At 68.3% G+C, this 57,671-nt stretch carries 46 protein-coding genes and 2 pseudogenes (2 of these 48 only partly in view); 18 read left to right on the top strand and 30 right to left on the bottom strand.

Translation table 11 applies throughout. The features are described 5' to 3' along the window. The 5 genes from AB0O24_RS07735 to AB0O24_RS07715 form a co-directional block, all read right to left on the bottom strand. Nucleotides 1-33 carry the 5' portion of a hypothetical protein gene (locus tag AB0O24_RS07735; protein WP_363373800.1) on the bottom strand. Its footprint begins 3,189 nt before the window's first position, so the window shows 33 of its 3,222 coding nt (coding positions 1-33); its start codon is at nt 31-33; the stop codon falls past the left edge of the window. 425 nt (nt 34-458) lie between these two features. Continuing rightward, entirely contained in the window at nt 459-4,052 is a 3,594-nt protein-coding gene (gene pglX / locus AB0O24_RS07730; protein ID WP_275801357.1) for a BREX-2 system adenine-specific DNA-methyltransferase PglX, read from the bottom strand. Further along, nucleotides 4,049-8,083, bottom strand: a complete 4,035-nt coding sequence (locus tag AB0O24_RS07725) for an NERD domain-containing protein (protein WP_275801356.1) — start codon at nt 8,081-8,083, stop codon at nt 4,049-4,051. The genes pglX and AB0O24_RS07725 overlap by 4 nt, the downstream gene beginning before the upstream one ends. A 579-nt stretch (nt 8,084-8,662) precedes the next feature. After that, nucleotides 8,663-9,808, bottom strand: a complete 1,146-nt coding sequence (locus tag AB0O24_RS07720) for a 3'-5' exonuclease (RefSeq protein ID WP_275801364.1) — start codon at nt 9,806-9,808, stop codon at nt 8,663-8,665. Nucleotides 9,809-9,944: 136 nt separating this feature from the next. Continuing rightward, nucleotides 9,945-16,412, bottom strand: coding sequence for a DUF3320 domain-containing protein (locus AB0O24_RS07715; RefSeq protein WP_363373796.1), 6,468 nt, complete (start codon nt 16,410-16,412; stop codon nt 9,945-9,947). 248 nt (nt 16,413-16,660) lie between these two features. Here AB0O24_RS07715 and AB0O24_RS07710 point away from each other — a divergent pair, with 248 nt between their 5' ends. Then, nucleotides 16,661-17,239: a hypothetical protein gene (locus tag AB0O24_RS07710; RefSeq protein ID WP_363373793.1), complete on the top strand. Its 579-nt coding sequence runs from the start codon at nt 16,661-16,663 to the stop codon at nt 17,237-17,239. Nucleotides 17,240-17,331: 92 nt separating this feature from the next. Then, nucleotides 17,332-17,868: a hypothetical protein gene (locus AB0O24_RS07705; protein ID WP_363373790.1), complete on the top strand. Its 537-nt coding sequence runs from the start codon at nt 17,332-17,334 to the stop codon at nt 17,866-17,868. A 109-nt stretch (nt 17,869-17,977) separates the two neighbouring features. Here AB0O24_RS07705 and AB0O24_RS07700 read toward each other — a convergent pair. The 3 genes and pseudogenes from AB0O24_RS07700 to AB0O24_RS07690 all read right to left on the bottom strand — a co-directional run bounded on the left by AB0O24_RS07700 (nt 17,978) and on the right by AB0O24_RS07690 (nt 19,476). Further along, a pseudogene (locus tag AB0O24_RS07700) lies at nt 17,978-18,387 on the bottom strand (Imm70 family immunity protein). A gap of 31 nt (nt 18,388-18,418) precedes the next feature. Beyond that, nucleotides 18,419-18,787, bottom strand: a complete 369-nt coding sequence (locus tag AB0O24_RS07695) for a bleomycin resistance protein (protein WP_363373788.1) — start codon at nt 18,785-18,787, stop codon at nt 18,419-18,421. Further along, nucleotides 18,784-19,476: a DUF4386 domain-containing protein gene (locus AB0O24_RS07690; protein ID WP_363373785.1), complete on the bottom strand. Its 693-nt coding sequence runs from the start codon at nt 19,474-19,476 to the stop codon at nt 18,784-18,786. The genes AB0O24_RS07695 and AB0O24_RS07690 overlap by 4 nt, the downstream gene beginning before the upstream one ends. A gap of 29 nt (nt 19,477-19,505) precedes the next feature. Between AB0O24_RS07690 and AB0O24_RS07685 the strand changes: the two genes are divergently transcribed. Next, a complete protein-coding gene (locus AB0O24_RS07685; protein WP_363373782.1) occupies nt 19,506-20,189 on the top strand; it encodes a TetR/AcrR family transcriptional regulator C-terminal domain-containing protein in 684 nt (227 codons plus the stop codon). 72 nt (nt 20,190-20,261) lie between these two features. On the opposite strand, the pseudogene AB0O24_RS07680 reads toward AB0O24_RS07685, so the two are convergent. Both AB0O24_RS07680 and dnaB read right to left on the bottom strand, forming a co-directional pair. Beyond that, a pseudogene (locus AB0O24_RS07680) lies at nt 20,262-20,405 on the bottom strand (peptidase E); the annotation flags it as partial. 27 nt (nt 20,406-20,432) lie between these two features. Further along, nucleotides 20,433-21,800: a replicative DNA helicase gene (gene dnaB, locus AB0O24_RS07675; protein WP_307383928.1), complete on the bottom strand. Its 1,368-nt coding sequence runs from the start codon at nt 21,798-21,800 to the stop codon at nt 20,433-20,435. Between the two features lie 590 nt (nt 21,801-22,390). Here dnaB and AB0O24_RS07670 point away from each other — a divergent pair. Further along, entirely contained in the window at nt 22,391-23,506 is a 1,116-nt protein-coding gene (locus tag AB0O24_RS07670; RefSeq protein ID WP_363373780.1) for a hypothetical protein, read from the top strand. A 79-nt stretch (nt 23,507-23,585) separates the two neighbouring features. After that, on the top strand, nt 23,586-25,265 hold the full coding sequence (locus AB0O24_RS07665; protein ID WP_363373777.1) for a chaplin family protein: 1,680 nt from the start codon (nt 23,586-23,588) through the stop codon (nt 25,263-25,265). A 111-nt stretch (nt 25,266-25,376) separates the two neighbouring features. Here the strand turns inward: AB0O24_RS07665 and AB0O24_RS07660 are convergent, their stop codons facing one another. The 6 genes from AB0O24_RS07660 to rpsF all read right to left on the bottom strand — a co-directional run bounded on the left by AB0O24_RS07660 (nt 25,377) and on the right by rpsF (nt 29,168). Next, nucleotides 25,377-25,835, bottom strand: coding sequence for a cupin domain-containing protein (locus AB0O24_RS07660; RefSeq protein ID WP_275796256.1), 459 nt, complete (start codon nt 25,833-25,835; stop codon nt 25,377-25,379). Next, on the bottom strand, nt 25,832-27,142 hold the full coding sequence (locus tag AB0O24_RS07655) for an amidohydrolase family protein (protein ID WP_363373773.1): 1,311 nt from the start codon (nt 27,140-27,142) through the stop codon (nt 25,832-25,834). The genes AB0O24_RS07660 and AB0O24_RS07655 overlap by 4 nt, the downstream gene beginning before the upstream one ends. Nucleotides 27,143-27,438: 296 nt before the next feature. Next, nucleotides 27,439-27,891: a 50S ribosomal protein L9 gene (rplI, locus tag AB0O24_RS07650; protein ID WP_058597356.1), complete on the bottom strand. Its 453-nt coding sequence runs from the start codon at nt 27,889-27,891 to the stop codon at nt 27,439-27,441. 10 nt (nt 27,892-27,901) lie between these two features. Beyond that, on the bottom strand, nt 27,902-28,156 hold the full coding sequence (gene rpsR, locus AB0O24_RS07645) for a 30S ribosomal protein S18 (protein ID WP_013584646.1): 255 nt from the start codon (nt 28,154-28,156) through the stop codon (nt 27,902-27,904). Nucleotides 28,157-28,260: 104 nt separating this feature from the next. Next, nucleotides 28,261-28,770 carry a single-stranded DNA-binding protein gene (locus AB0O24_RS07640; protein ID WP_058597357.1) on the bottom strand — a complete coding sequence of 170 codons (510 nt, stop codon included), beginning with the start codon at nt 28,768-28,770 and terminating at the stop codon, nt 28,261-28,263. 5 nt (nt 28,771-28,775) lie between these two features. Continuing rightward, entirely contained in the window at nt 28,776-29,168 is a 393-nt protein-coding gene (gene rpsF / locus AB0O24_RS07635) for a 30S ribosomal protein S6 (protein ID WP_013584644.1), read from the bottom strand. 184 nt (nt 29,169-29,352) lie between these two features. On the opposite strand from rpsF, the gene AB0O24_RS07630 reads away from it, so the two are divergent. Next, nucleotides 29,353-30,636 carry a hypothetical protein gene (locus tag AB0O24_RS07630; protein ID WP_307383915.1) on the top strand — a complete coding sequence of 428 codons (1,284 nt, stop codon included), beginning with the start codon at nt 29,353-29,355 and terminating at the stop codon, nt 30,634-30,636. A gap of 78 nt (nt 30,637-30,714) precedes the next feature. Then, a complete protein-coding gene (locus AB0O24_RS07625) occupies nt 30,715-31,824 on the top strand; it encodes a hypothetical protein (RefSeq protein ID WP_345799684.1) in 1,110 nt (369 codons plus the stop codon). Nucleotides 31,825-31,962: 138 nt separating this feature from the next. On the opposite strand, the gene AB0O24_RS07620 is transcribed toward AB0O24_RS07625, so the two are convergent. Together AB0O24_RS07620 and AB0O24_RS07615 are read right to left on the bottom strand one after the other, a co-directional pair. Further along, entirely contained in the window at nt 31,963-32,712 is a 750-nt protein-coding gene (locus tag AB0O24_RS07620; protein ID WP_275796237.1) for a 3-hydroxybutyrate dehydrogenase, read from the bottom strand. Next, the gene (locus AB0O24_RS07615) at nt 32,709-34,082 is read right to left on the bottom strand and encodes an MFS transporter (protein WP_275796235.1); all 1,374 of its coding nucleotides are present in this window, start codon (nt 34,080-34,082) and stop codon (nt 32,709-32,711) included. The genes AB0O24_RS07620 and AB0O24_RS07615 overlap by 4 nt, the downstream gene beginning before the upstream one ends. 104 nt (nt 34,083-34,186) lie before the next feature. Here AB0O24_RS07615 and AB0O24_RS07610 point away from each other — a divergent pair, with 104 nt between their 5' ends. After that, entirely contained in the window at nt 34,187-35,092 is a 906-nt protein-coding gene (locus AB0O24_RS07610; protein ID WP_363373769.1) for a LysR family transcriptional regulator, read from the top strand. 144 nt (nt 35,093-35,236) lie between these two features. Here AB0O24_RS07610 and AB0O24_RS07605 read toward each other — a convergent pair whose 3' ends face one another. From AB0O24_RS07605 to sfnG, 3 genes are all read right to left on the bottom strand, one after another. Then, complete coding sequence (locus AB0O24_RS07605; protein WP_363373766.1) at nt 35,237-36,277, bottom strand: putative FMN-dependent luciferase-like monooxygenase; 1,041 nt, start codon at nt 36,275-36,277, stop codon at nt 35,237-35,239. Nucleotides 36,278-36,433: 156 nt separating this feature from the next. Beyond that, entirely contained in the window at nt 36,434-37,279 is an 846-nt protein-coding gene (locus AB0O24_RS07600) for an aminoglycoside phosphotransferase family protein (RefSeq protein WP_363373764.1), read from the bottom strand. Nucleotides 37,280-37,320: 41 nt separating this feature from the next. After that, nucleotides 37,321-38,454, bottom strand: a complete 1,134-nt coding sequence (gene sfnG, locus AB0O24_RS07595) for a dimethylsulfone monooxygenase SfnG (RefSeq protein ID WP_363373761.1) — start codon at nt 38,452-38,454, stop codon at nt 37,321-37,323. A 125-nt stretch (nt 38,455-38,579) separates the two neighbouring features. Here sfnG and AB0O24_RS07590 point away from each other — a divergent pair, with 125 nt between their 5' ends. Further along, nucleotides 38,580-39,641 (top strand): LLM class flavin-dependent oxidoreductase, encoded by a 1,062-nt coding sequence (locus AB0O24_RS07590; protein ID WP_363373758.1) that lies wholly within the window; start codon nt 38,580-38,582, stop codon nt 39,639-39,641. Nucleotides 39,642-39,932: 291 nt separating this feature from the next. Here AB0O24_RS07590 and AB0O24_RS07585 read toward each other — a convergent pair whose 3' ends face one another. Together AB0O24_RS07585 and AB0O24_RS07580 are read right to left on the bottom strand one after the other, a co-directional pair. Then, the gene (locus tag AB0O24_RS07585; protein WP_363373755.1) at nt 39,933-41,246 is read right to left on the bottom strand and encodes an aminotransferase class I/II-fold pyridoxal phosphate-dependent enzyme; all 1,314 of its coding nucleotides are present in this window, start codon (nt 41,244-41,246) and stop codon (nt 39,933-39,935) included. Further along, a complete protein-coding gene (locus AB0O24_RS07580) occupies nt 41,239-42,180 on the bottom strand; it encodes an alpha-L-glutamate ligase (RefSeq protein WP_363373753.1) in 942 nt (313 codons plus the stop codon). Before AB0O24_RS07580 ends, AB0O24_RS07585 begins: the two co-directional genes overlap by 8 nt. 197 nt (nt 42,181-42,377) lie before the next feature. Here AB0O24_RS07580 and AB0O24_RS07575 point away from each other — a divergent pair, with 197 nt between their 5' ends. The 5 genes from AB0O24_RS07575 (at nt 42,378) to AB0O24_RS07555 (ending at nt 46,860) form a co-directional block, all read left to right on the top strand. After that, the gene (locus AB0O24_RS07575) at nt 42,378-43,289 is read left to right on the top strand and encodes an AbaSI family restriction endonuclease (protein WP_363373750.1); all 912 of its coding nucleotides are present in this window, start codon (nt 42,378-42,380) and stop codon (nt 43,287-43,289) included. A gap of 118 nt (nt 43,290-43,407) precedes the next feature. Next, nucleotides 43,408-44,337 carry an ABC transporter ATP-binding protein gene (locus tag AB0O24_RS07570; protein WP_363373747.1) on the top strand — a complete coding sequence of 310 codons (930 nt, stop codon included), beginning with the start codon at nt 43,408-43,410 and terminating at the stop codon, nt 44,335-44,337. Further along, nucleotides 44,334-45,131: an ABC transporter permease gene (locus tag AB0O24_RS07565; RefSeq protein WP_275796500.1), complete on the top strand. Its 798-nt coding sequence runs from the start codon at nt 44,334-44,336 to the stop codon at nt 45,129-45,131. Before AB0O24_RS07570 ends, AB0O24_RS07565 begins: the two co-directional genes overlap by 4 nt. A gap of 17 nt (nt 45,132-45,148) precedes the next feature. Next, nucleotides 45,149-46,258 carry a sensor histidine kinase gene (locus AB0O24_RS07560; RefSeq protein WP_363373743.1) on the top strand — a complete coding sequence of 370 codons (1,110 nt, stop codon included), beginning with the start codon at nt 45,149-45,151 and terminating at the stop codon, nt 46,256-46,258. After that, complete coding sequence (locus tag AB0O24_RS07555; RefSeq protein ID WP_307383883.1) at nt 46,255-46,860, top strand: response regulator transcription factor; 606 nt, start codon at nt 46,255-46,257, stop codon at nt 46,858-46,860. Before AB0O24_RS07560 ends, AB0O24_RS07555 begins: the two co-directional genes overlap by 4 nt. A gap of 28 nt (nt 46,861-46,888) precedes the next feature. On the opposite strand, the gene AB0O24_RS07550 is transcribed toward AB0O24_RS07555, so the two are convergent. After that, the gene (locus tag AB0O24_RS07550) at nt 46,889-47,653 is read right to left on the bottom strand and encodes a type II restriction endonuclease (RefSeq protein ID WP_363373740.1); all 765 of its coding nucleotides are present in this window, start codon (nt 47,651-47,653) and stop codon (nt 46,889-46,891) included. Nucleotides 47,654-47,676: 23 nt separating this feature from the next. Between AB0O24_RS07550 and AB0O24_RS07545 the strand changes: the two genes are divergently transcribed. Further along, a complete protein-coding gene (locus AB0O24_RS07545; protein ID WP_363373737.1) occupies nt 47,677-48,933 on the top strand; it encodes a DNA cytosine methyltransferase in 1,257 nt (418 codons plus the stop codon). A gap of 93 nt (nt 48,934-49,026) precedes the next feature. Here AB0O24_RS07545 and AB0O24_RS07540 read toward each other — a convergent pair whose 3' ends face one another. The 5 genes from AB0O24_RS07540 to AB0O24_RS07520 all read right to left on the bottom strand — a co-directional run bounded on the left by AB0O24_RS07540 (nt 49,027) and on the right by AB0O24_RS07520 (nt 54,021). Next, nucleotides 49,027-49,281, bottom strand: coding sequence for a DUF3892 domain-containing protein (locus AB0O24_RS07540; RefSeq protein ID WP_363373734.1), 255 nt, complete (start codon nt 49,279-49,281; stop codon nt 49,027-49,029). Between the two features lie 193 nt (nt 49,282-49,474). Then, entirely contained in the window at nt 49,475-49,855 is a 381-nt protein-coding gene (locus tag AB0O24_RS07535) for a DUF779 domain-containing protein (RefSeq protein WP_363373731.1), read from the bottom strand. A gap of 262 nt (nt 49,856-50,117) precedes the next feature. Beyond that, entirely contained in the window at nt 50,118-51,668 is a 1,551-nt protein-coding gene (locus tag AB0O24_RS07530; RefSeq protein ID WP_363373729.1) for an aldehyde dehydrogenase family protein, read from the bottom strand. A gap of 346 nt (nt 51,669-52,014) precedes the next feature. Further along, nucleotides 52,015-52,539, bottom strand: a complete 525-nt coding sequence (locus AB0O24_RS07525) for a hypothetical protein (RefSeq protein ID WP_058628443.1) — start codon at nt 52,537-52,539, stop codon at nt 52,015-52,017. Between the two features lie 192 nt (nt 52,540-52,731). After that, complete coding sequence (locus AB0O24_RS07520; protein ID WP_363373725.1) at nt 52,732-54,021, bottom strand: GAF domain-containing protein; 1,290 nt, start codon at nt 54,019-54,021, stop codon at nt 52,732-52,734. A gap of 237 nt (nt 54,022-54,258) precedes the next feature. Between AB0O24_RS07520 and AB0O24_RS07515 the strand changes: the two genes are divergently transcribed. The 3 genes from AB0O24_RS07515 (at nt 54,259) to AB0O24_RS07505 (ending at nt 56,933) form a co-directional block, all read left to right on the top strand. Then, nucleotides 54,259-55,293 carry an NAD(P)-dependent alcohol dehydrogenase gene (locus AB0O24_RS07515; RefSeq protein ID WP_363373722.1) on the top strand — a complete coding sequence of 345 codons (1,035 nt, stop codon included), beginning with the start codon at nt 54,259-54,261 and terminating at the stop codon, nt 55,291-55,293. A 198-nt stretch (nt 55,294-55,491) separates the two neighbouring features. Next, nucleotides 55,492-55,848: a PadR family transcriptional regulator gene (locus tag AB0O24_RS07510; RefSeq protein WP_275799065.1), complete on the top strand. Its 357-nt coding sequence runs from the start codon at nt 55,492-55,494 to the stop codon at nt 55,846-55,848. Then, nucleotides 55,845-56,933: a hypothetical protein gene (locus AB0O24_RS07505; RefSeq protein ID WP_363373719.1), complete on the top strand. Its 1,089-nt coding sequence runs from the start codon at nt 55,845-55,847 to the stop codon at nt 56,931-56,933. The genes AB0O24_RS07510 and AB0O24_RS07505 overlap by 4 nt, the downstream gene beginning before the upstream one ends. 329 nt (nt 56,934-57,262) lie before the next feature. Here AB0O24_RS07505 and AB0O24_RS07500 read toward each other — a convergent pair whose 3' ends face one another. Beyond that, nucleotides 57,263-57,671 carry the 3' end of a CCA tRNA nucleotidyltransferase gene (locus tag AB0O24_RS07500; RefSeq protein WP_363373716.1) on the bottom strand. It continues 1,019 nt past the right edge of the window, so the window shows 409 of its 1,428 coding nt (coding positions 1,020-1,428); its start codon lies off the right edge, out of view — the gene reads right to left on this strand; the stop codon is at nt 57,263-57,265.

Below are 57,671 nucleotides of genomic sequence, written 5' to 3'. Positions count from 1 at the left end.
CGGGGCAGGAGCATCGGGATGCTTCGCCGCCACAGTCGCGAGGTACCCGCCGAACAGGGCGTCTTCGAACGACTTCGCGCCGAGCAGGTTGTAGTCCACGACCAGCAGGCGTCTCTCGAGAGTGTCCTGCCGCGCAGCGACGACGCCCTCGAGCCCCGGGATCTGGCGTGCCGCGATGTGCCCCGACAGCAGCAGATGCAGCACCGCCATGTAGTGCGACTTGCCGGAACCGAACGACCCGTCGAGGAACGCGCCGCGAGACGACTGTCTGCTCAATGAACCGGCGACGAGGTCGAGCCCTTCACCGAGAGCCTTGGCGATCGCGTCGGTCACGACGTAATCGCGGATCGTCTGCTCGTGGCGTGCGACACCCTCGTCGAGCTTGATGACGAAGTCAGCGGCCTCGACCCGCTGCGGCAAATCGATGAGATCCCGCAGCGGAGAGCTGAGCGTGAAGGTCATGCCTTCTTCCTTCCACGAGTCGCGGGGGCCGGGCGCCACGCGAGAACAGTGTCGGCACCGATACCGAGGCGACCGAGCAGCGCGGTGGTCGCGCCCGAGACCGCGGATGCCGGGCTCACACCCGAACGCGAGTCGATGTCGCTGTACCACTGATCGAGCCAGGGCTGCAGCTCGATCAACGCGCCAATCAGCGGAATGACCTGCTCATCGGGCGCGCCCGCCCTCGACAGTTCGTTGGCGAGGCGTGCGATCGCCTGTCCACGCTCGGAGTGGTCCCACCCGGCCCACCCATACAGCTCGGTGGTGTCGTCGGGGAGCCGGGCCCCAGGGAACGACAGGAATCGCTCTTTGGGCACATCAAGCTTTCCTCGCGCCGACCAGTAGCTCGTCTTCACGAAGTCTGCTTGCCCGTACTTGGGCGGCAGGGGGACCTCGACCCGCTCACCCCGGTCTTCAGCACGCTGCGACTCCCACGTACGCTCCCACGAGCGGAACTTCTCTATACCCGCGGGCTTGTACCGCAGCGGCGCGAACGTCGGGACGGCCTCTGCCGAAAGAAGCTTGCCGACCTCGATCGTCAAGTCGAAGTCAGCCCAGCCAGAGTGAATCGTCAGGAGTTCGCGCACTCGTTCGTCGCGTCGCAATTCATCCGCAACCTGCGCAGCGGAACGGACGAGGGGGCGTCCGGCTCTGTCTCGCCATAGTTCGGCAGCCTCCAGCCGGTCAAGCAGGGCATCCTTGACCGCGCTGGCGAGGAGGTCCTCCCAGGACGCACCCGCCCAACGTCGTTTGTATTCCGGGCGCTCTAGCAGCCTCAGAGCGGGGTTCTTCTGCTTGGCGATGAACCGCTCCTGCCAGAGGTCGCCGTACCAGTGCGGCCAGTTCTGGTTGGGCGCGAAAAGCGGTTCACGCCCGTGCCGTTCGAACCACGCAGTCTTCTCGGTGCCGGCGGCCACTGCACGCGCCAACCCCACATCCATGACACGCTCATTCGCATCAATGGGGACCATCTGCGTGATGGGAGGAGCCAGAGACTCGTCCGCGAGACCGTACGCAACGTAGGTCTGCCAATCGAGTTCTTCCTGGAGAAAGACGAGTGTACGGCGAGCCGCATCCCACCGCTCGTATGCCTCTGAAAGCGCTCGACGCACATCCGTTGGCGCGGAGGCAAGAACCGCTCGCGGGGAAGCCTCGACTTGAAGTCGCGCTTGCTCGTCCACCCGCGAAGCGACGCTGCGCAACAAAAGCGGTGGAAGCGGAAACTCCTGGAGCTTAGTGGCCGTGAACTCGTAGGTGTTCTTCCACGCCTCGTCACCACCGGCGGCGTATCCCGCATCGACTCTGGCCCCGCCCCCCTCGCCCTTGTTGTGACTGACTTGCTTGAGCCAGAAGCAGGCGGTAGAGGAATTGAGCACGCCGAGTAGGTCGAAGTGGTCGTCCTCGGTGGCACCCTCCGGCAACTTGATCACCGGCGCCGAACGGTTGAACACCTTGCCACCCCGGTCCAGCACGAAGTGGTTGTGCGTCGCCACGAACGCGAACGTGATTAGAAAATCAGCCGACAGCCTCCGTGGGTTCGGCAGGATGTAGGTTCCCCACCACGCACCGCGATCCTCGCGAGTCTGTTGGAACGCAAGCCCTGCGCGAAGTGTCGATCGGAAAGGCCAATATGTCTTCGCTGACTGCTGAGCTTCGGATACCGGATATGGATAGATAGCCTGCGAATCTGCGGAGACACTGAAATCACGCACTGTGTCACCTTCCACGAACAGGCGCATCGGCGTGCGTTCCCATCGCGTGGAGCCCACCCGCCGACGGCGAACGAAGAATTCATCGTCCCCAGTGATCGCGGCGAACCCCATCGACTCGACGACCTCGGCGAGATCTCTGCGGGACGCGGACTCGATAGCTTTTTTCAGATCTCCCGCTCCGCCACCAGATAGGGACCACGGGAAGCTGGCGAACCGCTCGCGGGGTATGTCAGCGACCGTCACGAACGGCCCGTCGTAGCCGGGCCGTTCGACATGGTCGACGATGTCGCGCCACACCAGGCCTTGTGCAGGCTCTGCGGGCTGTCCCGGCTCGCCGCGCACGCCAAGCACCGCCCGCACGTTGTCGGCCTGAGGCTTGCGGGGTCGGCCTGCGAGGATAACCGTCGGCGTTCCGTGGCCGGGGATGTAAGCACCCGACGTATCGATGATGTGACTGAGGTCGACGTACGACGGTCGCGTCCTACCGGTGTAGGCGCCGGAGAGGAACTGCTCGATGAGCTTTTTTCCGAACTCCCGCTTCATGAACGCGTTCGACGTGATCTGCCCGACGTGCCCCGCGCCGCCAGCGGCATCCGGTTGCTTCGCGAGCCGGAACAACAGCTCCATAAACGGCACGGAGAGTGCGTACTTGCCGTGACAGGTCTTGTACAGCTGCCGGTACGTGTCACGCAGTGCAGCATCGGGCGGCTGGATGTACGGCGGGTTCGCCACCACCACGTGGTACTGGCCGGGAGCGAGTATGTTCGCGTGCTCCTGTAGGTCTTCCGCCTGATAGGCGAACACCTCGCCGTCTCCCATGTCGAGCTTCGCCTCGGGGCTCTGCCCGCCGAGCAGGGAGTCTCCGATCGCGAGGTGATAGCGGAAGGCTGGCGCGGCAACCAGGGTGCGGATCCCGGCGGCCTTGATCGCGGCGACTGTTAGACGGAAGCGTGCGATCGCGATGGCGAACGGGTTGAGGTCGACGCCGTGGATCGTGTCCAGTGCACGCTGGGCGCGGTCACCTCTGTCGAGTCCCGGCGCTGCGGTCGACCACTCGGCCATGAGCCGATCGAAGGCACCGAGCAGGAAGTGGCCTGAACCGCACGCCGGGTCGATCAGCTTGAGCCCGGTGAGGCCGAACTCCTTGATCGCGGGCGTGAGGGTGAGATCGAGGATGAAATCCTCGACGAAGTCGGGAGTCTGCAGCAGAGCGAACGTCTTCCTCGCGTAGTCGGAGAGGTCTTGGTACAGGTCACCGAGGAAGCGCGTGCCGAGGGCGGGATCGCTGAAGTCGTGCACGAGCGCGCCGTCGGGAGTCGTGCGTCGAAAAAAGTCGCGCAGCCCGTCCGAAGCCGTCGCCGAGATCTCGGCGTTCCACACGGCCGAGTGATTCCGGTCGACCAGAGGTCCCCCGGCGGGGAGATCGACGAGCGTACCGAACGCCTGCTGCAGCCAGTCGCGCGAGGTCATCGTCGGCGCCGCGGCGTAGAACGCGGCCTCGTTCTCGACGGCTCGCTCCAGTCCATCGCCCGGAGCTGCGATCCAGGGCTGAGCGACCGGGTGGCCATCCTTGATCGCACCGACGAGAAGGTCGTTGTCTTCGCAGAACCGGATGAACACCGCGGCGATGATCCAAGCGACCCCGGCCTGTGCCACCTCGCCGTCGCGCCAGTCGATCCAGGCAAGTCCCGTGCGCTCACGTGCCTGTGCGCGCTGATACTCGTCCCGGAGGCGTGCGCCCCACGCCGAGTCGACGTCTTCTGCGCGCACGCGCAGATCGACCTCGAGCGTCTTGAGTTCGCGTTTGAGGTCGGCGAGAAGTGCGGCGGAGTCGATCACGAGTTGCCGGCCTTTCGGGTGAGAGCGGTACGGCCGTCGGCGATGGTCGGCGTGTGATTTGCTGCGGTACCGGACGGTGCGACGGCATCGACCGAGAGTTCCAGCCAGCCATCGGCCCCATACGGCATCGGCACGCCGTCGAGGTCGGGTGTGCTACCTGTCAGCGGACGGGGGAGAAGGAACCAGCGGGCAGCTGCACGCGAGGTGGACATGTCCATCACCGAGGTGATGAGGTCGACCAGTCCGAGGCGAGCAAGCACCGCCGCGTTAGTGAAAACGATCGGCTGCGACGAGTTCATGAACTCGTTCCACACCGGCACGATCGCGAGGCGCGCGAGCTGCTGCAGGTTGCGGTGGGCGCTAGTGCCGGCATCCGCTCTGTCGGCATCGAGCACCACCTGCCAGTCGATGCGCTTGTCGGCCGCCGTCGCTCGCAGTGCGTCGAGCGCGACATCCGCCAGGTCGACGACCCGCAGGTCGTACCCGTGGGCGAGCATCGTCGTCGCGAGCGACAACGGCCGTCGCCGAGAGACGACGAGCGCAAGTGCACTTCGGTCGCGAATGGACGCCTGTAGCCGGGCAGCCACGGCAGGATCGCCGGCCGCGCGTCCCCACGTCGTCGACGATCCAGTAGCAGTCGCGGACGCCGCATCAGTGGAACGCAGCGCGTACTTACCAAGCTCTGCACGCCACTCGAGGTGTGGCATCGCCGCCTTCACCGCGGCATCAAGTTCGGGGCGCGGCGGGATTCTGTCAATGGCAGGGAATCGAACGCGCACACGCTGCTCAATGGTCACCACCGCGACTTCACGCGTGGCGGCTGACCGCAAGGCATGCTCGACCGCCCGCGCAGGCGACAAGTCCGCCCGGTACGCCTCGCCCATCGACGACATCCGCCCGCGCGTCGATAGTCCGATCGCAAGTTGAGCGACGCGTGGGTCACTCAACCGCAACGGATTCTCGTCATCGGTTCGCAAGGCCTCCCGCAGGCGTGACGCGGTCACGACGTCGTCGGCCGCGAGCAGCATGTCCACGACCGCTGCACGGTTCAGAAGCGTCTCGAGATGCGTCTCTGCGTCGTCGAAGCTCATGCCTGAGCCGTCTTCGGGTGCATAGGCGACAACGATCCGGGCGCGATCCGCTGCCCGCTGGAAGACGAACTTCGGGTCTCGGTAGCGAGCATCAAGCTCAAGAATCGCCTGCACGACCGCGGTTGCGACCTTCGTGCGCTGCTGCTCGTCATCGATCGAAGATCCGTATTCGCGAAGCAGCTTCGCCGCAAGTTCGTCCACTGTTGCGATGGCTTCGAGATCGCGTAGCCAACGGGCCACATCGTCGGCCGCGGTCTTGAGCGTTCCGCCCTTGCGCAGGCGCTTGAAACGCTCATCGGGCGACTCGCCTGGCTTGGACGAAATGCCGCTGAGGAAGTTCTCGACCGCGCGCCGCCCGCTGCCTGTCGGAACCTCGGCTGTCGTGGTGGTGTGAGCGAGGCGGTCGCGCCACTGCCTGATGCGCGAGCTGATCTCACGACGCACCTGCTCGCCGCTCCCGCGGATCTGGTTGATCACCATGGGCGGCACGCCGAGCAGTTCACCGACGGTCGTCGCGTTGACGCGCGACACCACCGACAAGGCGCGCGCACTGAGACCGGCCTCGGCGAGCGGCGTGTCGAGGGACGCGGCATCCGCCCTTGCATCGTTCGCTTCTGCGACATCGTCGCCGAACGCGGCTCCGGCGAGCGCCGTCACCCAGGCGGCTCGCATCGCATCCAACGACGGATGCCGATCGGCCGCCTCGGGCGAGAGCGCCGTGCGGAAGAACGAGACGAGCCCGTCCGCCACGCCCGCGTTGAACATGCTGGATTGCACCACTGGGGCATCTGTGGCGCCCGCCGGCGCATCACCCGCCGGCCACCACACGGGATCGCCCGACGCCAGTTCGAACAACGTCGCGGCGATCGCGAACCGCTCAGCCGCCGAGTCGTATTGTCGACGCGCGCCCACGCCCAGGTAGGGGTCGAGGTAGGGCCGTGACCCCGACCTGATGTTCGCCAGTGGTTCTTCGGCGAGCGAGAAGTCGAACAGCGTGAGGCGCGGCTTGCGGGTGCCCGGGTCGGGCTTGACGGCGAGGTTGGACGGCTTGATATCGCGGTGGAACACACCGCGCTGCTCGAGATGCGCGACGGCCTCGAAAAGATCGGCGCCGTATCGCTCCAGCTGTTCAATCGTGGCGCGGCCCTCGAGCCGGATGCGGTCGGAGAGCGTCTCGGTGCCGGCATCCGTCATCAGCAAGCCCTGGCGGGTGCCGACGGCCACGGGGCCGTCAAGCCGCTTCACGATGCGCGGGTGATCAAGCCGGTCGAGCACCGTCGCCTCAAGCTGCAGGCGCGCGGCGGCCGCGTCGTCCTTCGCGAGCTTGAGGATGTCGCCTTCGCGGCCAGCCTCGTAGTCGAGCACCTCAAGCGCCACGCCCGTCGAACCGGCTCCGCGACGGCGGGCGATCTCGAAGCGGCCGCCGATGATCTCCCCCACCGACGCGTCCAGTGGGTCGGTCTGCACAGCGACCGGCTCGTCGTGGCTGGTGTCGCGTCTCGCATCCTCGAACGCGGACTGGAAGTCGGCGATATCCAATGTGCGGTGGATCTCGTCGAACGCCGTCGCCTGCGCGATGACGCCGGCCAGCCGGTCAGAGATCTCGGGCATCACCGAGCGCGGGTCGAGTCCCGAGGCATCCGACGCCACCAGCGCTTCGAGCGCCGGCAGATTCAGCGCCGGCGGCTTACCGGTCAACACCGTGAAGGCAACCGCGCCCGCACCGTAGACGTCAAGCGTCTGAGCTGAGGCGGGGGTAGCGTTTCGCAGGGTCTCGGGTGCAAGGTACAGCAGCGCGGCGGGATCGACGACTCCGACCAGATCGGTGATGCCCCGTGAGACCACCGTCGCGGTCGTGGTGCCGGAGTCGGGTCGACGCGCCAAGTCCCAATCACGGATGCGAACCGTGACAGAGCCATCACCGGTGTCTCGTATGCGCACACTCACGGGAGAAAGCGCCCGGTGCGTGAGCCGCTGGCCGTGCGCGAAGCGCACGAGCTCGGCGAGGTCCTGCACGATACGCTCGCGAGCCTCGAACGGGAGGTCGTTGGAGTGCTGCGCGAGGTAATCCTCGAGGCTCAGCTCGTCGGGGTCGTAAGCGAAGAGAAGCGCGGGGCCCTCCTCGGGGGTAAGCAAATCGAGGGGGCCGATAATCCCGGGGTGGACGACCCCGTCGGTAAGACGGAACTCGCGCCGGGCGCGCAGGTCCACGGCGGCGCGTGTATCGCGATCCGCGCCCTTCGGGTAGGGGAACAGCCGGATGCGGCGCTTCGTCACACCGTCGGGGTGCGTGACGAGGAAGTCCTGCCAGCCGGGGCCTTCGCCGAGCGGCTCGGCCGAATCGAGAGCGTACTGGCCGATCATGCGCTGGCGGGGACGCGGCAGCAGACCCGCGGCATCCATCAACGCATCGATCTGCCTCGCGCGCGGGAGGTCAATCGCTTCGCGCGTCGGCGGCTGCGCGAGGAGGACTGAAAACGCGCGATCGGGCGCCAACCCCTGAACGTCGAAACCGTTAAGCGCCCATACAGACTCAGCGCCGAACCGGTCGAGTCGAATCCGCGACCGGCGGCCATGCATGACGACCGACTCATTGACGAAGGGAACAACACTCGTGGGGAGGTTCGAGGTGCGCGCGAGATCCGTCAGCACGGAGCGCAGGCGTTTCGCCTTGTCGTTCGCCAGGAGGCGCGGATTCTTTTCGATTCGGTTCCCAAGGCTCCAAGTTCGCTGGTCACCGGTGATGTTGCCGTGCCAGCCTTTCAGCTCGACTAGGAACAGGCCGGTGCGGGTGAGCAGGAGGACATCGACCTCGTTGAGTCGCCCCTGGGTGTCAGTGAAGGTGACGTTCGCCCAGGCTCGAGCGATCCCGTCATCGGGGAGTAGTTGGCGAATCTTGTCCAGCGCCTCGGCTTCTTGCGCCTGGGCGGCATCGCCCATGACGCGCCACAGTGGTGAATCAACCCGCATCTACGCAGCACACCCCCAAGACAGCGACTCCTCCACAATATCCGGGACCACTCTGACACCCGCGGTTTAGGTTCGCGAGACGGGCGGGATCTCGAGGGCGACCAAATGTTGCGGGCGAGCAGGCCGGCCGAGCGCCCAAAGTACGGGTTGTCGAGCGGAACGCGGCCGTTGCTCGGATTGAGGGCGACCACACCCGTCTATGCGGCGGGCATACGCACCAAACCGTCGATGTCGGCGCCCAGGTGCACGACGCCGAAGCCGCCCGCGGCGGCCCTTCCGCGCCCGAGATCGAGCCGTCGACCGTCCACTCAAGTTCTATGAGCTGCGGGTGATGCCCGACAGGCGCGACACCCCGACGAGAACACGCGCTACTTGGGCATGGTGCTCGACCCGACGATGACGGCGCCCTGCTTGAGCACGCACATCCCCCTCACCGGAGAGTTTCGTTTAGGCACGACACTCGGTGGTCCCGCCCCCCATGTGGTCGAAGAGCGGCGCGTGCCGAGTCCTACCGCGCGCCGCCCCTCGCTCTCAGGCCCCTCGCCGCCGCTACTCGCCAGCGCCCAGCCCCAACAACCTCTCCAGCCCCTCCTCCGTAACGATCGGAATCCCCCAGGCCCGCGCCTGCCGCGCCTTCCCCGACATCGAATCGGGGTCGGCGGCCACGAGCACTTTGGCCTTCTTCACCATGCTGTCCTTTGGAATCAGACCGCGCTGGGTAAGGATGTCGAACCATGCCGCTCGATCTCGGCGCGTGTCGCCGGTGATCACGACGGTGTCACCCGGCGACAGGCGGAAGCCGGTGGTAAGGGTCGGCGCCGCGGCATCCGGTTTCGAGGCGGCGCTGGCGATCGTTTGCGCGTCGATCTCGAGCAAGCTACCGATCTTCTGGATATCAGCCCACTCGTCAGCGGTGAGCTGGTCGTCCGCCCAGGCCGCCGAGACCAACCCGTCGAAGTAGGCGCGGTGGATTCGGCGGACTGCCGTGCTCGAAAGGTTCAGGTCGGCGGCGAAACGGATCAGGTCATCGGTCTCCGTCGCGGACATGTACCGATCGAGGAGGACGCGATCGAGCAGAGCGAGGTAATCGAGATTCAGGGCGCCGTCGTCAACAGCGGCGTCAGTCGCGACGTCCACGTGCAACCGCTCGAGAACCGACCGCGGCGCCGTGTCCGAGTCCGTGCGCGCCAGCCAGGCCGTCGTATCGAACGGCTCATCCGGCCACTCACCCGGGGTCGCGAGCCACCCATCCCACCAGGCGGGATCGTGACCCGCACCGATGTAAGCGCGAAGGAGCGCCGCCGCGGCGAGGGCGTCGGCCGAGGCCCGGTGAGCGTTCTGCATCGCGTATCCGATCGCAGCGCTGCAGTCGGCGAGACTCCGATTGCCCGGCAGGAATGTTCCCGCGAGCTGCATCGTGCACATCCAGTAAGCGAAATCGGGACACGCCAGGCCGGCCTGCTCCATCGAGTGAGCCAAGAACCGTGCGTCGAAACTGGCGTTGTGCGCAACAGGCACCCGCCCGCGCAAGAGCGAAGCAATGGACGGGGCGAGAGCGCCGAACTCCGGAGCGCGCGCGGCCGCGGCGGCGCTGATGCCGTGGATACGCTGCGCGCCCATGTCGCGCATTGGATTGACGAGTGTTTCCCAGACTCCCTCGACGACACCGGTGGGCGACACGTGCACGATCGCCACCTCGACGATGCGATCGTGTTTCTGCGGAAACAGACCCGTCGTTTCGAGATCGACGACGGCGAACCCTCGCCCCATAATGCGCTCCTCACGGTGATCGACGTCACTCTAGCCGTCGGCTGAACGCGATCGTCGCCGCTCAGAAACGGGCGACATAGGCTCCCGACGGCGCAAGCTCGACCCGTCGGGTGGCCACCGCCACCGTCAGAGCCTCGGCAAGTCGCTCGGAGATCTGCGTCGTCATCCGCTTCCCACCGAACAGCCGCAGAGCTTCTCGCTTGATCTCGTCCTCGCGCACCCCACCGCCGAGCTCAGCGACAACGGCCATCGCGTTCGCGATCTCCTCCAGGGCCACGGACTCGAGCGGTCGGCTCTCCCCCGAAGCGCTCGTCCGGACATCTCGCCAGGTGGCGACATCCAGGTCCACCGGCCAGACGAACTGCTCGTCACCCTGGCGGGTGTGAGCATCCGGGATCAGCCGAAGAATCGACGCAGCCCGGGGCCCCGACACACGAGACAGTCCGAACGATTCCGCCACCAGCCTCACCAAGCGTGCTCGCGAGATTGGTCCCTCGGCGACGATCGCCTCCACGAGGACGGAGCGAACCCGCTGAGCAGCAGATGGACTCGGAAGCGCATCAAGCACGGCGACTCCCCCCGACGCGGTGGACGTCCAGGGCACGAAGGGGCGGACGTGCGGATGCGTCACAGTGACGGCATCCTCGTCGTCCTGTCCTGCCGGCATTGCCCCGCGCGGAGGCTCAAACGGCTCCTCCGCCGGAAGCGCGTCAAGATTCTCGACCCGCTCCACCGGCGCGTCTGACACAGACCGGACGCCGGCCTTGGCGGCCTCAACCGCCGCGACGAGCCGGTCGGCCGTGGCATCCGGATCATCCAGGCATTCCGGCAGCCACACCCTTTCGACCCCCGGCCACCGCATCAACCTGCCGAGGACATCAACGGGCAGGCCATCGCGGTCGGCCACCGTGCGGCGCGCGCGCCAGCCCTCACCGTCGAGCAGAACGGCGATGAGCGGCTGGGCGGGGTCGGACGCGGATGCCAGCGTGAGATCGATACGGAAGTCCGAGAGCCCGACGTCCGTCTTCACGACGAGTCCGCGCTCGGTCAGGACCGCGGCGATCTCGTCGCGGTGGCGATCGATCACGGGCGCACGAGACGTGGAGTCATCGGTCGGCGCGACTCCGCGCGCGGCGAGCTCGAGGTAGGACTTCAGGTCTTTGAGTCCCCGGGCGGAGGTCTGCTCAGCCCGGAGCTCAGCGGGATCGAAGCTCGCGTACAGCACGACCTGTCGCCGCGCACGAGTGACCGCGACGTTCAGCCGGCGTTCTCCCCCTGCGCGGGACAGTGGTCCGAAGTTCAGCGGAAGCATTCCGCGGTCGTTCTTGCTGAAGGCGACCGAGAACAGAATCGTGTCGCGCTCGTCACCCTGTACGCTCTCGAGGTTCTTCACGAACAATCCATCGCGCTCGTCGAGTGCGCGGCCGATGCGTTCATCCGGAGCGTCTCGCAGCATGTTGTCGATGAGGTCGCGCTGCTGGACGTTGAACGTGATGATGCCGATCGACGGCGCGGTGTCGCCGGCAGCGGCGAACCGCCGGATCACCTCATCGACGATCGTCTGCGCTTCGACGCGGTTTGTCCGAAGAACTCCGCGCGCGCCCGAACGCTCGAACCGACCGTCGACGCGCACGAGCGAAACTCCGTAGTCGGGCTTCGTCGCGGCGAGCGCGCCGGGTGTGGACGCGGTGAAGTCACGCAGTGGGGCCGGGAACGACGACAGACGGCTTTCGTAGTACTGGTGGTTGCTGAAGGCGATGAGCGCTTCATCTTGGCTGCGGTAGTGCCACGACAGCCACTTGCTCGGAACCCGTGCTTGGGTGCACTCCGTGAGGATGGATTCCTCATCTGCCACGAGACCAGCATCCGCCTCCGCCTCATCGACGTCGGCCGTCACCTCCGCGAAGGTCGATGGAGGCATCTGCTTGGAGTCTCCGACAACCACGACCGATCGCGCTCGCCCCATCGCTCCGACGGCATCCGCGACGCGGATCTGCGAAGCCTCGTCGAACACCACGATGTCGAACATCCCGGCTCGAGCCGGGAAGAATCGCGCGACGGATTCCGGGCTCATGAGCATGCACGGCGTGATCTGGGTGATCAGCTCGCCGTACTTGTCCATGAGCGTCCGCACGCTGTCCCCACCCCGCTGCCGCGAGAGCTGACGTTTGAGCGCGCCCATGTCGCCGCCGTCGAAGGTCGGGTCGAACCGCCGCTGGGAGAGGATGTCAGCTGGCAGAGCCCGCGGAAGCTCGCCGCGGATGGCTGCCGAGCTCGCAGCGAACCGTTCGATCGTCCGGTTATGCGCCGCGGGATCGAAGTCGCTGAGCGCGGTCGCGTCTTCGCGTTCACCGAGGGACGCCGCCGCGACGCCCTTGTCGAAGGCGAGCGCCGCGTCGTCGGCACGGATGCGCCCGGCCAGAATCGCCTCCCGCGCCACATTCATCCCCTGGCGCCGAAGGGGCTCCACGTGCCGGAGCAGGTCGATCCAGCGGCCGAGGGTGACAGGTTGGGTCGTCGCCAGGTTGCGCGCCGCACGTGTGCGTTCCCAGGTCGATGCGACTCCTTCATCTCCGGCCCAGGCGGCGAGCTGGTCAGGCGACGCGCGACCTCCCGCAGCAGCGACTGTCGCCCGCCACGCCGCAGCGAGCGCCGCGTACCGCTCAGCCGCCGCCACATCCGGGGTCGTCGTCTCATACACCCGGCGCAGGTCCAAGCGGAGATCTCCGGCAGTCGAGGCATCGGATGCGAGCGTTGTCGAAAGCCAACCCACCCACCTGAGGGCGGCCACGACCTGGTCGGCTGTGCCCGGCATGTAGGGATTGACGTCGGGGGCCGCGACGACGACGGGCAGTCGCTGCAGCTCACCACGTATCTCGTCGACCTGGGCGGCCGTCTCGGCCATGGCGCCGGTCAGTGCCGACAGGCTGCGCAGGTCGATCGCGGCCTGCTCGACGCGCAGGTCGGTCGCGAACTGGGCGAGTACCGCACGCCGACGCTTCTTGCGACCGAAGAACGACGACTCATCCGCGGCCAGGGCGGCTGCGTGAATCTCGCGAACGTCCCGCGAGAGCACCCGCGGATCGACCTGGCCGAGCCATGCAGGCGGCTGCGCTGCGGCCGCTGCCAGCCGCCGAAGGAGGTCATCAATCGACTGGAGCTGGACACGGTCGAGGGCACTGAGAGGATGGCGCGGCGCACGAGCGACACCCGCCCACGCTTCGAGCTGCTGCGGATCGCGCACGCGAGACAGCAGTTCGCTCAGACCGACGGCCGCGAGCGCGTCGTCGAAAGTGCGCGCCGCGCTATGCAGCGAGACCGCGTCGATATCGGGATCGTCGACGAACCCCCACGGATGCGTCGCTGCCGGGCGGGCGAGATCGCTGACCGCCGGCAGCTCTCGCAGAAGTGTGCGCAGCTGGTCGATGTGATCGCCCGACGCAACCAGGGAATGCGGCACATCCAAGGGCGGGATGTCCGCGGCGGATGCCAACATCTGCGATCGAGCCGAGTACAGGGACAGACCCGCCGCGTTCGGTTCGTGCACCCGCTGCGCGTAGCGCGACAGCGCGCCACGGCTGGACTCTGCCGCCTCCCGCTGCGCGGACAACGCCGCCCGGTCGGGCCGGGCAGTGGCGTCGAGCGCTGCCCTGAGCTGCTCGCGCACGGCATTCGGCCGCGCACCCTTGTCGTGCAGGTCGAGCGAGAAGGCGCCAAGCCCGACGGCATCCAATCGATCTTTCACGACCTCCAGCGCCGCGCGCTTCTCCGCGACGAAGAGCACGCGCTTGCCGGAAGCCAACGACCGAGCCAGCAGGTTCGTGATGGTCTGCGATTTGCCGGTGCCCGGAGGACCTTCGAGCACGAACGTGCGGCCCTCGACGGCTTCGACCACGGCCTCGAGCTGCGAAGAGTCCGCGGAGACGGGAACCTGCGCCGAGAGCGCATCGAGATCGACGTCGACCGGCGCCGGTACCGCATCGATGTAGGCCTCATTCGGCGACTGGATGAGGTGGGTGACGAGCGAGTTTGACGCGAGCTCTTCCCAGTTGTCGTCGAGATCCTTCCACAGGCGGAACTTCGCGAACTGCAGGATGCCGAGATGCACGGTGTCCTCGACGACGAAGGGGCGCTTGGCGTCGACCATCGCCTGGCGCACCGCATCGAACGCGGCGCCGAGGTCGATCCCCGCGGCATCCGTCGTCGGATTCGCGAGCCCGGGGACCTCGATGCCGAAGCTCACCTTCAGCTTCTCGAGGAGGCAGTAGTTCGGCGTGGACGCGCCCGCCTCGTCGAGGACGAGACGGAAGGACTGTCCACGCGACACACTTTCCAACGTCACCGGGACGAGAATGAGCGGCGATTGCAGCTGCCGGTCGTTGAACTCCCAGCGCAGGGTGCCGAACGCGAGGTACAGGTTGTTTGCGCCGGTCTCTTCGGTGACGGTCTTTGCCTTCGCGGCCAGTGCACGCAGCCTCGTTGTGTAGGCCGCTTGTGTGACATCGGTCAGGTGCGCCTGCCTCTTGTCGGCCAGAAGCGCCTCTCGTTCGGCCTCGTCGCGGTCGCGACCGAAGCGGATGCCACGCTCTCGCGCGATCTCGGGAACATCGTCGGACGCGAGAAGAGTGACGCTCGCGCCTCCGTTGATCATGTCCTCGAGCCGACCGAGTGCCGTGCCCGGCACCGCGAGTTGGTACCCGGCACGGCTCGTGAAGTTGATGAGCCGGTTGCGCAGACTCAGGTCGAGCAGAGCGTTCTTCCACTGCGCCACCCGCGGCGGAGCCAGTGGGCGACCCTGCGCATCGCGCTGGTCGGCGACGAACGGCACCAGGACGCGATCCGGCGGTCGATACTCGACGACGGTCACCTCACCATCGGGACCCACGGTACGACTGGGCAGTGGGAAGATGCCGTTCTCACGGGCGGCGCGCACGTCGGTGATGCCGAGGATCTCGTCCCGACGCGCTTCGAGGTACACCTGGGGCGCGGCGCGGGCGACGTCGAACGTGGCGGATGCTGGACCGCCGGTCACCTTCGTCGTCTCGAGCAACGAGATCCGGCCCAGCTTCGTGAGGTTGACCGCTTCTTCGCTGTCGGTGGTCGCGGGCAGTCCGAGGCTGCCGTTCTCCCGCCAGTACCCGAGGAAGATGTGTCCGTTCACCATCCACAGCGTCGAGTTGATCCCGATCTGCTCGAGCAGCGCGGCGAGCGTCAGCGTCGTGTCGAGACACGTTCCGAGTCGCCCTTCGAGCACCTCTTGCGGCGTGCGGATCTTCTGACCGCGCAGGCCCCAGCTCGCCGGAGGCTCCGCATAGCGGATGTCACGTTCGCGCACGGCATCCCAGATGGCCGCCACCATGGCATCCACCCTCGCCGGGTTGTCGCTCTGGTAACCGTCGAGCTCCGTGCGACCGCTCGACTGCCCCAGCAGGTCCGAGGCACGCTGCAGGACGGGCGTCAGCGCGGCCGCCTGCGGCTGAGCGAAGGATGCCAGGAGCTCGAGGCCGAGGTGCAGCTCCCGGGCGATCCACTGATTCGCGGCGAGCACAGTGACCGGATGCCGATGCTCGGCGATCAATCCGCCGTCCGGTCCGCGCAGAGTGAGAGTGATGGAGCCAGGCTGTTCCGTGTCAACCTGAAGCATCGGAGCGGGATCGAGGGAGAGCAGGTCGAGCCCCGCGAGTGTCTTGAGACCGGGCGCGAGGTCGAGGATCACGACTTTGGGAGCCCCCAGGGATCCACTGGCCGTCGCGGCCTCGATCTCGAGCGACGCTCCGCGAAGCTCGGGCCCGGCGTACGAGACCCGTACCTCCTGCACGGGCACGATGCGGGCGTGCGCCATGGCATAGCTGAGCTCGCTGACCGCGTCGAGCGAAAGACGCGCGCTCGGCGTCGGCGCAGGTGCGGGCACCGACGCGTCCGTCTCGGGCTGCTCGCGCAACTGACGGCGGGTGAGCGGCGGTGTCGCTGACTCTGTGGGCCGCGCGGTGGTGGCCACCGGCTCGGCCGACGACGGGAGGGGAACAGCCGGTGGCGCGGGAAGGGGCGCGCTCGGCGGCGCGGGAAGGGTGTGGCCGGTGGATCCACCGCCCAGCGCCGACAGCACCGTCGGCTTGCGCGCCGCGATCCGCTGCGCTTCGTCGGCCGCGCCCACTTCGCGAAGGAGCAACTCCGCCGAATCAAGAGCCCGATAGGTTTCGGCGGGGCTGAACTCGACCTGGTGCGCATGTTTGTTGCGCACCTCGCGCATCTCACTCGCCCAGTTCGTCGCTTGCCGCGAAAGATGCCCGTCGAAGGGGTAGCCGAGGTTGCCCAACTTCTCGGTCATCACTCGCAGCATCAGTCCGACATCGTTCGCGTGATGGTGTGAGGCGGGTCTGCCCGCGAGCTCGTCTTTGTGAGCGATGACCTGCACCCACGACGGCCCCTGAGGGAGACGCTCCGCGAACACCCGCTCGATGAACGGACGGAGGCCTTCTGCCAGGTCGTCGATGGAATCGCCGATGATCTGGCGTGTATCGATGGTCATGACATCTCCCTGACGCCCGTTACGACTCGGACGTGGTATCGGAGCCTAGATGATCGTGAGCGGCGGTTTGGGAACGCACGCTCAACTGTCTTGCGCGGCATCGCGGGGTGGTCGAAGAGAACACCAGAAGTGCCACCGCTTGCGTCCACTCACGCGTGTACTGGCGCGGATTGCGGACTATGGCACCGACCTGTGGCGCTCCAGGATTGCTCTGGCCCATGTCCGACCCCCGGAGTACCCTCCCCACCATGACCCCCGCCACCCTCTTCCTCCACGCCGATGCCGCGCTGCGCGAGGTCATCGATCAGCTCGATCCCGCCGACTTCTCCGCTTCCGTTCCGAAGGAGTGGAGCCAGCTCGAATCGCCCACGCTGCTCGTCATCCTCGGGCGCCATGCGTATGACGAAGCCTGGATTCCCGACGTGCTCGCGGGCCGAGCCGCGGCGGACGGCGACCCGTACGCCGACAGCGATCTACTGGGCGACAACCCGATCGCCTCCTACGACGCGCTCAACGACACGGCGACAGCAGCCGTGCGGTCAGGCGACGTCGCCGAGACCTTCCGCTTCACCTACGGCGACTACCCGGCGGCGGAAGGTTTCGCGCACCTCGCGACCTACCGCGCGTTCCAGGCGTACTCGATCGCGAAGCATTTCGGCATCCCGTTCCACCTCTCCCCCGAGCTGGTCGCCGGGTTCAACGAGCACGTGGTCCCGCACGCCGACGAGTGGCGGCAGTGGGGCGTCTTCCCGTCGGCGGTCGAGCCACCCGCAGATGCCGACGACGAGACGCGGCTGCTCTGCGCTCTGGGGTTCTGGGCTTCCTAGGTAGGAGCGGCAATCCGCTCTGTGCCCGGTGGCGCCAACGTCGCGATAAGTATGATCGCGGTCATGACGACTGTTCCTGCTCAAAGGCACTCGTGATCACCGAAGAGCCCTGGTACTCGCAGCTTCGAGTTCGCTGGAAGCCGGAGCACGTGAAGCTCCTGATGATTGCGGAGAGCGCTCCCGACGACCGCGGCGACCTCAGCAATCGCCGGTTCTTCTACGCGGATAGGCTCGGCGCCGACAACCTGTTCCGAGGCGTCGTTGAGGCGATGTACGGAGTCGCAAAGGACGATCTCAAGCGAACAGGAAAGGGCCCGTGGCTCGAGCGGCTCCGATCTGATGGTTTCTTTCTGATCGACCTGGCCCCGCATCCTGTCAACGCTCTCACCGGCCAAGAACGACGGCGTTCCCTGATTCAGTCAGTGCCAAACTGCGTGGCGCGCGCGGCTCAGCTGAATCCCGATGGTGTGGTGGTCGTCAAGGCGGACCTCTACCCAATGCTCGCAAGCCCCCTACGCGACGCGGGGCTCACGCTGCTCCAGGATGGTCCGATCGCCTTCCCCTTGGGCAACACCCGTGCAGAGTTCGTTGCCAGCTTCAATCGAGCTCGCGGCAACCTCGAGGCGTAGCTGAACATACAGCGCGAGCCGAAACCGCCAACAGCTGGGGTCAATCCATCGCCTCGAACATGTGGATCCGGGTCGAGCGCGGAGTGCTCGGTGAAGCGACTCGGAGGCCTCAGACGATTCGCAACGGCTTCCCCGTCTGAGCGCTCGCATCCAGAGCGGCATCCATCACCGCAAGAAGCTGCCGCCCATCGGCCGTCACGAAGTAATCACCGAGCGAGGTGATCGTGTCGGCGATGTCGCTCCCCCACGGCGGAACGAGGCCCGGCTTCTCGATGTCCCAGACCACGTCGGCGGGCGGGTGTTGTCGCAGCTCGCGCTGGTGTTCGCCAGTTCCGCGCGCGCGAGCTGGGCGGCATCCGGAGACAACTCACCATCCCGGTAGAGAGCCGCGAGCGTCGGGAACCGCGAGCCACGATCACCGTCCTCGAGCCGAACCGTGACGGTGTCGAAGAACGAGCCGAGAAAGTCAGCGCGACCGATCGGATACGCGATAGGGCCCACCCCCAGACTGACGCTCATGGCAAGAGCTTAGGGAGGCTCAGTCCACGTCTCACGGCGCGAGGTTCTCGATCAGGTTCAACTGCGTGCCGTCGATGTCGATCAGGTTGCCGATACGCAAACCCGACGGCTGCGTCACCACGGGATGAACGCGCGGGAACCCGACCGTCGACTCGACCACACCCGCCGCCGTGATGCGTCGATACAGCTCGTTGACGTCGTCGACGCGGATGCTGCACATGAACGAGCTGCTCGCGGGGTCGAGGTCGGCGAAGAGGAAGAACTCCAGCGTGAGGTCGCCGCGCCGCAGGATCAGCCAGCCGTCGTCCCGGTAGTCACGCTCGAAGCCGAACCCGCCGTAGAACGCGATGGTGGCGTCGAAGTCGCGGGACGGCAGGTTCGGCACGGCGCGATCGGTCATGCCGGAGACCCTATCGGGCCACTCGACTGGGCGGAGAGGTCCTTGGCGACAGGCTCCCGGAACCCGCGGACGATGAGCAGGATCGCGAGCCAGACCTCGAAGGCGAACACCGGCAGCGCCGCCACCCCCGCGACCGGCCCGTTGAGAGGGATGACCGCCCACAGCTGACAAAGGTTGCTCGCGAGCACGAGCGCGCCCCCGGCGAGGCTGAGCGCAGCGAGCGCACGGGGCACGACGCGCGTGTCCCACAGCAGCCACCCGAGCACGATCGTGTTGACGCTGATCACCAAGCCCTGACCCACGAGGAACGAGGCGGTGTGCATCGCGGATGCCACCTCCGCCACCGCGCCACCAGCCATCGGCGCCCACATCATCGCGAGCATCGGCAGCGTCCCGGCGATGATGACCGCCGCCTCGACCGCGCGAAGCAGAGCGAAGGTGGCGGCGCGGACCGGTCCAAAGGTGCGCAAGAGGTGCCAGAGCAGCACCCCCGTTCCCGCGCAACCAATCGCGAGGGCGAACTCGAGCGTGATTCCCGCGGAGAGAAGCCCGGCGCCATACGCGACCACGGCGACGACCGAGGTCACGTGAGTCACCAGGTAGAGGATGCCGGCGGCGCGGGCGTGCTGGCGCGGGGTGTGCCGCGAGAGGGACGGAGAAGCGTCGGTATATACGGTGTATGCCTGCATGATCGAGAGTATGGATATACGCTGTACATATGTCAACTCCCCCGCGCCTCGACAGGGAGCGCGTCGTCGAGGCTGCGGTCGCGATGGCTGACGAGCAGGGACTCGAGCGGACGAGCATGCGGGCCCTCGCTGATCAGCTGAAGGTCACCCCGATGGCGCTGTACAACCACGTCGCCAACCGTTCCGAGCTGATCGACAACATGCTCGACCACGTCATCGCAGGCATCCCCGACGTTGCCGCTGAGGGTGACTGGATGCACGCGACGCGGGCACGGATCTTCGCGGCCCGAGCGGCGTTCGCCGCGCATCCCTGGGCTCGAGAAGCGATCGAGACCCGTCCGCTGGCGACCCCGCTGACCCTGCGGCACATGGACGCCCTCATGGCGGGCATGTTCGCCGGCGGGCTCTCGGCCGACCTCGTGCATCACACGATGCACGCCCTGTCGACACGCATGTGGGGCTTCACACGGGACGTGCTCCCGACACCCCAGCCACCCAGCGATCCCGACGAACGGGCGCGCGCGATGGCGGCCTTTGCGACGTCGTATCCCGCGATCGTGCGCATGGCCACCACCTCTCCCCACGCGGGAGAGGCGTGCGACGACGACGCCGAGTTCGGTTTCGCCCTTGACCTGATCCTCGCCGGGACGCAGCGGCTGCACGAGCAGGGGTGGACCCGCGCGATGCCCGTCGACGACGCCCTCCGGGGCTGATCGACCCCCCGGTTAAGCCCCGCCTGCGAAGTGCTCCCAGCGCCCCTCCGACACCACGCGCACCTCATCGCCCTCGGGCGTGCACATCGGGTGGCCCCACTGCGCCGTCGGGATCACCAACGCGCGCGACTCCTCGATCGGCTCGCCGAGCGGCTCGACGAGAGCGGCACGGATGCTGTCGTTCGTGACGCCGCCCGACGTCAGAAGAAGTCTCACGCCGTCACCGCGATCGACACGGCTGGGTCACATCCCCGGCGCCATGTCCGCGAACCGCGAATAGTGCCCCTGGAACGCCACCGTGATCGTGTCGGTCGGCCCGTTACGGTGCTTCGCCACGATCAGGTCGGCCTCGCCGGCGCGCGGGGAGTCCTTCTCGTATGCGGCCTCACGGTGCAGGAGCACGACCATGTCGGCATCCTGCTCGATCGAGCCCGACTCACGCAGGTCGGAGAGAGCCGGCTTCTTGTCGGCGCGCTGCTCGGCGCCACGGTTCAGCTGCGACAGGGCGATGACGGGAACCTGCAGCTCCTTCGCCATCAGCTTCAGCGCACGCGAGAACTCACTGACCTCTTGCTGGCGCGACTCGACGCGCTTACCGCTCGTGAGCAGCTGCAGGTAGTCGATGACGACCATCTTCAGACCCTCGCGCTGCTTGAGGCGACGGCACTTCGCCCGAATCTCGACGAGCGTCATGTTCGGGCTGTCGTCGATGTAGAGGGGCGCGTCGTTGATGCGGCCGCGGGTGGCGGCGACGGTGGTCCAGTCGCGGGAGTCGAGGGTTCCCTTGCGCATGCTCTGCAGCGGGATGGCTCCCTCGGCGCTGAGCAGGCGCATCGCAATCTCGGACCGACCCATTTCGAGCGAGAAGAAGATGCACGGAGCGTTCGACTTGATCGCGGCGGCGCGGGCGAAGTCGAGCGCGAGCGTCGACTTACCCATGGCCGGACGCGCGGCGAGAACGATCATCTGACCGGGGTGCAGGCCGTTGGTCAGCTGATCGAGACCGGCGAAGCCGGTGGGGATGCCGGTCATCGACCCGTCGCGGCCGCGAGCGGCCTCGATCTCGTCGACAGCGGCATCCACGGCCACCGTCAGGGGAATGTAGTCTTCGGCGCTGTCGTCGCCCGAGACGTTGTAGATCTCGGCCTGAGCGCTGTTGACGAGCTCGGTCGGGTCGCCCTCACCGGCGTAACCCATCTGCACGATGCGGGTGCCGGCCTCGACGAGGCGGCGGAGCAGAGCGCGCTCGGCGACGATCGACGCGTAGTAGCCGGCGTTCGCGGCGGTCGGCACGATCGAGGTCAGGGTGTGGAGGTAATCCGCACCCCCGGCGCGCTGGAGTTCGCCGGTCTTGATGAGCTCGTCGGTGACGGCGACGACGTCGGTCGGCTCACCGTGCGAGTAGAGGGTGAGGATCGCCTCGAAGATCAGCTCGTGCTTCGGCACGTAGAAGTCGGGGCCGCGGAGGGTCTCGATGACATCCGCCACGGCATCCTTCGACAGGAGCATGCCGCCCAGAGCGCTCTGCTCGGCCAGCATGTCGTGCGGCGGGGTGCGCTCGGGGCGCGGCGCTTTTCCGAGACGCTCTTCGGCGATGTCAGCGATCGACACGTGCTCTCCTTCAGTGCTCCGACGCCCCCTCACCTCCTCGCGCGCGCGCGTGGGAAGGTCGGGAACGCTGCGGGTGGGACGATCTCGCCAGCATGAAATCACCAACATCCGACATCGACGCGCGCCGGCGGTGAGGGGGATGCCCGAGGGGCTGCCCCCACGCTAGATACCACTGTCTCCACATGCAAACAGACCTGTGGATAACTCTGTGGAGAGTTTGCGGGAAACGCCGCCACGTCTGTGCACAACTACTGTGGACAACTAGGTGGATGGATACGAATTTTGGGCAAAAATAGCCCTCCGACCAGGGATAAATCTCTCCACAGCTTTTCTGTTTGAAACCTGCGTGAACTTCGGCTTGAAGGTTGTGCGCTACGGGGTTCGCATGTGCACAACTCGGGGGATAACTCGCCGGACGCCTAGCCATCCAAGGTCCCTGCTGTCAAATCATTTTTCCCATCCGGCGTGTCGCCCGTCATCCCGCGGTTACTTACCGACTACCGAGATTTCACCCCCGCCCTATCGAACCCGCCGACGCAGGCGTACCGTTGCCGCCGCAGAGTCGCTCACGATTCTTTGGGGGTGCATCGATGGATGCCACGGCGAAGCGGGGAGTGTCGCACACGCTGCGATTGCTCATCGCCGGCGCCTGCGCGGCATTCGCCCTCGCGCTCCTCTCGCTCATCCTCTCGGTGACGTCCGCGTCGGCCGATGACGGCGGGGGATCCGGTCTGCTCGGCGGAATCGCCTCGACCGTCGACGACGCGACCGATGCGGTCGCCGACGTCGCCCGCCCCGTCACCGATACCGTCGAACCTGTCACCGATCACGTCGCCGACACCGCGGCATCCGTGTCCGACACCGTCTCCGAAGCGCTGCCCGCGCCCGTCGCAGCCCCGGTCACCGAGATCTCCGACACGGTGACCGACGCCGCCTCCGACACGGCGGCTGCCGTCTCCGACACGGCGGGTGACGTGTCCGATGGGGCGATCGGCACGGTCGACACCGTTGTCGACGACGCGACGCAGGGGGTGTCCGATGTCGTCGGCTCAGGCGTGGGCGGCACGATCGTCGAGCCCATCGTCGACACCGTCGAGGCGCTGCCCGTGGTCGGACCCATCGTCGACGACACGGGCCTCGGGGACGTCGTCACCGACGTGGGCGACACGGTCGACGGTACGGTTCCGGTGATCGTCGGCGAGCTGCCCTCGGTCGACCCCGTCGCCCCGGTGACGCCCGTCATTCCGACGCTTCCCGTCGTGCCGACGGTGCCGATGCCGGTCGAGCCGGGCGGAGTCGTCACGCCGCCGGCCGCGCCGGTGGCGACTGACCCCGCGTCCCCGCTGCTGGTGGACGCATCGTCGACGGCTCCCCCGGCCAACCCCACCGACGCGCTCATCGTGCACGCTCGCGCGACCGCCGCGTTCTTCACCGCCGCTGCGCACTCCGCGCCGCCGACGCAGATCGCCGCCCCCGCGTCCCCCGCGGTTCCCGCCGACGCTCCGACGCCCCTCGCCACACAGAGCGTGTCGGGCGTCCCGGCCTCGTCGTCGGCATCCGGGAGCTCCGCCGCCGCGCCCTCCCCCGTCGCAACGCCCGCCGACGCCGCCTTCGGCGCCGGGATGCTGCTTCTCGCTCTGCGCCACGACGTCGACGACGACCTGCCGGGGAGCCCCGTCTTCGCCACCGACGTCTCTCCTGACTGAGGACGGTCGCGCCGTGCCCCGCACGGCAATCGACCCCGGCGCATTCGCGCACCCTCATTCACACACAGGAGAAACACTCATGCGCAAGTTCTACTCGCGTGCCCTGCTGGGCGCGCTCGTCGGGGGCGGCCTGGCCGTCCTCGGATGCGGCATCGCCAACGCCGCGGAGACCTCGGGAGCGGACGGTCTGCTCTCGGGCGACCAGGCCGCCGTGTCGGTCGACCTGCCTGTCACCATCGGCGGAAACGCCGTCTCGGTGATCGGCGACAGCCACAGCGAGGATGCCGACACCTCGGTGCCCGCTCCGGATGCCGCCCCGGTGACCAGCACCGACGGCAGCGACGGGGTGGCCTCGGGCAACCAGGGGATCATCTCGGTCGAGGTGCCCGTCACCGTCGGCGGAAACGCCGTCTCGGTGGTCGGTGACAGTCACAGCGAGGACGCCGACACCTCGGTGCCTGCCGAGCCCGCTTCCGCGCCGGAGACGGCCCCCGAGCAGCCCCCGCTGCACGTCGCACCGGTCCCCACCGACGAGGTGCCGGGAAAGACCGACGCCGTGACCACGGACGGCACCGACAGCGTCGCGGGTGGCAACCAGGCCGTCGCACCGGTCGAGGTGCCGGTCACCGTGGGCGGCAACGCGGTCTCGGTGATCGGCGACAGCCACAGCGAGGACGCCGACACCACCGGCGGCACCACCGGCAACACCGGCTCTACCGGCGACGTCGAAACCGACGGCACGGACAGCATCGGCGGCGGCAACCAGGCCATCATCCCGATCGCGGTGCCCGTCACCATCGGCGGCAACGCCGTTTCGGGCATCGGCGACAGCCACAGCGAGGACGCCGACACCACCGGCGGCACCACCGGCAACACCGGCTCCACCGGCTCCACCGGCGACTTCGAAACCGACGGCACGGACAGCATCGGCGGCGGCAACCAGGCCATCATCCCGATCGCCGTACCCGTCACCATCGGCGGCAACGCCGTTTCGGGCATCGGTGACAGCCACAGCGAGGACGCCACCACCACCGGCGGCAACACCGGCTCCACCGGCGACGTCGAAACCGACGGCACGGACAGCCTCCTCGGCGGCAACCAGGCCATCATCCCGATCGCCGTACCCGTCACCATCGGCGGCAACGCCGTTTCGGGCATCGGTGACAGCACCTCCACGGGCGCGACCACCACAGGTGGGGCCGGCGACGGCGGTCTGATCGGTGGGATCGTCACCGACGGCACCGGCAGCATCGGCGGCGGCAACCAGGCCGTCATCCCGATCCAGCTGCCCGTCACGATCGGTGGCAACGCGGTATCGGTCATCGGCGACAGCACCACCGAGGGCTCGCACACCGGCGGCACGCCTGGCACCCCGGGAACACCCGGCACCCCCGGAACACCCGGCACCCCCGGCACCCCCGGCACCCCCGGCACCCCCGGCACCCCCGGAACACCCGGCACCCCCGGAACACCCGGCACCCCCGGCACCCCCGGCACCCCCGGCACCCCCGGCACCCCCGGCACCCCGGGAACCCCCGGAACCCCGGAAACCCCCGGCGGTCACACCACCACTGGCGGCACCCCCGTCGTCGGCTCGGTCGCTTCGACGAGCTCGGTGACGCCGCTCACGACGAACGCTGCGAGGACGCTCGCGGTCACCGGGACCGACGGCTCCACGGCCCTCGGACTCGGAATCGCCGGCCTGCTCGCGCTGCTGATGGGAGGCGTGCTGCTGCGCCGCCGCCGCTCGCTCTCGTGAGTCGCGGAGGGCACTGACCCTCGGCGCGAGACACCGGATGCCGACGCGCTGTCGCGGCATCCGGTGTCGTGGCGCGCTCGGAACCCGGTGTTCGGCAGCGCGCCGACGTTGTCAGTCGGCCAGGCGCCAGTCGTCGAAGCTGAACCCCGGCGACACGAGGCAGCTCACCACGACCTCGGCGTCACCCGAGGGCCGGGCCGCCTGCCACACCCCCGCCGGAACGGTGTGCTGCAGCACGTGACCGGCGGCGAGGTCGGGACCCAGCGTGATCGTCTGCGCCTCGCCCGGCTCGGTGCCCGACCCGCCGAGCGACAGCTCGAGCGCACCGGGGCCGTGCCACAGCCACACCTCGTCGCTCGTGACGACGTGCCACGCACTGCGCTCATCGGGCTGCAACAGGTAATGAATGCAGGTCGCCGCGGGTCGCTCCCCCGCGGGGGTGTCGACGGCGTACGACCCCGTCCACATGCGACGGAACCACCCGCCCTCCGGGTGCGGCTCGAGGTCGAGCAGCCGCGCCGTCTGCGGGCGGTCGTCCCCCACGCCAGCGGTCTCACCACGGTCGGTCATGCGCGCACTCCTGTCTCACGGGTGAAGGCGGGCGAGGCGAAACGCGCCTCGCCGTCGATGAACGTCGCGGCCGCGGTCGCAGACCCGGCCACAACGAGGTGTTCGATCGTGGCATCCACGTCCGACACCGGGATGTCGAAGAACGCCAGGTCCGCCACCGCCCCCACCGCCAGATACCCCGTGCGCGCGGGACCCGTGTCGAGGCCCATCGCGTGCGCCCCGCCCAGGGTCGCCGCGCGCAATAGCAGCTCCGACAGGTCGCGACCGGTGTAGCCCTGCGCCCGCGCGAGCCGGTGCAGCGCCGCGACGTCGGCGAGAAGATCCAGCGACGGCGACGACGACAGCGAGTCGGTGCCCACGGCCAGCGCATTGCCCTCGATGAGATACGCGGCGACCGGCGGCTCGTCGAGGCCGATGACGGCGTTGGACCGCGGGCACAGGGCCACGGTGGTCCCGCGGGCGCGGAGCGTCGCGCGGTCGCGGGCGGTCATGTAGACACCGTGCGCGATGTGGCAATCGGGTCCGAGCACACCGAGCTCGTCGACGAACTCCGTCGCCCCGGTGCCGAATCCCTGCTCGCGCAGCGCCTGGAAGCTCGCGGGACGCCGCTCGCGCCACGGTGCCGCCTCCCCGTGTTCCCGCTCGAACGCGGCCTCGCCGAGGTGGATATGGAGGCGACTCCCCCGCTCGCGCACGATGTCGGGGATCTCCAGCAGCGGCTCGACGTCGAGCGAGTACGGCGCGTGCGGCGAGAGACCGGTTCCGGGCGGCGAGGGCAGCGCGTCGAGGCGCGCCTCGACCTCCGCGCGGCCTCGTTCTGCCCACGCGTCGTTGGTCCAGCTCATCACCTCCCAGTAGGTGATGCCGTGCAGACGAGCGTCGTGCAGTGCAGAGGCGGCCTCGACGTCGGTGACGACATCGGCGACGGCGGTGGTGCCGGCGGCGATCATCGCGTTCGCTCCGGCTCTGGCATCCGCTCCCCAGTCGTGGGGAGTCTCGTACACGACCTGGAACGCCCGCGCCCAGTCGTCGAAGCCGTCGTACGTGCCGCGGCCCACCTCGGCCATGCCGGTGTACTGCAGATGCGCGTGCGCGTTGACGAGCCCGGGAGTGAGGACACCCGACCAGTGCACCTCGTCGAAGGCGACCCCGCGGGCGCGCAGCTCGTGCACGACCCACTCGCGCTCCCCCACGTGCCGGATCCGCCCGGCCGCCACGGCGATCGCCCCACCTCGGATGGGCGGGGCGGTGATCGGCAGAACGAGGGATGCCGAGTAGACGACGACTCGATCGGCACGCTCTTGCACAGCGTTCAGCCTAGGGTCGGGGTGTGACGGGCATGTGTCGCGCTGCTCGCCCGGACCCTTCGACAGGCTCAGGGACCTCCCCCACCGCACGGTTTGGGGCGCGCTCTTCCATTTGGGGCGCGGAATACCCCGCCCCGAACGGAAGAACGCGCCCCAAACCCACCGACCTCGACGCACGGTGGCTGAGCTCGTCGAAGCCACCCCGGACCCTTCGACGAGCTCAGGGTCCTCCGCCGGGGACACGAAAAGGCCCCGCCCTGCCGAAGCAGGAGCGGGGCCGAATCGTGCGTCGCAAATTACTTCGCGGCGACCACCTGGAGGGTGATCACGGCGGTGACGTCGTCACGCAGGCGAACGGTCGCCTCGTGCTCGCCCACCGACTTGATCGCCGAGGTGATCTGGATCTTGCGCTTGTCGAGCTCGCCCAGACCGGCGGCCTTGACGGCGTCGGCGACGTCGCCCGGCTTGACCGAACCGAACAGGCGACCCTCGTTGCCGGCCTTGACCGACAGCTTGACCGTGTTCGACTCGAGCGTGTTCTTCAGGGCCACGGCGTCTTCGTGCGCGTGGATCGCGCGGGCCTCGCGAGCGGCGCGGATCGACGCGACCTGCTTCTCGCCACCGCGGCTCCAAGCCACGGCGAAGCCCTGCGGGATGAGGTAGTTGCGGGCGTACCCGTTCTTGACCTCGACAACGTCACCGGCGCTACCGAGCCCGGTGACCTCATTCGTGAGAATCAGCTTTGCCATCGGGTGCTCCTTAGCGGCCGGCGCCGGCGTAGGGCAGGAGAGCCATCTCGCGCGCGTTCTTGATGGCGCGGGCGATCAGGCGCTGCTCCTGCACGGAGACACCGGTGATACGACGGGCGCGGATCTTCCCGCGCTCCGAGATGAACTTGCGGAGGGTTGCGACGTCCTTGTAGTCGATGACGCCGACGCGGATCGCCTTCGCGGGGGCTGCGTTCTTCGCACCCTTCCGCGGCTTGCGGCGGTCGCCAGTGGCCTTTCCAGCCATGCTTCCTTCTTTCGTGTGGTTCGGATGCCGAGCCGGTCACGCGGACCGGGGTGTGGCATCCGGAATTTCAGGGGGTCGTCGTGCTCGCGAGAGCGCGGCGAAGATCAGAACGGGGTGTCGTCTCCGTAGGAACCAGGAGTGCTCCACGCGTCGGCGCCGCTGTTGCCGCTGTTCGAGCCGGGGGTCGACCACGGCTCGTCGTTGGACTGCTGCACCTGCGGGCGCTGACCGCCGCCACCGCCGCCGCCGGAAGCGGCACGGGTGACCTGCGCGGTCGCGTAGCGGAGCGAGGGGCCGATCTCATCGACTTCGAGTTCGATGGAGGTGCGGTTGTTGCCCTCGCGGTCCTGGTACGAACGCTGCTTGAGGCGACCGGTCGCGATGACACGGCTGCCCTTCGTCAGCGAACCGGCGACGTGCTCGGCGAATTCGCGCCACACCGAGGCACGCAGGAACAGCGCCTCGCCGTCTTTCCACTCGTTCGCCTGACGGTCGAACGTGCGGGGAGTCGACGCGATGGTGAAGTTCGCGACCGGAAGACCGTTCTGCGTGTAGCGCAGCTCGGGGTCGGCCGTGAGGTTGCCCACAACGGTGATGACGGTTTCGCCGGCCATCGTCGTTACTTCGCAGCCTTCTCGGCGGACTCGACCTTGCGGGGAGCGGCAGCCTTGCGGGCGGCCTTCTCCTCGGAGCGCTTGGCTTCGGCGGCGACCTGAGCGATCGCTTCTTCGGCGCGGAGGACCTTGGTGCGCATGATCTGCTCGTTCAGCTTGAGCTGACGGTCGAGCTCGTTCGTGGCCTCGCTGGTCGCGACGAAGTTGACGACGGCGTAGATGCCCTCGTTCTTCTTGCGGATCTCGTAGGCGAGACGACGGCGGCCCCAGATGTCGACCTTGTCGATGGTTCCTCCATCGGCCGTGATGACCTTGAGGAATCCGTCGAGCTTCGGAGCGACCTGGCGCTCGTCGACCTCGGGATCGAAGATGACCATGAGTTCGTACTGGTGCGTCACTAACCCACCTCCTTCGGACTAGAACGGCTGACGGGCATTTCCCGGCAGCAGGAGGGTGTGTTGCACGTCGTCGTGGGCTTATACGCGCATGGGCGTCGCCAGACAACCTTCATAGTCTAACGGATGCCACCTCGCTCGGCGGAATCGTCCTGGGTGGATGTGAGTCACGACCGTGGGGGGACGGATGCCGGGAATTCGACCGTTCGACGCACGCGCGCTGGTGGACCCCGTCGACACCGCCGCAGCGAAAGCGTTCACGACCCGGCTGCGCCGAGAGGGTCGCATCAACGAGGGCGGCAGAGTTGCCGCGATCGTCGTCTACATCGTGATGCTCGTCTTCATCGGCGGATTCGCCCTCGTCGGGCTGTTCTTCCTCATCGTCTTCGCGTCGGTGCTCAAAGAGGGTGCGATCTTCATCGGCATCCTGTTCGGCCTTCCGGTACTGCTGTGCGTCGGCGTGATCGTCGGGGCGTTCTTCTTCGGGCTGCGCGGCGACCGCATCGCGCAGGAGCGGCGCTGGCGGCTCGCGCGCTTCGCGCACGCCGTGAGCATGGAGTACGTGCCGTCGATCAGCGAGCCCCCGCTGCCGGGCTCGATCTTCCAGCGCGGGAGCGGGCGGACCGCCGTCGACGTCCTGCGCGGGCGGGAACCGCGGTTCGTCGAGGTCGGCAACTACCGCTACACGGTGAGCAACGGGAAGAACCAGACCACGGTGCGGTGGGGCTACATCGCGATCAAGCTGAACGTTCCGCTCCCCCACATCGTCCTGGACGCCTCGGGCAACAACATCTCGCTCGGCACGTTCGGCCGCGACCAGCACCTCAGCCTCGAGGGCGACTTCGACCGGTACTTCCGGCTGTACTGCCCGCAGGGGTACGAGCGCGACGCGCTCTACCTCTTCACCCCCGACGTGATGGCGCGCTTCATCGACAATGCCGCCGTGTTCGACGTCGAGATCGTCGACGACTGGCTGTTCCTGTACTCCTCGGACGACATGTCGACCCTCGACCCCGGGCGCTGGGCCTGGACGTTCTCGCTGCTCTCGGCCCTGCTCGACAAGCTCGCGCAGTGGGAGCGCTGGCGCGACGACCGACTGCTGCCGGCCACCGATCCGGGCGTGCCGTGGGGTCCGGGGGCGGCGGCGAGCCCTGCGCCGGGGGTCGCTGCGGCAGGGCTGGCGGCGGCGGGCGCGGGCGCGCCGGGCGCGGGGGCACCGGTCAGCGGAGCGCCGGGCACGGCGGGACCGGGCTTCGTGGCCCCCGGAGGAGGGATGCCGGAAGGCGTGGCATCCGCTCCCGCCCCTGTCGCGCCGCTGCCGCTGTCGGCACCGCCCGGGGTCGCTCCCCCGGGTCGACGCCTGCGCCGGGGCGTCCCCTGGCTGGCGCTCGGGATCATCGGCGGCGTGCTGGCGCTGGGTTTCGTCCTGATCGGGGGGACGCTTCTGCTCCCGGTGCTGTTCCTGCGCTGACGGGCGGTACGGCGCCGGGTGAGCGCGGCTGGGTAACCTGGGCCGCGCACGACGAGACCCTCTGAGGAAGGTGTGCCCGTGGCATCCGGAACTCCCCCGTTCGACCCGACGGCCCTGACCGCGGCCGTCGACCGCGCCGAGGTGCGCGCCTTCACGGCCGAGCTGCGGCGGAGCGGAGCGTTGCGCACGAGGTGGCTTTCGGGTGCCGTCCTGGCGATCATCGGCGGGGCCATCGTGCTCTTCACGGTCCCGGCGCTGCTCGCCCTGGTCTCGACCATCGCGTCCGGCACGAACACGATCAGCCCGGTGTCGATCTTCTTCGTGCTGTTCCTCGCCGCGGTCATCGCGGTAATCGTGGTGGTGATCGTGCGCGCGTTCCGCGGACGGGCCGAGCGGCGATACCGACTCGACCGCTTCGCCCGCGCCAACGGGCTCGAGTGGCGGGGAGACGTCGACGACCCGCCCCTGCCCGGCATGATCTTCGACCAGGGCCACTCGCGCGAGGCGAGCGACGTCGTGAGCGGATACCGTCCGCGGTTCATCGAGGTGGCAAACTACGCGTACAAGACCGGCTCCGGCAAGAGCGAGACGACGCACAAGTGGGCGTACGTCGCCCTCCGACTCGACACCCCTCTCCCCCATATCGTTCTGGATGCCGTCGGCAACAACGGTCTGTTCGGGGCGTCGAACCTGCCCATCACGTTCACTCGCGAGCAGCGCCTCGGACTCGAGGGCGACTTCGACACCTACTTCGCGCTGTACTGCCCCGAAGGATATGAGCGCGACGCGCTCTACCTCTTCACTCCCGACGTCATGGCGCGCTTCATCGACAACGCCGCCGCCCTCGATGTCGAGATCGTCGACGACTGGCTGTTCCTCTACGCGCGGCGCGACCTGTCGACCCTCGACCCGCGGACGTGGGAATGGCTCTTCACGACGGTGGCGGCGATCGAGGAGAAGGTCGCGCAGTGGGCACGGTGGCGCGACGAGCGGCTGCAGGCATCCGCGGCGGCGGCGGGCCCCACCGCGGTCGGGACCGCCGCGCCCCTGCTCACTCCCCCGCCCGCGGGCGTCGCCCCGCAAGGTCGCCGCCTCAAGCGCAGCGTCTCGTGGCTGACGGTCGCCATCGGCGTGATCGTCGTCGGGTACTGGATCGTGAGCATCGTCTCGGACGTGTTCCTCCGCTGACCGGCGTCGCCCCCACGCACCCACCGCGCTGCGCCTCCCGTTGAGTGTCCAAGACACGCCGTAAGGCGCCCGGGAGTTACGGCGTGTTTTGGACACTCAACAAGGGGCCGCGGGCGGCGCAGGGGGCGGCGAGCGCGGTCAGTGCGCGGACCAGCCGCCGTCCATCGTGTAGCTCGCGCCCGTGACCATTCCGGCGTCGGGACCCGCGAGCCAGAGAGCGAGGGATGCCACCTCGTCGGGCTCCACGAGTCGCTTGATCGCGGCATCCTGAAGGAGCACTTTCTCCAGCACCTCGCTCTCCGGGATACCGTGCGCTTTGGCCTGATCAGCGATTTGTTTCTCGACGAGAGGTGATCGGACGTACCCGGGATCGATGCACACGCTCGTGACACCGCGCGGCCCACCCTCGAGCGCCGTGGTCTTGGACAGACCCTCCAGGCCGTGCTTCGCCGTGACGTACGCCGACTTGTATGCCGATGCGCGTATACCGTGCACGCTCGACATGTTTAGCACCCGCCCGAAGCCGCGCTCGTACATGGCCGGCAGCGCCGCACGGATGAGGAGGAACGGGGCCTCGAGCATCAGCCGCAGCATGAACGCGAACCGTTCGGGGTCGAACTGCTCGATCGGGCTCACGTGCTGGATGCCGGCGTTGTTGACGAGGATGTCGACGTCGAGGCTGAGCTCGCGGAGCGCGGCCGTGTCGGAGAGGTCGACCGCCCAGGCACGACCGCCGATCTCCCCCGCCACACGTTCGGCGGCCTCGCGGTTGACGTCGGCCACGGTGACCTGGGCTCCGGCATCCGCGAATCTCCTCGCGACGGCCTCGCCGATGCCGCTCGCTCCCCCGGTGACCAGCGCCCTGCGCCCGGTGAGGTCGATGCTCATGCCGTCTCCTTCGTCGCTGCGCGGCCCGACCGCGCCGCGTCCGCCGCGTCGATGGCGTGCAGCGAGATGCCGCGGGTCTCCTTCAACGACAGCACGGTGAGGGCGGTGATGACGCACGCCACGACGATGTACATCGCGATCGGCAGCCATGAGCCGAAGTCGCGCAGCCACTGCGTCGCGAGGATCGGCGCGAGGGAGCCGGCGAGGATCGCGGTGACCTGGGCGCCGAGCGAGACGCCGGAATAGCGCATGCGCGTCGGGAAGAGCTCCGCCATGACCGCGGGCTGCGGTGCGTACATCCCGGCGTGGAACACGAGACCGATCGTCACGGCGGCGACGATGAGCACGGGGTTGAGCGTGTCGAACATCGGGAAGGCGAAGAACGCCCAGGTCGCGCTGAGGATCGCGCCGGCGAGGTAAACAGGGCGCCGTCCGACGCGGTCGGCGAGGCGACCGAGGGGCGGGATCACGGCGAAGTGGATGACGTGCGCGATGAGCAGCGCGAGCAGGAGCTGGCTCGTGTCGTAGGAGTGCACGACCTTCAGGTACACGATCGAGAAGCTCACGACGATGTAGTAGACGATGTTCTCCGCGAAGCGGACACCCATCGCCTGCGCGACACCCTTCGGGTAGCGGCGGAGCACCTCGACGACCCCGAACGACATCGCCTTCTCTTTCTCGACCTGCGCCTTCGCCTCGAGGAAGATCGGTGCCTCTTCGACGTGCGTGCGGATGTAGAAGCCGACCAGCACGATCACTGCCGAGAGCCAGAACGCGATACGCCAGCCCCAGTCGAGGAAGGCCGCGGGGCTCAGCACGAACGACGTGACGAGCAGCACCATGGTCGCAAGCAGGTTGCCGATGGGAACCGCCGCCTGCGGCCAGCTCGACCAGAAGGCGCGCTGCCTGTCGGGGCTCTGCTCCGCGACGAGGAGCACGGCGCCGCCCCACTCTCCGCCGACGGCGAAGCCCTGGATGAAGCGGAGGGCCACGAGCATCGCGGGCGCCCAGTATCCGACGCTCGCGAAGCCGGGAAGGCATCCCATCAGGAAGGTCGCGGCACCGACGATGATGATCGTCGCCTGCAGCGTCGGCTTGCGACCGAAACGGTCGCCGATCTGGCCGAACACGATGCCGCCGAGCGGGCGGGCGACGAAGCCGACCGCGTAGGTGACGAAGGCCGCGATGATCCCGTCGAGCGGAGAGCCCGACGACGGGAAGAAGAACGTGCCGAAGACGAGGCTCGCGGCAGTGGCGTAGAGGAAGAACTCGTACCACTCGACGACCGTGCCGGCCATCGAGGCGGCGACGACCCGGCGGATCGGAGTGGTGGGGGCTGCACTGCGGCGGCTGGTGGCGGGGGATTCCATGCTGCTCCTTCGGTGTCGACGGTGACATCCGCGGTTCAGTCTGCGGCGCGGGATCGTGAGCGGCAATGCCCAGTCACGCGTCCCAGCTGTGCAGAATTGCACACATGGATGCCGATTCCGTGCGCGCCGACGACCTCTTGATGCTGCTCGCGGTCGCCCGCACCGGCCGCTACACGGCCGCGGCACAGCTTCGCGGCGTCGACCACACGACCGTCGCCCGGCGGATCTCCGCCCTCGAGGACGCCCTCGGCGGCCGGGTCGTGTCGGCGTCCGGCCGCGGGTGGGAGCTGACGGCCCTCGGTCAGCACGCCGTCGAGACCGCGGGCCGCATCGAGGCGGCGATGTCGCACCTGGCCGGCGGAGGAGTCGAACCCGACCCCGTGTCCGGCGTCGTGCGCATGTCGGCGACCGATGGCTTCAGCGCCTACATCGCGGCTCCCGCGGTTGCGGCGCTGCGTCAGCGGCATCCGGATCTCTCCGTCGAGATCGTCACGGCCCAACGACGGGCTGCCCTCCACCCGGGTCTCGATCTCGAGGTCGTCGTGGGGGAGCCGCAGTCGTCACGCGGGCACGCGGTCGAGCTGGGGCGGTACACGCTCGGGCTCTACGGGTCGTCTACCTACCTCGCGCGGGCCGGACGACCCGCTCGCGTGGAGGACCTCGAGCAGCACCGGCTCGTGTACTTCGTCGACTCGATGCTGCAGGTCGAAGCCCTCGATCTGCCGCGCCGGGTCGTGCCGCACATGCGCGACGGCGTGAGCTCAACGAACGTGCTCGTGCAGGTCGAGGCGACCCGCGCGGGTGCCGGGATCGGCATGCTGCCGTGCTTCACCGCCGACCGGCACGACGACCTCGAACGCCTGCTCGCCGACGAGGTGAGCGAGAGCCTGCCGTACTGGATGATCGTGCGCGCCGACTCGCTGCGGATCCCCGCGGTGGTGGCCCTCGCCGACGCGCTCCGCGACGAGACGGCGCGGGCCGCGGCGATGCTCGCCGGGGTGGCGCGCTGACCCGGGCGCGCACCCGCGCCCCTGTCCCCGCCCGCCCGCGCCCGTTGAGTGTCCAAAACACGCCGTTATGCGCGCGCCGGTTACGGCGTGTCTTGGACACTCAACAGAGGGGAGGCCCCGGGGGAGTGCCGGGCGCGAAGGCGGTCACGCGGGCGTGGTCTGGGCGGTGAGGTTCCGCAGTTCCACGGCCGCTTCGGCCCCGGTGCGGAGACCGAGGCGCGGCGCGACCTCGGTCGCGAGGAGCTCGATCGAGCGCAGCGTGATCTCGTGCGCGGGATCGACGGAGTGCACCTGAAACGCAACGTCGGTCGCCCGCCCGAGGGTGAGGTCGGCTCCGAGAGAGGCCACGACCTCGTCGACCGTGCCGAGATGCGTGTCGGTGATCCGCGCGACGTCGCGCAGGTCGCCCGCGCCGTCTCGCTTGAGGAAGGTCCGCGCGAGACGCCGGAGACCCGGGTCGGCCGCCTCCCACGCGGCGTCGAGATCGGCGGCATCCACCACGACGGCCGTGCGCGACGCCAGGATGCGCGGCGCGACACCCGACGGCAGCGCCTCGAGGTAGGCCTCGACGATCGGGAGCTGCACGTCGTGCAGCGTCTGACCGGGCTCCTTCGGCTGGGTGCGCGAGAGCAGCAGCCCGTCACCGTCGAGCCCCGCGCGCCGGCCGCCCTCGACGGAGAACGTCGCCTGCCACAGCCGGACGGCGAGGTCGGGAGCCGGGGGATTGAGCACCGAGGACGTGCCCCGGATGCCGCGCCCGCCGAACGCGTCGCGCAGCACCTCGACGTGCTCGGCCTGGATCGCGCGGCGGTCGTCGGATGAACGTCGGAACGCGGCGAACGACGACGGCGTTCCCCCGGTGCCGATGCCGAGTTGCACGCGTCCACCGCTCAGCGCATTCACGACCGCGGCGTCCTCGGCCACGCGGATCGGGTCGTCGATGGGAAGTGTCACGATCCCGGTGCCCAGCGCGATGCGCTCGGTCTGCACCGCGGCCGCTGCGAGGAACGGGAAGGGCGAGGGCAGACCGCCCTCGTCGCGGTCGAAGTGGTGCTGCGCCACCCAGAGAGAGGCGAACCCGTGCTGCTCGGCGGCGCGGACCTGCGCGAGCGCTCGGTGGTATCGCTCGCCGTCGGTTCCGGCATCCAGAAGTCGGGTGAAGAATCCGAGTCGTGCGCCGCTCATCGCGTCGCCTCCGTTCCCGCCGTTATGTATGTATGCCGTTCCGGGAATGTCCGCGCGCGGGTGGCGCGCGTCGACCTGCCGTCCGCAGTGCGGCACCGATACGGTATCCGCGATCTGACGCATCACGGCCGCTCGCGGCAGATGAACATGTACGTGTCACATGCGGACACTCGCCCACGCCGCAGCGCGGAGGAGTTCGTCCTCCGGGCGCTCGTTCACGATCGAGAAGCCGATCACCTGCAGCGGATGCGTCGCCGCGACGACCCGCGCCCGCCGCACGACCTCGGGAGGACACACGCGCTCGATGACGTCCCACCCGTGCCAGACGGCGAGGGCCGCGACATCGACCGCCGGATCCCCCGCACTGGCGAGGTCCCAGTCGATGACGCCCGTCACCGCGCCCCCACCCCAGAGCACGTTCGAGCCGGCGAGATCGCCGTGGACGAGAGCGGGAGGCACCGGATCGAGCTCGGCAAGCGCGTCGGCCGCCCGGAGCGCGGCATCCCGGACCCCGGGAGCGAGCAACGGGATCGCCTGTTCGACGATCACCGGATGCCAGTGCGCGCCGCCCATGAACGCGTGCGGCGTCGCGAGGTGCCGTTCGCACGTGTCGATGGGCACCTCGGCCAAGGCGTCGAGCAGGACCCGCAGCTCATCGGCGTCCCCGTGTCCGCTCGGATGGGGGATGCCGTCCAGCCGACGCTGCGTGACGGCGACGATCTCCTCGTCCCACATCGGGTCGGCGAGCCCGCGCGGGACCGCGAACGGCAGGTGGGGGAGTGTGTCGACGAGGGCTTGCGCGCGGAGCGACTCCGCGGCGGCCGTGACGGTACGACCGACCCGGACGGCGACGGCACCGGCGAGGACGACGAGATTGGCTGATCCGTGCTCGACCCACTGCCACTCAGCGGGAGCCACGGGCTGCCCGGCAGCCCGGAGAGCGGCGGCGACGAGAGCCTCGGTGCGGGAGCGGTCGGGGGTGACGTACCGCGTCTCGACCATGCGCCGAGCCTACGGGCCGGGTCACGGCATCCGTCCGCCCCTCAGCGCGCGGCGACCTCGATCGGGTCGCCGGTGCGCGCGAGATCCGCCTCGAGCTCGCGCACGATCGGGATGACCGTCTCACCGAAACGCTCGAGCTCCTCCTGGAAGTGGAGGAAGCCGAGCAGGAACAGGTCGACGCCACGCTTCTTGTACTCGATGATCCGTTCGGCGATCTGCTGCGCGTCACCGAACAGCTGCGTGCGGAAGCCGTCGTTGTACTGCACGAGGTCGTCGAGGGAGGAGTCGGCCCACATGCCCTTGCCGTCCTTCGTCGATGCTCCGGCCTCTTGCACGCTCTTGCGGAAGCCCTCGACCGCGCCGTCGTCCGCGTGAGCGATGATCTCGCGAAGCTGCCGCTCCGCTTCCGCCCGACTGTCGCGTTGGATGACGAAACCGTTGAGACCGAAGCGCGTGCGACGGCCGTGTTCGGCCGCGATCCGCGTGACGTCGTCGTACTGCTCGGTGAAGCCGTCGAAGTCCTTGCCGTTGGAGAAGTACCAGTCCGAGAATGCGCCGCCGTTGAAGCGCGCCGCCGTCGAGTTGCCGCCCTGGAAGATGTCGGGGTGCGCACGCCCCGGCACCTCGTACGGGAACGGACGCAGCGTGAAGTCGGTGATGTCGTAGTACTTGCCGTGGAACGAGAACTTCTCCTGCGTCCACAGGCCGCGCAGCACCTGGATGAACTCGGCGGCGCGCTCGTAGCGCTCGTCGTGCTCGAGCCACTCGAGACCCAGGTCGGTGTATTCGTCCTTGAACCAGCCGCTCACGACGTTCACGGCGGCGCGCCCGTGCGAGAACTGATCAGCGGTGTTGATGAACTTCGCCAGGACGGCCGGATGCCAGATCCCGGGGTGGATGGCCGAGATGACCTTGAGTTCCTCGGTGTTCAGCAGCAGCGCCAGGCTGATCGAGGTGGACTCGTGCTGCTGTGCGGCACCGTAGCTCGAGGCGTATCGAACCTGGCTCAGCGCGTACTCGAAGCCGACGCGCTCCGCCGTCTGCGCGAGCTTCACGTTGTAGTCGTAGCCCCAGTCGGTGCGCTGCTCGATCGAGCTGATCACCAGGCCGCCGCTGACGTTGGGAACCCAGTAGGCGAACTTGAGGGGCTCGTGCGTGGGGGCGATGTCGGTCATGGGGTTCTCCTCGAGGATCGGAACCCGGCTACCGTCGCACCGACCTCGACGACGGTCAACGGTGTGTGACGGCCCGTGTCTTCGCATGACGACACACTCCGTTGGACCGGGCAAGGATGGATGCCATGACCTCCCCCCAGCGCGTGCGTTTCGGCTACTGGACCCCGATTTTCGGCGGGTGGCTCCGCAACGTCGACGACGAGCAGACCCCCGTCTCGTTCGCACACATCGCCGAGATCGCTCGCGCCGCGGAAGAGGACGGCTTCGACCTGACGCTCATCCCCGAGCTCAACCTCAACGACATCAAGGGCGTCGAAGCTCCCTCGCTCGATGCCTGGGCCGTCACCGCCGGGCTTGCCGCGGTGACGTCGAGGCTCGAGCTGATGACCGCCGTACGCCCCGGCTTCCACAATCCGTTCCACACCGCCAAGCAGGCCGCCACGATCGACGAGATCAGCGGCGGACGGTTCACCCTCAACGTCGTCTCCGCCTGGTGGGCCGAGGAGGCCAAGCAGTACGAGGGACTGTTCAGCGCCCACGACGACCGGTACGCCCGGACGATCGAGTGGGTCGAGGTGCTGCGCGGACTCTGGAACGAGACGCCGTTCGCCTACGAGGGCGAGTACTACCGCACCGAGGGCACGTACACCGAGCCGAAGCCCCGGGTGCAGCCGCGCCTGTACGCCGGTGGTGAGAGCGAGGCCGGTCGCACCGCGATCACCCGCTTCGCCGACGCGTACCTCACCCACGGCGGGACGCTCGAAGAGCTGTCGGCGAAGGTCGCGGACATGCGCCGGCGCCGGTCCGAGGCCGGTGCGACCCCCTTCGAGGCGTTCGGGATGGCCGCGTACGCGATCGTGCGCGACACCGAGGAAGAAGCGCAGGCGGAGATCGAGCGGATCACCGACGTCCGCGGGGGAGCGGCGTACGGCTCGTACCAGGACTTCGTGAGCAAGTCGAAGCTCGACACCCAGGTCGACCTCAAGGAGTACTCGGTGTCGAACCGCGGCCTGCGTCCGGACCTCGTCGGAACGCCCGACCAGGTCGCCGAACGCATCGTAAAGTTCGCGAACGTCGGGGTCTCGACGCTGCTTCTGCAGTTCTCGCCGCACCTGCCCGAGATGCAGCGCTTCGCGGCCGAGGTGATTCCGCGCGTGCGCCGCCTGGAGGCGCAGCGCGACGCCTGACGCCCCCACGCACGCCCGGACCCTTCGACAAGCTCAGGGTCCTCCCGAACGTCCGCGCGGGGTGGCCGAGCCCCACGAGGTGGCCGAGCCCCACGAAGTGGCCGAGCCGCGCGGGGTGGCCGAGCCTGTCGAAGCCGCCGCACCCACGCACGCCCGGACCCTTCGACAAGCTCAGGGTCCTCCCGAACGTCCGCGCGGGGGCCGAGCCCCGCGAGGTGGCTGAGCCCCACGAGGTGGCTGAGCCTGTCGAAGCCACCGCCCCCGGACGCTTCGATAACCTCAGGGTCCCGGCTATCCCGCCGCGCGCAGCGCCTGATCGAGGTCGGCGATCAGGTCTTCGGCATCCTCGAGTCCGATCGACAGGCGGATGAGCCCGTCGCCGATGCCGAGGCGATCGCGCGTCTCTTGCGTGAAGCCGAGGTGCGTCGTGGTCGCCGGATGCAGCGCCATCGAGCGGGTGTCGCCGATGTTCGTCATGCGGCTGAACAACCTGAGCGCGTCGAAGAACCGTTCGGCCGCCGGTCGTCCCCCGCGCACGGTGAAGGAGAACACCGAGCCCGAGAGCCCGCCATAATCGCGCACGGCGAGAGCGTGCTGCGGGTGCGACGGGAGTCCCGCGTAGTCGACGCTCTCGACGGCGGGCTGGTGCTCGAGCCACTCGGCGATCGTGCGGGCGGAGGCGAGGTGCTGCCGCATGCGCACTGAGAGCGTCTCCATGCCCTGCTGCAAGAGGAAGCCGTTGAGCGGAGACAGCGCGGGCCCCGTGTCGTTCGCGATCCCGAACCGCAGCGAGAACTCGAAGGCGCGCGGGCCGAAAGCCTCGACATACGACGTGTGCTCGGCGATCGGCGTCGCGGTGATGGCGGGATACGAGCGATCGGATGCCACCCAGTCGAACGTTCCGCCGTCGACCACCGCCCCGGCGAGGTTGGCCCCGTGTCCCGAGAGGAACTTCGTGGCCGAGTGCACCACGATGTCGGCGCCGTGCTCGATCGGGCGGATGAGGAAAGGTGTCGCGATGGTGTTGTCGACGATCAGAGGGATGCCGTGGCGCTTCGCGATGCGGGCGACGGCGGCGATGTCGACGACGTCGTTCTTGGGGTTGGGCAGCGTCTCGGTGAAGATCGCCTTCGTCTCGGGGCGGATGAGGCTGTCCCACTCCGCCTCGTCGTCGGGGTTCCAGACGTACTCGACGGTGACGCCCATGCGCGCGAACGTGCGATCGAAGAGCACGCGCGTGCCGCTATAGATGCTCGCGGTCGAGACGATGTGTTCGCCGGTGCCCGCCAGCGCCAGCAGGGCGGTCGTGATCGCCGCCTGCCCCGACCCGACGACGATCGCTCCGCTGCCGCCCTCGAGAGAGGCCAGGCGTCGCTCGGCCACCTGGTTCGTGGGGTTGAGGTTGCGGGAATAGAGGTGGCCGAGATCGGCACCGGCGAACCGATCCGTCGCCTCCTGGAAGGATGCGAAGCGATACGCCGCCGACAGGTGAACCGGGGTGATGCGGGAACCGTGCGTGAGGTCTTCGACCTCGCCGGCATGCACCTGGCGCGTCTGGAAGCCGAAGCCGTCCCACTCGACGTGGGGCGGCGATGCCTCAGCCACGAGCTCCGACCACTTCCTGCGGCAGGAGCGAGCCGAGCCACCGCGCGATCTCACGCGGTCCCGAGCGAGGAGCCGTCGCCTCGACGTCGGGGTTGTAGTTGGTGTTCGTGTTGACGTCGTAGGTGACCGTGCGTCCGTCGCGCGTCTCGATGAACTCGATTCCGGCGATGCCGATGCCCTCGGCGGCGAGGAACGCGAGGTATCGGTCGATGAGCTCAGGATCCACGTCGTCGCGGCGACGGAACATCGGCTCGGGTTCCACACCGTCGGCACCCGGAATCGCGCAGGCCTCGGCCGGGCACAGCTCGAAGCTGCCCGCGCTGGTGTCGACCCGCACCGCGTAGACGAGCGAGCCGGCGACGAACTCTGCGCGGGTGATGAACGGCGCTTCGGCGACGAGCAGCTCTTGCAGCAGCGTGATTCCGTCGGGTGACGGCTCGAACTCGGGGCTCTCGACCCACGCCGCGAACTCTTCGACGGAGTCCCACCGCCGCACGCCGAGGCCCTTGCCGCCCTGGTTGTGCTTGCTGATGAAGGGGGCCCCGAACTCCGCAGCCCGCTCGACGATCCCGTCGGTGCCGAGGACGGCGACGGTGCGGGCGACCTCGATGCCCGCGTGCTGAAGGGCCACGTGCTGCGCCACCTTGCTCACCTCGAGTTCGAGGACGTCGGCACCGTTGATGACGGTACGACCCCATGCCGAGAGCCACCGCAGCACCGCCCGACCGTAGTCCTTGCTGTTCGCGCGATCGCGGGTGTGCGCCGAGGCGCTCAGTCGCGACCAGAACACGCCCTCCGGCGGCTCGGACGAGAGGTCGATGACCCCCTCCGTGAGCAGCCACTCCTCGAGCGGCACCCCCTGGGCGTCGAAGGCCGCGCGGAACGGCGGCAACCACGAGTGGTTGTCATGGATCACGTACACCTTGCCCGACATGCCGCCAGGCTAGCCCGGGCCCCCGACATCGCGGCCGTCGCGCGTCACCGTGCGTCATCGCCGTCCCCCGGATGCACGGGGCGCCCGTCGAATCCGAACAACCCCGAACACCGCGCGACCACGCCGGCTCCGTGGCATCCCTTTGGATGAAAAGACCCACCCGCGGTCGACTCGCGACCACGCAGGAAAGAGAACCGATGGATGCCAAGCCCCCGCGAACGCCGATCGACGCCGAACTCGAATGGCAGGCCCTGCGCCTTCGGAAGATCGTGCACAAACAGTACGAGCTGTGGGCGATCACCCGCATCGTGCACGGTCTGGACGATCCCGAGATCGAGTGGGTCACCCAGCAGGCCGTCCCCGCTCGTGAGGAGGGGAAGCGCGCGCTGCTCGACCTCTACTTCCCGCAGTTCCGGCTGGCCGTGGAGATCGACGAGCTGCAGCACGTCGATCAGGTCGAGCAGGACCGCCTTCGGGAGCGTCACGTCATCGACACCGCGAACGTCGAGTTCTGGCGGTGGAAGATGCAGGACATCCACACCCTCGACGACGCGCGGGACCGCATCGACAAATTGATCGGTACGTTGCGCAAGCGCAAGCGCAAGCAGATCAAGAAGGGCACCTTCGTGCCGTTCCGATTCGGCCGCACCTACGACCCCGCCGAGTGGATCGAGCGCGGGGGAGTCGGCATCCAGGACGACGCCCGCTTTCGTCGCCACGTCGATGTCGCTCGCCTGTTCGGCAAGGATCTCGCCGCGCACCGCTCGGGCATGCTGCGGCTGACGGAGAGCGTGCAGGTCTGGTTCCCGAAGCTCTACCCGAACAAGGAGTGGGACAACGCTCTGCTCGACGACGGCCAGCGCATCGTGCAGCGTCTCGCGGTCGACGCGACCGCGGGAAGCGACCCCGAGCCGCTTCCCGCCGGCAGCGGGTCGGGTGAGACCCGCCTCGTCTTCGCGCATTACCGCGACGAGTTCGGGCGGATCTACTACCGCTTCGTCGGGGCGTTCGAGCACATCGGCCAGGACGGCCACAGCGCCGACTTCCGCCGTAACGGTGAGCGGATCACCGTCGACGGCGCGGGCGGCTTCGAGATCACCCGCGAATGACGGACCTCGCACCCGCCGGCACTCTGACCGGAGGACGGATCCACCCATGACGAACGTCACCCCCACATCGTGACGAGAGTCTGAGGTCGTTCGGCCGCCTGACGGCCAGCATGAAGACATGACCTCCTCCACCCCCACTCCCGCCGCGATCGACGCGCGGGGCGTCGTCAAGAGCTTCGGTTCCGTTCATGCCGTCCGCGGCATAGACCTCTCGATCAAGCCGGGCGAGATCGTGGCGTTCCTCGGGCCGAACGGCGCGGGCAAGACCACGACGATCGACATGATCCTCGGCCTGAGCACCCCCGACTCCGGCTCGATCAGCGTCTTCGGGCACAGCCCGCGCGGCGCGATCGCCCGGGGTCTCGTGTCCGCGGTCCTCCAGACGGGTGGGCTGCTGAAAGACCTCACCGTTCGCGAGACCGTCGAGCTGACGGCGAGCCTGTTCGCCGAGAAGCGTCCCGTCGACGAAGCGCTCGAGCGGGCCGGCATCCGGAATCTGGCGAGCCGACGCGTCGGCCTCTGCTCCGGCGGCGAGCAGCAGCGTCTCCGCTTCGCGATGGCGCTCGTGAGCGACCCGGCCCTGCTCATCCTCGACGAACCGACCACCGGCATGGACGTCGAGGCGCGCCGCTCGTTCTGGAACGCGATCCGCGCGGATGCCGCCCGCGGACGCACGGTGATGTTCGCCACGCACTACCTCGACGAGGCCGACGAGTACGCCGACCGCATCGTGCTCATGCGCGGCGGCGAGATCGTCGCCGACGGCCCCACCTCCGAGATCAAGAACCTCGTGTCGGGGCGCATGGTGCACGCGACGCTTCCGGATGCCGACATCACCGCCCTCGCGGCCCTCCCCGGCGTCGACTCGGTCGAGGCCGCCGGCGAGCGCATCGCGATCCGCACGAGCGACTCCGACGCGCTCGCCCGCCACCTGCTCACCACCACCGACGCGCGCGACATCGAGATCACGGCGCAGAACCTCGAGAGCGTCTTCCTCACCCTCACCGCTGACAACGCCGCGCCCGTCTCGAATGGAGCCGTCCGATGACCGCCATCACTCTCGACCGCCCGGTCCCCGCCTTCGGCGGGTTCACGCTCACGTATCTGCGCATCGAGCTGCTGCGCAAGCTCCGCAACCCCCGCAGCCTGCTGTTCACGGTCGCATTCCCGGTGCTGATGTTCTTCATCGTCGGGTTCCAGACGCTCGACGTTCCGCTGACCGATACCCCGTTGGCATCCGGGGGAGTGTCGGTGGCCGCGTACATCATGGTCTCGATGGCGATGTACGGGACCATGATGTCGGCGACCCAGACCGGAGCGTCGGTCGCGGTGGAGCGCGCGCAGGGCTGGAGCCGCCAGCTCCGCCTCACCCCGCTGAACCCCGTCGCGAACGTCGTGGTCAAGATGATGGCGGGCATGATGTTCGGCCTCATCGCCGTGATCGCGACCTACGCCGTCGCCGCCTTCGCCGGTGTCACCCTCGCCCCCGTGCAGTGGATCGTGACCGGACTCGCCGCCTGGCTCCTCGCGAGCGCGGTGTTCACGACGCTCGGCCTCATGGTCGGCTACATGGTTCCGGGCGAGAACGCGGCGCAGATCACCAGCCTCGCCGTGGTGCTGCTGTCGTTCCTCGGCGGCCTGTTCTTCCCGCTGTCGTCGATGCCCGACTTCCTTCAGACCATCGGCAAGCTGACGCCCGTCTACGGCATCGGCGAGCTCGCCCGGTCGCCTCTGACGGGGGATGCCTTCGACCTCGGCGCCCTGATCAACGCGGTGGTCTGGCTCGCGGTGTTCGTCGCGGGGACCGTGTACTTCTTCCGTCGCGACACGCGGCGCGCGTGACGCCTAGGGTGAACGACATGAGCAGTGGGACCGGCCCGGAACGAGCGATCGTTCCGGGCCGTCGCCCGTTTCAGCGCGGGTGGCTCATCGGTTCGTCGATCTCCCTGATCTGGACGTTCCCGACGCTGCTCACCCTCTGGGAAGAGCCGGGTCTGGCCCCGCGGGTGCTCGGAACGGCGATCGTGGCGGTGTTCGCGGCGCTGTTCATGGCGACCGCTCCCCTCGCCCGTCGCACGCCTTCTTACGGACGCCGACTGCTTCTGCCCGTGGCCCTCTTCGCGCTGAGCCTCGCGCTCTGGCCGTGGCTCGGCGCCGACGTGCGGTGGCTGTGGACGTTCGTGGGAGTCTCCGTCGCCGTCTCGCGTATGGGGTCCCGCACCATGTGGACGACCGTCGGGGTGCTGAGCGGACTCTCGTTCGCCGTGGGGGAGTGGAGCGGGGCCGACACCTTCACGAGCGTGCTCAACTCGGCGATCATCCTCTCCATCTCGATCATGATGTTCAGCTTCATGCGGAACATCTCGACCCTCGAGCGTCTCCGCGATGCGCAGGCTCAGATCGCCGAACTCGCCGCCGAGAAGGAGCGTGGTCGCGTCGCGCGCGACGTGCACGACATCCTCGGTCACTCGCTCACCGTGATCACGGTGAAGGCAGAACTCGCCGGACGACTGATGGATGCCGGCTCCCCGGCCGCCCGCGACGAGATCACGCAGATCGAGCAGCTGGCGCGCGGTGCCCTCTCCGACGTCCGCACGACGGTCCACGGGTATCGCGGGGTGAGCATCAGCGGAGAGCTCGCGGCCGCGCGGGCGGCGCTGGAGAGCGCCGGGGTCTCCGCCGACCTCCCCGGATCGACCGAGCAGGTGCCCGCCGACCGCCGCGAACTGGCCGGGTGGGTGGTCCGCGAGGCAGTGACCAACGTCATCCGCCATTCCGGTGCCACCGCGTGCCGCGTGCGGCTCGACGGCCGGTCGATCGAGGTGGTCGATGACGGGTGCGGACCGTCTGCTGCGGCATCCTCGGGCTCGGGACTGACGGGCCTGCGCGAGCGCGTCGAGACGTCCGGCGCCCGTCTGACCATCGGTCGCAGCGACCTCGGCGGATTCAAACTCAAGGTGGCATGGTGATCCGACTGCTCATCGCCGACGACCAGGCTCTCGTGCGCGGCGCCCTCGCCGCGCTGCTCGGTCTCGAACACGACATCGAGGTCGTGGCCCAGGTGGGCCGCGGCGACGAGGTGGTCGAGGCGGCGCGGGCGTCCGAAGCCGACGTCGCCCTCCTCGACATCGAGATGCCCGGCATCGACGGCATCGCCGCGGCATCCCTCCTGCGTTCGGAGGTTCCCGGATGCCGCGCCCTCATCGTCACGACCTTCGGTCGCCCCGGCTACCTGGCGCGTGCCATGCAAGCCGGCGCGTCCGGATTCGTGGTCAAGGACACCCCCGCGGCGGAGCTGGCCGACGCGGTACGACGCGTGTCTCTCGGGCTCCGCGTCGTCGACCCTGCCCTCGCGGCCGAGTCTCTCGCGCAGGGCGACTCCCCGCTGACGGAGCGCGAGACCGACGTGCTCGCCGCGGCCCGCGACGGCGGCTCGATCGCCGACATCGCGCGGACGGTGCACCTGTCAGAGGGGACGGTGAAGAATCACTTGTCCAGCGCGATCGGGAAGACCGGCGGGCGGAATCGGTCGGATGCCGTGCGGGTTGCGGTGGAGCGGGGGTGGCTGTGAGTGAACTTGCAGGAGAGAACCCTCCCCTTTAGCCCTTGAGGATCTTGTCCAGCTGCTGCTGGACGACCTTCCCCACCTTGAAGCCGTATTTTCGCCAGTAGGCGTAGAACTCCTCCGGTGTCTGAAACTCGCCGCGTCCGTGTCGAAGATCATCGATGTCGACTACGGCCCCGATGTATTCGCGCGTGGTAGAAGATCGTTGCTTGCTCGCTATGCGCCAAGCGGGCTGGACAATGATCTCGAGGTCCTCGACGCGTGAGTGGGTGTCCTCGTTGAGTGTGTATAGGACGATGATGTCCAAATGCGATTCGTATTCGGCGAAGGGACGGAAAGTACCGGGCCAGCGCAGGGCTGGGTAGCGGAAGTAGGTGTTTCCCGTGTAGAGCGTGATGCGGCTCTGCGTGTTCTTGCTTACGCCTCTGGCAGTCGACTTTCGTCTGGCGACCTTGATATCGACCGCGTGAAATTCACCCGCGAGAGCGGGTCCCGTGAACTCCAAGTCCGGGTACCCACGCTCAGTACCTCGGACGGTGGTTATTGCGCCGACTTCGCGAGCGCGTTCGGCAACGAAGTCAGCCACACTCACCTCGAGGACGTTCGCCAGTGACGCCGGCTCCTTCGGCAACGGCAGGATGTGGCCGCCGTCGACAACGAGCTGCCTAAGCTGCGCCGCGTTCGCGACAGTGACCGGCCAGTCGTGGTCGCCGCGCTCCTGGTAGACCCCAAGCAAATCGAAGCTGTAGTCGCTGCATACGGACCGCAACCAGGCGGCAAGGTCGATCGAGTCAGTCACGGCAACAGCATCCCACGCAGAGGATGTGCACCATCGAGTGGGGCATGTCGGAGGCCTGGTGCAACATCGGGTCGGAGATACTGGACTGTCAAGACGCCCGCGGGCGAAGAATCGAGGTGACCATGGCGGAGCAGCTGCCGGTCGTCAGCCTGTTCTCTGGCGCTGGGGGATTGGACCTTGCCGCCGAACGAGCGGACGGCGAGGCCCTAGTCAGTGAGGACACGGGCTCAGGCCTCCTCCGGGTCGCCGTTGCCACTGACTACAACGAGCAGGCGCTGTCGACGCTCCGAGAGAACTTCGATGGTGTGCCGACAGTGACGGGCGACATCCGCGCAATCAGCACCGAGCAGATCCTCGATACCGCCAAGCTCCGTTCTGGCGAAGCGGCGCTCGTCATCGGGGGCCCACCTTGTACCCCGTTCAGCAAGTCCGGGTTCTGGCTGGAGCAAAAGCGTGAGAGCCGTGACCCGAACGCTTCGCTTCTCGACGAGTACGTGAGGGTTGTGAAGGACACGCAGCCCGAGGCGTTTATCCTCGAGAACGTGCAGGGGCTCACATACAAGACCCACCGCGCTCAGTTCGAGAGACTCCTCAAGGCTCTGGGAGAACTGGGTTACAACCCTCAGTGGAGGGTACTGCTGGCGGCCGACTACGGAGTCCCTCAGCTCAGGAGACGCGTGTTCGTGATCGGGCGCCGCGACGGGAAGAAGCTGGAGTTCCCAGAGCCCACGCATTCGGGTTGGAGCGAGCGTGATCGCAAGGTCGACGCAACCAAGATTCCTCACGTAACCGCCGCCGAGGCCTTCCGGACTCTCCCTGCCGTCGCACGAGTTGCAAGCGAGGAGATCGTTGACGGCACCTACGGCGAACTTGCCGCCGAGATTCCGCCCGGACAGAACTATCTGTGGCACACAGACCGATACGACGGGCGAAACGTCTTCGACTGGCGCAGCCGGTACTGGACCTTCCTGCTTCGCCTGCATCCGGATCGCCCCTCATCGACCCTCCAAGCCCAGCCCGGGCCTTGGGTTGGGCCCTTCCATTGGGAGAACGTCAAGACGGCATCCGGTGAGCGCGCACGGAGACTGCGGATCGAGGAGATCCTCCGGTTGATGTCCTTCCCGGACGACTTCAGAGTCCAGGGAACCCGGGCGGACGTGCAGCGGCAACTCGGGAACGCCGTCCCTATGGAACTGGGCAAAGCCGTCATTCGGTCCGTCGTTGAGCAGCTCGGATACGCCAAGTCCGACAAGAGCATACGCCCCTTGTTGCGCGCCTGATTTCCGCTTTGCAACCCCGCGACTGGCGGGACATGCGCCCCGGAAAGAATTCAAGCCACACGCCCCGCCAGCGAAGAATCATCGCGACAGCGCTTACAGCGGCGGCAAGCTGTCCAGATTGTTCTTCGTTGTGGTGTCAGCCGTCGTCTTGAGGAACTTTTGCCCCGTGCCCGTTTTGGACACATAGACGTCGGCGCGCTGAGGAAGCCTGACATAGAAGGTGTTTGTCCCAGCCTCGATAGAAGCCACGACCTGCGGCACGGGCCACTCCCACGAGCCCCTCACTCCGACATCCGTAATGTCGCCCTCTCGGTCCTTTCGCACGTTCTTAATTTCTGCATCGGCCATTCTTGCTCCAATCATTACGCCCGCAATTCGCAGGGTGTTGGAACTATTGCACCGACCTCGGACATTGATTCCCATTCGATGGTGGGACCGGAGCTTGTCATATGAGCTGCGGCACGGCGCGTTCGAAGTCCAAGTCGACTTGGATGATGGTCGAGCACGCTGCTGCTCGAACATGAGGAGCGGGCGCGAAGGCCTACACCAGCCCGAACGCCACCGCCTCCTCCTCCGTCAGCATCCGCGACCGGATGAGGAACCGCATCCCCGTCGGCCCCTCGACCGAGAACCCCGCGCCGCGGCCCGGCACGACGTCGATCGTCAGGTGCGTGAACTTCCAGTACTCGAACTGCGACTCCGACATGTAGACCTCGATCGGGTCGTCCAGCCCGACCTCGATGCTCCCGAGGTGTACGTCGCTCGGTCCGATCAGGAACATCCCCACCGGGTAACACATCGGCGAGCTGCCGTCGCAGCAGCCCCCGGACTGATGGAACATCAGCGGGCCGTGCTTCGCCGTCAGGTCACGCAGCAGCGCGGCCGCGGCATCCGTCACGTCCACGCGGGAGAGTTCTGGCATCCGTATCCGTCCTTTCCTGAAGGCGTGTCCCACTTTGTGCGGGAAATCGAAGCTCGATTCGCACAATGCGGGACGCGCGACCTCCGTCCCGAGGGGCGTGTCCCACTTTGTGCAGATTCCGCCCGGAGAACTCGCACAAAGTGGGACACGCACCATCGCGCGGTGCCGGCGAACGACGCGGCGCTGACCAAACGGGCGTGGCCCCCGGGACGAACCCGGGGGTCACGCGGTCGGGTCGCCGCCACGACCCCGACACGGTCGATCAGAAGAAGCCCATCGCCCCTTCGGCGTACGACACGAGCAGGTTCTTCGTCTGCTGGTAGTGGTCGAGCATCTTGAGGTGGTTCTCGCGGCCGATGCCCGACTGCTTGTACCCGCCGAACGCGGCGTGCGCGGGGTACTGGTGGTACGTGTTCGTCCAGACGCGTCCGGCTTCGATCGCCCGACCTGCGCGGTAGGCGGTGTCGCCGCTTCGGCTCCACACGCCTGCGCCCAGGCCGTACAGGGTGTCGTTGGCGATCGAGATGGCGTCGTCGAAGTCGTCGAACGACGTGACCGAGAGCACGGGACCGAAGATCTCCTCCTGGAAGATGCGCATGTCGTTCGTGCCCTCGAACACCGTCGGCGCGACGTAGTAGCCACCCGAGAGGTCGCCGCCGAGGTCGACCCGCTCCCCGCCCGTGAGCAGCTTGGCGCCGCCCTGCTTGCCGATGTCGATGTACGACAGGATCTTCTCGAGCTGGTCGTTCGAGGCCTGCGCGCCGATCATCGTCTCGGGGTCGAGCGGGTTGCCCTGACGGACCTTCTTCACGCGCTCGAGGCCGTCGCCGAGGAACTGGTCGTAGATCGAACGCTGGATGAGCGATCGCGACGGACACGTGCAGACCTCACCCTGGTTGAGGGCGAACATCGTGAAGCCCTCGAGCGCCTTGTCGTAGTAGGCGTCGTCGCTCCGCAGCGCGACGTCCTCGAAGAACACGTTGGGGCTCTTGCCTCCGAGTTCGAGCGTCACCGGGATGAGGTTCTGCGACGCGTACTGCATGATCAGACGCCCGGTCGTGGTCTCACCCGTGAACGCGATCTTGCGGATGCGCTTGTGCTGCGCCAGCGGCGCCCCCGCCTCGATGCCGAAGCCGTTGACGATGTTGACGACGCCCGCGGGGAGCAGGTCGCCGATGATGTCGAACAGGAACAGCAGCGATGCCGGGGTCTGCTCGGCCGGTTTGATCACGACGCAGTTACCCGCGGCGAGGGCCGGAGCGAGCTTCCATGCCGCCATGAGAATGGGGAAGTTCCACGGGATGATCTGCCCGACCACACCGAGCGGCTCGTTGAAGTGGTACGCCACGGTGTTCTCATCGAGCTGGCTGAGCGAGCCCTCCTGCGCCCGCAGCACCCCGGCGAAGTAGCGGAAGTGGTCGACGGTCAGCGGGATGTCGGCGGCGAGCGTCTCGCGCACCGGCTTGCCGTTCTCCCACGTTTCGGCGACGGCGATCCGCTCGAGGTTCTCCTCGATCCGGTCGGCGATCTTGTTCAGGATGACGCTGCGCTCAGCGGGCGTCGTCTTCTTCCACGACGCGAACGCCTTCCACGCGGCATCCACCGCCCGATCGATGTCGTGCGCGTCGCCGCGGCCGACCTCGCAGAACGGCTTGCCGGTGACGGGGGTGATGTTCTCGAAGTACTCGCCGCTGTGCGGTTCGACCCATTCGCCGCCGATGTAGTGCCCGTACCGCGAGCGGTACTCGGCGACGGCCCCGCGGGTGCCGGGGGCGGCATAGACGCTCGAGACGCCTTCTTCGACGATGGTCATGCGTGTCTCCTTCGACGGTCATGAGTCGCCGCGACGGCTTCGAGCGGCGATGCGCCGACGGTACGCCGGGGGAGGTTGCATCGGGTTGCACCCGCGTGCACCCGAGACCTCGCCACCGGAATCGGATACGTGCAGCGGATTCGGATGCCGCTGCCCGTTCGATCCGAATCCGCTGCGCGCATCCGAATCCGTTCACCTGAGCTGCGTCGCGCATGCCCCGCACGGACAGCACGCGACATCACGCATGCCCAGCGGCCGCGCGCCCGCCCCCCACAACTGCGGCGCAGGCACCGGAAACCACGGATGCCACGACCCCGAGGCCGTGGCATCCGTTCCGCGCGTACCGTCAGACGTCGGCGTCCGCCAGGACCGAGCGCAGGGGCGGGACGTTCACCTCGTGCAGGTCGATGTCGTCGAGGCGCTCGATGCTGATGACGCGCGGAGCGATCGTGCGGTCGTCGGCGACGATCCAACTGCCGACGAGGAGGAAGCGATCGTTGCCGGCGGTGATGGGCCCGGTCAGGGCGAAGGTGTGGTTCGTCGGTGTGGCGAAGGTGACCCGCACGGGCGTGCCGTGGGGGAGGGTCGACGGGTCGACGACATCGGCCGTGAGCGCCGGCTCGGGAGGTTCGATCCCCACGTCGATCCGCTGGATCTCGGAGCTCGTGCCCAGGATGATGTCGCCGACGAGCGGCTGCCCGCCCACACCGATGCGTACGGTTCCCTCGATCGCGTACAGCCCGTAGCGCGGGGAACGGACGATCACCCGGGCGACATCGCCCGCCTTGACCTCGGCGAGCGCCTCACGAATGCGCCCCACGTCGCGCCGAGCGCGAGCTGCCGAGAAGATGTCGAGCGCCTTTTCGTCCATATGTTCAGCGTAACGAGGGCCTCCGACATCGGGCACCCCCGGGACGTCATCCCCACAACCCGTGTCCTCTTTCGTCCGGGAAATCGGCGCGATATCGGCACGAAGTGGGACATGCCGGCCCGGGAATACGCCGACCCCGGCGGGAAACCGCGCCTGGAATGCGCCACCCCGGGGCCAGAAAGCGCGAGCGCCTCACTCCCGCTCGAGCCGCTCCACCCGCGCCACGAGCCCCGCCCGCTTCGGCGATCGCGCCGGCAGCATCGCCAGGCACAGCCGCAGCACCTCCTCGTCGTCCCGCGCATCCGCGGTCTCGGCGTAGGCGAGCAGCACATCGACCCCCGCCTCGGCGAGCAGGGCCTCGCGCAGCGCCGAGCGCACCGACTCGCGCACCTCGACGACGCCCGGCGCGTCCGATTCGGGCAGCACCGGGCCCGCGTACGCGGCGAGTGCCACGCGATGCGCCCCGCGGTCGAGCAGCGACAGCACGTGCTGCGCGTCGGTCTCGAGTCCGTCCGGAAGGCGATACGGACGGGATGCCGGCACCAGGCGCGGAGCCACCGGGGCGAGCGCGCGCCGCAGACGCACCATCTCGGGCCGGAGCGTCTCGACCGCAGGGTGCCCGTACACCGCCTCGCTCAGCGCCTCGGCCGACAGCCCCTCGCGGTGGACGGCGAGCAGGAGCAGGATCTCGGCGTGGCGGGCGCTGAGTTCGAGCGTCTCCCCGCCGACCTCCAGGATCGCCCGGTCGCGGCCGAGGATGCGCAGCAGGGCCCGCGCCGGCGCCGATCGCTTCGGCGGGGGCGCCTGCTGCGCCCGGAGGCGCGCGACGAGGATCTCGCTCTCGATCGCCCGGGCCGTGGCATCCACGAGCAATTGCGCTTGCGGAGTCACCGCCTCGGGGCCTCCCGTCACGTCGATCACCCCGAGGAGGCGTCGCGATTCCGGGTCGTGCACGGGTGCCGCGGTGCATGACCACGGTTGCACGAGCCGATTGAAATGCTCGGCACCGTGGATCTGCACCGACCGGTCGAGGGTCAGAGCCGTTCCCGGGGCCGAGGTGCCGACGGCATCCTCCGCCCAGTTCGCGCCCGCGACGAAGCCCATGTCGCCGGTCAGAGCCCGGATGTGCCGGTCGCCCTCGACCCACAGCAGCCGGCCGGCCGCGTCGCCCACGGCCACGACGACCCCCGATTCCTCGGCCGTTCCGGGCAGGAGCAGCGCCCGGACCATGTCCATCACCCCGGCGAGCGGATGCGCGCGGCGATACACCTCGAGCTCGTCGCTCGCGAGGTCGAGCGAGGGGAGTCCCTCCGGTCCCACGAGGGATGCCAACGACCGCCGCCACGACTCCTGCACGAGCGGGCGCACGTCGTTCAGCCGCCGATCCTCCTCGTTGCCCGCGAGAAGTTCCTCGTGCGCTCGCGCGATCAGCAGCCCCGATGTCTCGGGGGAGATCGGCGGTCGCGACCACGGAGAAGGCACGGCACTCCCATCGGCGGTGACGGAGGTGCGTCCAGTGTAGGTGCGCACACGCGCGGGGGCGAGGGTTCACGGCGGGATGCCAGGACCGGGAGCCCTCGTGCGACGTGTCGTCTCGGCATCCGAAATCCATTCACGTGCATTGATGAGACGGGTTCTCAAGCCGAGGAAACGCCGTCGACCCCCTCGACACGCGCCGCCCCCGGGCGGACGGTGGAGAGTACAAGAGAAAGGGATGCCATGAAGGCAGTGCAGTATCGCGAGATCGGCAAAGGCCCCGAGGTCGTCGAGATCGAAGAACCCCACGCGGGTCCGGGCCAGGTGCGCCTCAAGGTGACGGCGGCCGGTCTGTGCCACTCCGACTGGTTCGTGATGGACCTCCCCGAGGAGCAGTACACCTACGGACTTCCCCTCACGCTCGGCCACGAGGGTGCCGGCATCGTCGACGAGCTCGGCGAGGGGGTCGAGGGCGTGAACATCGGCGAGGCCTACGCCATCTACGGACCGTGGGGATGCGGGCGCTGCCACGCCTGCGCGAAGGGCGCCGAGAACTACTGTCCGCACGCGGCCGAGATGGGCATCACCCCTCCCGGTCTCGGGAGCCCGGGAGCCATGGCCGAGTACGTGATCGTCGACGATCCGCGGCACCTCGCGCCCCTCGGCGACCTCGATCCCGTCGAGACCGTGTCGCTCACCGACGCCGGTCTCACGCCGTACCACGCGATCGTCTCCGCGAAAGAGAAGCTGTACCCCGGGGCCACCGCCGTCGTGATCGGCGTCGGAGGTCTCGGCCACGTCGGCGTCCAGATCCTGCGGGCCATCACGCAGGCGACCGTGATCGCGGTCGACATCGGCGAGGACAAGCTCGCCCTCGCGCGCGAGGTCGGCGCGCACCACACCGTGACCTCCGACGAGCACGCCGCGGATCGCATCCGCGAGCTGACGAACGGTCTCGGTGCCGCCGCGGTCTTCGACTTCGTCGGCGTGCAGCCGACGATCGACCTCGCCCGAGAGGTCGCCGGGATCGACAGCTTCATCCACATCGTCGGGATCGGCGGCGGCATCCTTCCCGCCGGGTTCTTCTCGACCCCGTTCGGCGCGGCCGTGCGCGCACCCTACTGGGGCACCCGCAGCGAGCTGATCGAGGTGCTCGATCTCGCGCGCAGCGGAGCCGTCGGCGTCCACGTCGAGCGCTATGGCTTCGACGGCGCCGTCGAGGCGTACAAGAAGCTGCACGCGGGGAAGGTGCGCGGCCGCGCGGTCGTCGTTCCCTGATCGTCGCCTCGAGGGGGTGGCATCCATTCGTCGGGATTGGATGCCACCCCCTCGGCGTTCCTCCACGGCGCCGTCGCGCGAAGCATCCGTCTGTTCCGAGCGCGCGGCGGGTCATCCAGATCGCGACACGCCTTCGCACCGCACACTACCGCGCACTGCGTGGTACTGTCCGAGGCAGACAAGCGAAGGGGGCCGCGCGTGGATACGACGCAGCTATTGAAGGGAGTGCTGGATGCCGCCGTGTTGGCGGTCGTGCAGCACGACGACGGGTACGGCTACGACATCGTGCGACGCCTGCGCGAGGCGGGGCTCGGCGAGGTGGGGGATGCCTCGGTGTACGGCACGCTCCGGCGCCTCTACTCCGCGGGGGCACTGTCGAGCTACGTCGTGCCGAGCGACGGGGGACCGCACCGCAAGTACTACGCGATCAATCCGCAGGGCCGCGAGCTGCTCGCCGCGCAACGCGCGAGCTGGGCCCACTTCTCCTCCGCCATGAGCACACTCCTCGACGACACCCCGACCACGAAGCTGCGCACGATCGGAGACGCCCGATGATCACCACGCCCGTCCACGACGACATCCGCGCCTTCGCCTCAGCGGTGCGCGCGCACCTCGACGACCTTCCCGTCGACGAGGTCGACGACCTGCTCGACGGTCTCGAGGCCGACCTGTCGGATCAGGCCGCCGAGGCCGGTGACGGTTTCACGATTCCGGATGCCGCGACCTACGCGGCCGAGCTGCGTGCGGCCGCGGGGCTCCCGGAACGCGGCGATGCTCCCGCAGCGAAACGCACGCCGTTCCGCCAGCGTCTCGCGCACGCCCGGACGTCTGTCGAGGCACAGATCCGTCGCAATCCGGCCGGTGTCTGGTTGCTCGACCTGCTGGCATCCCTCCGTCCGATCTGGTGGATTCTGCGCGCGGTGGTGCTGTATCTCTTCATCGCGCCACTCTTCTGGTCGGGGTACGGCTCGATGTCGGGTGCGGTCGCGTATCTGATCGGGGCGGTGCAGTTCCCGGGCATCGTGCTCCTGGCGGTGCTGGTGCTGGTGAGCGTGCAGTGGGGTCGTGGACGATGGGCACCCAACGCGATCGTCCGCGGTTTCCGCACCGCAGTGACCATCGTGGCCGTGGTCCTGACCCCGTTCACGCTCGCGGCGATCGGCGGCAACCTGCAGTCCGTGGTGTGGGATGGATCGCACGACGTCTTCGCTGCGCCGTACACGTCGGGGCTGTCGCTCGACGGTCAGCGCGTCCGCAACATCTTCGCGTTCGACGCCGACGGCAACGCGATCCCGACCGTGCAGCTGTTCGATCAGGACGGCACTCCGCTCACGACCGTCGGCAACGCGAACGGCAACGCTCCCTTCGACAACTACTTCTATGGCGGCGGCGGTCCGGTGCCCGTGCCCTACACGGCACCCGGCGCCGCCGACGCGTGGAACATCTATCCGCTGCACGAGATCCCGGCGGGCGTGATGAGCTGGGACTCGGTGGAGGACATCAAGAAGGCGACGTCGCCGGCGTTCCCGTTCCTGCGCGTTCAGCCCGTCCCGACTGACGCGGCGCCTTCCGCCGGAACGACTGCCGAGGCCACGCCTCAGCCGTCGCCGAGCCCCACCGACGCGGCGGTGACCCCGTGAGCGACGAGCCGCGCATCGTGAGCATCGACCTCACCCACCTCGTGATCGCCGCACTGGAGGACGCTCGCGACGAGGAGGAGTAGGCATCCCGAACTCGGGGCGTGATTCGGCGGTTTGGGGGCGTCGAATCACGCCCCGGCCGTCTCCCCGCCCGCTGAACGCGCGCCGTCGTGCGGAGTTCGCCCTCGACACGCCGTTCCCGACCGCTCCGGACCGGCGTGTCGGCCACGAACTCCGCGCGACGGCACACCTCGCGCCCGGCCGCACACCACGCCCGACGGCACACCACGCCCGGCCCGCACGCCATTCGTGCTCGGCCGGAGCGCAGCTCACCCCCGGGCAGCCCACCACTCCCGAAGACGCCGCTCGGCCTCTTCTTCGCCGAGCACGCCTTCGTCGAGTCGCAGGTCGAGCAGGAAGCGATACGCCTCACCGACCTCGCGGCCCGGCGTCAGCCCCAGCACCTCCTGGATGCGGTTGCCGTCGAGCTCTGGCCGGATCGCGTCGATCTCCTCCTGCTCGCGGAGGGCGGCGATGCGGGATTCGATGTCGTCGTAGGCGGATGCCAAGCGCTGGGCCTTGCGCTTGTTCCGCGTGGTCACGTCCGCCCGCGTGAGGATGTGCAGCCGCTCGAGCTCGTCACCCGCGTCTCGGACGTAACGCCGCACCGCGGCATCCGTCCACGCGCCTTCCGCGTAGCCGAAGAAGCGCAGGTGCAGCTCGATCAGGCGCGAGACG

The organism is Microbacterium sp. NPDC086615 (genome assembly GCF_040686055.1).
In the GTDB taxonomy this organism is placed as follows: domain Bacteria; phylum Actinomycetota; class Actinomycetes; order Actinomycetales; family Microbacteriaceae; genus Microbacterium.
The sequence above is the reverse complement of the archived record's forward strand: the minus strand, read 5'-3'. Positions and strand labels throughout refer to the sequence as shown.

What these genes read in the sequence shown, in the direction of transcription:
- AB0O24_RS07690 (WP_363373785.1), bottom strand. Translation starts at nt 19,476, where the DNA reads ATGCAGGCATACACCGTATATACCGACGCTTCTCCGTCCCTCTCGCGG.
- AB0O24_RS07685 (WP_363373782.1), top strand. Translation starts at nt 19,506, where the DNA reads ATGTCAACTCCCCCGCGCCTCGACAGGGAGCGCGTCGTCGAGGCTGCG.
- AB0O24_RS07615 (WP_275796235.1), bottom strand. Translation starts at nt 34,082, where the DNA reads ATGGAATCCCCCGCCACCAGCCGCCGCAGTGCAGCCCCCACCACTCCG.
- AB0O24_RS07630 (WP_307383915.1), top strand. Translation starts at nt 29,353, where the DNA reads ATGCCGGGAATTCGACCGTTCGACGCACGCGCGCTGGTGGACCCCGTC.
- AB0O24_RS07535 (WP_363373731.1), bottom strand. Translation starts at nt 49,855, where the DNA reads ATGCCAGAACTCTCCCGCGTGGACGTGACGGATGCCGCGGCCGCGCTG.
- AB0O24_RS07620 (WP_275796237.1), bottom strand. Translation starts at nt 32,712, where the DNA reads ATGAGCATCGACCTCACCGGGCGCAGGGCGCTGGTCACCGGGGGAGCG.
- rpsR (WP_013584646.1), bottom strand. Translation starts at nt 28,156, where the DNA reads ATGGCTGGAAAGGCCACTGGCGACCGCCGCAAGCCGCGGAAGGGTGCG.
- AB0O24_RS07560 (WP_363373743.1), top strand. Translation starts at nt 45,149, where the DNA reads ATGAGCAGTGGGACCGGCCCGGAACGAGCGATCGTTCCGGGCCGTCGC.
- AB0O24_RS07670 (WP_363373780.1), top strand. Translation starts at nt 22,391, where the DNA reads ATGGATGCCACGGCGAAGCGGGGAGTGTCGCACACGCTGCGATTGCTC.
- AB0O24_RS07540 (WP_363373734.1), bottom strand. Translation starts at nt 49,281, where the DNA reads ATGGCCGATGCAGAAATTAAGAACGTGCGAAAGGACCGAGAGGGCGAC.
- AB0O24_RS07525 (WP_058628443.1), bottom strand. Translation starts at nt 52,539, where the DNA reads ATGGACGAAAAGGCGCTCGACATCTTCTCGGCAGCTCGCGCTCGGCGC.
- AB0O24_RS07565 (WP_275796500.1), top strand. Translation starts at nt 44,334, where the DNA reads ATGACCGCCATCACTCTCGACCGCCCGGTCCCCGCCTTCGGCGGGTTC.
- AB0O24_RS07580 (WP_363373753.1), bottom strand. Translation starts at nt 42,180, where the DNA reads ATGTCGGGCAAGGTGTACGTGATCCATGACAACCACTCGTGGTTGCCG.
- sfnG (WP_363373761.1), bottom strand. Translation starts at nt 38,454, where the DNA reads ATGACCGACATCGCCCCCACGCACGAGCCCCTCAAGTTCGCCTACTGG.
- rplI (WP_058597356.1), bottom strand. Translation starts at nt 27,891, where the DNA reads ATGGCAAAGCTGATTCTCACGAATGAGGTCACCGGGCTCGGTAGCGCC.
- AB0O24_RS07665 (WP_363373777.1), top strand. Translation starts at nt 23,586, where the DNA reads ATGCGCAAGTTCTACTCGCGTGCCCTGCTGGGCGCGCTCGTCGGGGGC.
- AB0O24_RS07605 (WP_363373766.1), bottom strand. Translation starts at nt 36,277, where the DNA reads ATGAGCGGCGCACGACTCGGATTCTTCACCCGACTTCTGGATGCCGGA.
- AB0O24_RS07600 (WP_363373764.1), bottom strand. Translation starts at nt 37,279, where the DNA reads ATGGTCGAGACGCGGTACGTCACCCCCGACCGCTCCCGCACCGAGGCT.
- AB0O24_RS07530 (WP_363373729.1), bottom strand. Translation starts at nt 51,668, where the DNA reads ATGACCATCGTCGAAGAAGGCGTCTCGAGCGTCTATGCCGCCCCCGGC.
- AB0O24_RS07515 (WP_363373722.1), top strand. Translation starts at nt 54,259, where the DNA reads ATGAAGGCAGTGCAGTATCGCGAGATCGGCAAAGGCCCCGAGGTCGTC.
- AB0O24_RS07710 (WP_363373793.1), top strand. Translation starts at nt 16,661, where the DNA reads ATGACCCCCGCCACCCTCTTCCTCCACGCCGATGCCGCGCTGCGCGAG.
- AB0O24_RS07715 (WP_363373796.1), bottom strand. Translation starts at nt 16,412, where the DNA reads ATGACCATCGATACACGCCAGATCATCGGCGATTCCATCGACGACCTG.
- AB0O24_RS07505 (WP_363373719.1), top strand. Translation starts at nt 55,845, where the DNA reads ATGATCACCACGCCCGTCCACGACGACATCCGCGCCTTCGCCTCAGCG.
- AB0O24_RS07695 (WP_363373788.1), bottom strand. Translation starts at nt 18,787, where the DNA reads ATGACCGATCGCGCCGTGCCGAACCTGCCGTCCCGCGACTTCGACGCC.
- AB0O24_RS07610 (WP_363373769.1), top strand. Translation starts at nt 34,187, where the DNA reads ATGGATGCCGATTCCGTGCGCGCCGACGACCTCTTGATGCTGCTCGCG.
- AB0O24_RS07725 (WP_275801356.1), bottom strand. Translation starts at nt 8,083, where the DNA reads ATGGGCGATGCCGCCCAGGCGCAAGAAGCCGAGGCGCTGGACAAGATT.
- AB0O24_RS07545 (WP_363373737.1), top strand. Translation starts at nt 47,677, where the DNA reads ATGTGCACCATCGAGTGGGGCATGTCGGAGGCCTGGTGCAACATCGGG.
- AB0O24_RS07660 (WP_275796256.1), bottom strand. Translation starts at nt 25,835, where the DNA reads ATGACCGACCGTGGTGAGACCGCTGGCGTGGGGGACGACCGCCCGCAG.
- AB0O24_RS07575 (WP_363373750.1), top strand. Translation starts at nt 42,378, where the DNA reads ATGGATGCCAAGCCCCCGCGAACGCCGATCGACGCCGAACTCGAATGG.
- AB0O24_RS07640 (WP_058597357.1), bottom strand. Translation starts at nt 28,770, where the DNA reads ATGGCCGGCGAAACCGTCATCACCGTTGTGGGCAACCTCACGGCCGAC.
- AB0O24_RS07590 (WP_363373758.1), top strand. Translation starts at nt 38,580, where the DNA reads ATGACCTCCCCCCAGCGCGTGCGTTTCGGCTACTGGACCCCGATTTTC.
- AB0O24_RS07570 (WP_363373747.1), top strand. Translation starts at nt 43,408, where the DNA reads ATGACCTCCTCCACCCCCACTCCCGCCGCGATCGACGCGCGGGGCGTC.